The organism is Parabacteroides johnsonii DSM 18315 (genome assembly GCF_025151045.1).
GTDB classification, from domain to species: Bacteria; Bacteroidota; Bacteroidia; order Bacteroidales; family Tannerellaceae; genus Parabacteroides; species Parabacteroides johnsonii.
In genome coordinates this window covers 807,401-865,071 of sequence record NZ_CP102285.1, presented here as the reverse complement: position 1 = coordinate 865,071, position 57,671 = coordinate 807,401, and the positions used below count along the sequence as shown (strand labels likewise).

General features: G+C 44.3%; 39 protein-coding genes and 2 tRNA genes (2 of these 41 running past the window's edge). 12 read left to right on the top strand and 29 right to left on the bottom strand.

Features of this window, described 5'->3' with window-relative positions:
• The 8 genes from NQ564_RS03715 to NQ564_RS03680 all read right to left on the bottom strand — a co-directional run.
• A protein-coding gene (locus NQ564_RS03715; RefSeq protein ID WP_008147520.1) for a T9SS type A sorting domain-containing protein crosses the window boundary here: on the bottom strand, positions 1–4,378 show its 5' portion. Its footprint begins 1,301 nt before the window's first position; only the first 4,378 of its 5,679 coding nucleotides appear in the window; it begins with the start codon at positions 4,376–4,378; its stop codon lies beyond the left edge, outside the window.
• A complete protein-coding gene (locus tag NQ564_RS03710; RefSeq protein ID WP_008147518.1) occupies positions 4,375–6,039 on the bottom strand; it encodes a hypothetical protein in 1,665 nt (554 codons plus the stop codon). Before NQ564_RS03710 ends, NQ564_RS03715 begins: the two co-directional genes overlap by 4 nt.
• A 57-nt stretch (positions 6,040–6,096) precedes the next feature.
• A complete protein-coding gene (locus NQ564_RS03705) occupies positions 6,097–7,206 on the bottom strand; it encodes a FimB/Mfa2 family fimbrial subunit (protein ID WP_008147516.1) in 1,110 nt (369 codons plus the stop codon).
• 187 nt (positions 7,207–7,393) lie between these two features.
• On the bottom strand, positions 7,394–9,424 hold the full coding sequence (locus tag NQ564_RS03700; RefSeq protein ID WP_165352354.1) for a fimbria major subunit: 2,031 nt from the start codon (positions 9,422–9,424) through the stop codon (positions 7,394–7,396).
• 58 nt (positions 9,425–9,482) lie between these two features.
• Positions 9,483–10,901 (bottom strand): DUF3868 domain-containing protein, encoded by a 1,419-nt coding sequence (locus NQ564_RS03695; protein ID WP_039848081.1) that lies wholly within the window; start codon positions 10,899–10,901, stop codon positions 9,483–9,485.
• A gap of 22 nt (positions 10,902–10,923) precedes the next feature.
• Positions 10,924–11,520 (bottom strand): DUF3575 domain-containing protein, encoded by a 597-nt coding sequence (locus tag NQ564_RS03690; RefSeq protein ID WP_008147511.1) that lies wholly within the window; start codon positions 11,518–11,520, stop codon positions 10,924–10,926.
• 36 nt (positions 11,521–11,556) lie between these two features.
• Positions 11,557–11,856: an HU family DNA-binding protein gene (locus NQ564_RS03685; protein ID WP_008147509.1), complete on the bottom strand. Its 300-nt coding sequence runs from the start codon at positions 11,854–11,856 to the stop codon at positions 11,557–11,559.
• Between the two features lie 560 nt (positions 11,857–12,416).
• Entirely contained in the window at positions 12,417–13,358 is a 942-nt protein-coding gene (locus NQ564_RS03680; protein WP_008147506.1) for a tyrosine-type recombinase/integrase, read from the bottom strand.
• A 202-nt stretch (positions 13,359–13,560) separates the two neighbouring features.
• On the opposite strand from NQ564_RS03680, the gene NQ564_RS03675 reads away from it, so the two are divergent.
• Entirely contained in the window at positions 13,561–16,842 is a 3,282-nt protein-coding gene (locus NQ564_RS03675) for an AsmA-like C-terminal region-containing protein (protein WP_129649779.1), read from the top strand.
• Here the strand turns inward: NQ564_RS03675 and rfbB are convergent.
• On the bottom strand, positions 16,839–17,978 hold the full coding sequence (gene rfbB, locus NQ564_RS03670; protein WP_008147502.1) for a dTDP-glucose 4,6-dehydratase: 1,140 nt from the start codon (positions 17,976–17,978) through the stop codon (positions 16,839–16,841). The genes NQ564_RS03675 and rfbB overlap by 4 nt on opposite strands.
• Before the next feature lie 52 nt (positions 17,979–18,030).
• Entirely contained in the window at positions 18,031–18,588 is a 558-nt protein-coding gene (gene rfbC, locus NQ564_RS03665) for a dTDP-4-dehydrorhamnose 3,5-epimerase (RefSeq protein ID WP_008147500.1), read from the bottom strand.
• A gap of 358 nt (positions 18,589–18,946) precedes the next feature.
• Between rfbC and NQ564_RS03660 the strand changes: the two genes are divergently transcribed.
• From NQ564_RS03660 to NQ564_RS03650, 3 genes are all read left to right on the top strand, one after another.
• Positions 18,947–19,018, top strand: a tRNA-Cys gene (locus NQ564_RS03660).
• A gap of 38 nt (positions 19,019–19,056) precedes the next feature.
• Positions 19,057–19,128: transfer RNA gene (locus NQ564_RS03655), tRNA-Cys, on the top strand.
• A 79-nt stretch (positions 19,129–19,207) separates the two neighbouring features.
• Positions 19,208–20,014, top strand: a complete 807-nt coding sequence (locus NQ564_RS03650; RefSeq protein ID WP_008147497.1) for an MBL fold metallo-hydrolase — start codon at positions 19,208–19,210, stop codon at positions 20,012–20,014.
• On the opposite strand, the gene NQ564_RS03645 is transcribed toward NQ564_RS03650, so the two are convergent.
• Complete coding sequence (locus NQ564_RS03645; protein ID WP_008147495.1) at positions 20,005–21,993, bottom strand: glycoside hydrolase family 97 protein; 1,989 nt, start codon at positions 21,991–21,993, stop codon at positions 20,005–20,007. The genes NQ564_RS03650 and NQ564_RS03645 overlap by 10 nt on opposite strands.
• 120 nt (positions 21,994–22,113) lie before the next feature.
• Between NQ564_RS03645 and NQ564_RS03640 the strand changes: the two genes are divergently transcribed.
• Positions 22,114–23,850 (top strand): SGNH/GDSL hydrolase family protein, encoded by a 1,737-nt coding sequence (locus NQ564_RS03640; RefSeq protein ID WP_008147493.1) that lies wholly within the window; start codon positions 22,114–22,116, stop codon positions 23,848–23,850.
• A gap of 132 nt (positions 23,851–23,982) precedes the next feature.
• Here NQ564_RS03640 and NQ564_RS03635 read toward each other — a convergent pair whose 3' ends face one another.
• Both NQ564_RS03635 and murB read right to left on the bottom strand, forming a co-directional pair.
• On the bottom strand, positions 23,983–24,738 hold the full coding sequence (locus tag NQ564_RS03635) for an MBL fold metallo-hydrolase (protein WP_021862313.1): 756 nt from the start codon (positions 24,736–24,738) through the stop codon (positions 23,983–23,985).
• The gene (gene murB / locus NQ564_RS03630; RefSeq protein WP_008147490.1) at positions 24,739–25,752 is read right to left on the bottom strand and encodes a UDP-N-acetylmuramate dehydrogenase; all 1,014 of its coding nucleotides are present in this window, start codon (positions 25,750–25,752) and stop codon (positions 24,739–24,741) included.
• Between the two features lie 253 nt (positions 25,753–26,005).
• Here murB and NQ564_RS03625 point away from each other — a divergent pair, with 253 nt between their 5' ends.
• Both NQ564_RS03625 and upp read left to right on the top strand, forming a co-directional pair.
• Positions 26,006–26,296, top strand: coding sequence for an HU family DNA-binding protein (locus NQ564_RS03625; protein ID WP_008147487.1), 291 nt, complete (start codon positions 26,006–26,008; stop codon positions 26,294–26,296).
• A 106-nt stretch (positions 26,297–26,402) separates the two neighbouring features.
• Entirely contained in the window at positions 26,403–27,056 is a 654-nt protein-coding gene (upp, locus tag NQ564_RS03620) for a uracil phosphoribosyltransferase (protein WP_008147485.1), read from the top strand.
• A gap of 82 nt (positions 27,057–27,138) precedes the next feature.
• Here upp and NQ564_RS03615 read toward each other — a convergent pair whose 3' ends face one another.
• The 9 genes from NQ564_RS03615 to NQ564_RS03575 form a co-directional block, all read right to left on the bottom strand.
• Positions 27,139–29,508: a sensor histidine kinase gene (locus NQ564_RS03615; protein WP_087375392.1), complete on the bottom strand. Its 2,370-nt coding sequence runs from the start codon at positions 29,506–29,508 to the stop codon at positions 27,139–27,141.
• 149 nt (positions 29,509–29,657) lie between these two features.
• Positions 29,658–33,113: a DUF1080 domain-containing protein gene (locus NQ564_RS03610; protein WP_129649777.1), complete on the bottom strand. Its 3,456-nt coding sequence runs from the start codon at positions 33,111–33,113 to the stop codon at positions 29,658–29,660.
• A 46-nt stretch (positions 33,114–33,159) separates the two neighbouring features.
• Positions 33,160–34,416 (bottom strand): Gfo/Idh/MocA family oxidoreductase, encoded by a 1,257-nt coding sequence (locus tag NQ564_RS03605; protein WP_008147476.1) that lies wholly within the window; start codon positions 34,414–34,416, stop codon positions 33,160–33,162.
• Between the two features lie 69 nt (positions 34,417–34,485).
• Entirely contained in the window at positions 34,486–35,376 is an 891-nt protein-coding gene (locus NQ564_RS03600) for a sugar phosphate isomerase/epimerase family protein (protein WP_008147475.1), read from the bottom strand.
• A 270-nt stretch (positions 35,377–35,646) separates the two neighbouring features.
• Positions 35,647–37,440: a RagB/SusD family nutrient uptake outer membrane protein gene (locus NQ564_RS03595; RefSeq protein WP_008147474.1), complete on the bottom strand. Its 1,794-nt coding sequence runs from the start codon at positions 37,438–37,440 to the stop codon at positions 35,647–35,649.
• An 18-nt stretch (positions 37,441–37,458) separates the two neighbouring features.
• The gene (locus NQ564_RS03590; RefSeq protein ID WP_008147473.1) at positions 37,459–40,986 is read right to left on the bottom strand and encodes a TonB-dependent receptor; all 3,528 of its coding nucleotides are present in this window, start codon (positions 40,984–40,986) and stop codon (positions 37,459–37,461) included.
• Between the two features lie 106 nt (positions 40,987–41,092).
• The gene (locus tag NQ564_RS03585) at positions 41,093–42,058 is read right to left on the bottom strand and encodes a FecR family protein (RefSeq protein WP_008147472.1); all 966 of its coding nucleotides are present in this window, start codon (positions 42,056–42,058) and stop codon (positions 41,093–41,095) included.
• Between the two features lie 161 nt (positions 42,059–42,219).
• Positions 42,220–46,152 (bottom strand): hybrid sensor histidine kinase/response regulator transcription factor, encoded by a 3,933-nt coding sequence (locus NQ564_RS03580; RefSeq protein WP_129649775.1) that lies wholly within the window; start codon positions 46,150–46,152, stop codon positions 42,220–42,222.
• 648 nt (positions 46,153–46,800) lie between these two features.
• Entirely contained in the window at positions 46,801–48,066 is a 1,266-nt protein-coding gene (locus NQ564_RS03575; protein ID WP_008147468.1) for a histidine-type phosphatase, read from the bottom strand.
• A gap of 315 nt (positions 48,067–48,381) precedes the next feature.
• Here NQ564_RS03575 and NQ564_RS03570 point away from each other — a divergent pair, with 315 nt between their 5' ends.
• Both NQ564_RS03570 and NQ564_RS03565 read left to right on the top strand, forming a co-directional pair.
• Complete coding sequence (locus tag NQ564_RS03570) at positions 48,382–48,747, top strand: hypothetical protein (RefSeq protein ID WP_008147467.1); 366 nt, start codon at positions 48,382–48,384, stop codon at positions 48,745–48,747.
• 13 nt (positions 48,748–48,760) lie between these two features.
• The gene (locus tag NQ564_RS03565) at positions 48,761–49,972 is read left to right on the top strand and encodes an NAD(P)/FAD-dependent oxidoreductase (protein WP_021862610.1); all 1,212 of its coding nucleotides are present in this window, start codon (positions 48,761–48,763) and stop codon (positions 49,970–49,972) included.
• Positions 49,973–50,031: 59 nt separating this feature from the next.
• Here the strand turns inward: NQ564_RS03565 and NQ564_RS03560 are convergent, their stop codons facing one another.
• Positions 50,032–50,223, bottom strand: a complete 192-nt coding sequence (locus NQ564_RS03560; protein WP_021862609.1) for a hypothetical protein — start codon at positions 50,221–50,223, stop codon at positions 50,032–50,034.
• Between the two features lie 51 nt (positions 50,224–50,274).
• A complete protein-coding gene (locus NQ564_RS03555; RefSeq protein WP_008147464.1) occupies positions 50,275–50,547 on the bottom strand; it encodes a hypothetical protein in 273 nt (90 codons plus the stop codon).
• Between the two features lie 271 nt (positions 50,548–50,818).
• On the opposite strand from NQ564_RS03555, the gene NQ564_RS03550 reads away from it, so the two are divergent.
• From NQ564_RS03550 to NQ564_RS03540, 3 genes are read left to right on the top strand one after another with little or no spacing between them, the layout of a single operon-like run.
• Complete coding sequence (locus NQ564_RS03550; protein WP_008147463.1) at positions 50,819–51,076, top strand: GlsB/YeaQ/YmgE family stress response membrane protein; 258 nt, start codon at positions 50,819–50,821, stop codon at positions 51,074–51,076.
• Between the two features lie 36 nt (positions 51,077–51,112).
• On the top strand, positions 51,113–51,409 hold the full coding sequence (locus NQ564_RS03545; RefSeq protein ID WP_008147462.1) for a YtxH domain-containing protein: 297 nt from the start codon (positions 51,113–51,115) through the stop codon (positions 51,407–51,409).
• A 42-nt stretch (positions 51,410–51,451) separates the two neighbouring features.
• Positions 51,452–52,405 carry a manganese catalase family protein gene (locus NQ564_RS03540; RefSeq protein ID WP_008147461.1) on the top strand — a complete coding sequence of 318 codons (954 nt, stop codon included), beginning with the start codon at positions 51,452–51,454 and terminating at the stop codon, positions 52,403–52,405.
• Between the two features lie 771 nt (positions 52,406–53,176).
• Here the strand turns inward: NQ564_RS03540 and NQ564_RS03535 are convergent.
• The 5 genes from NQ564_RS03535 to NQ564_RS03515 form a co-directional block, all read right to left on the bottom strand.
• Complete coding sequence (locus tag NQ564_RS03535) at positions 53,177–54,214, bottom strand: hypothetical protein (RefSeq protein ID WP_021862113.1); 1,038 nt, start codon at positions 54,212–54,214, stop codon at positions 53,177–53,179.
• 89 nt (positions 54,215–54,303) lie between these two features.
• Positions 54,304–55,479 carry an OmpA family protein gene (locus NQ564_RS03530; protein ID WP_021862114.1) on the bottom strand — a complete coding sequence of 392 codons (1,176 nt, stop codon included), beginning with the start codon at positions 55,477–55,479 and terminating at the stop codon, positions 54,304–54,306.
• A gap of 32 nt (positions 55,480–55,511) precedes the next feature.
• On the bottom strand, positions 55,512–56,015 hold the full coding sequence (locus tag NQ564_RS03525; RefSeq protein ID WP_008147456.1) for an outer membrane protein: 504 nt from the start codon (positions 56,013–56,015) through the stop codon (positions 55,512–55,514).
• A 326-nt stretch (positions 56,016–56,341) separates the two neighbouring features.
• Positions 56,342–56,851 carry an RNA polymerase sigma factor gene (locus NQ564_RS03520; RefSeq protein ID WP_039848057.1) on the bottom strand — a complete coding sequence of 170 codons (510 nt, stop codon included), beginning with the start codon at positions 56,849–56,851 and terminating at the stop codon, positions 56,342–56,344.
• A gap of 340 nt (positions 56,852–57,191) precedes the next feature.
• Positions 57,192–57,671, bottom strand: partial view of an FN3 domain-containing metallophosphoesterase family protein gene (locus NQ564_RS03515; protein ID WP_008147452.1) — the final stretch only. It continues 696 nt past the right edge of the window; only the last 480 of its 1,176 coding nucleotides appear in the window; the start codon falls outside the window, past its right edge; the stop codon is at positions 57,192–57,194.

The following is a 57,671-nucleotide window of genomic DNA, read 5'->3' as shown; positions in this document are numbered from 1 at the left end:
CCGCATAGGCAACCGCCTTATCCCAAGCCTTCTGATAGAAAGCCGGATCCCAACGGCTGTTTGTCCCTTCTTGATATGTAATATAATCGAATGCCGGAGTATTCTGGACTCCGTCGGATAACGTGTACATATCCCCTGCATAAACGGATTTCAACGGAGAAGACATCCAGTAAGAAGAGTCTTCCTTCATTGTAAATTCCACACGTGCCGTGTCATACGTCAGATATTGCTGGCTCATCAAGGTGGCACCCGGTTTGAAGTAGATTTCTCTTACTTTGTTGCCGTAATAGGGAACGATCTCATATCGATCTGTAGATACACTATCGACAGCCATATCGTAGGCTATACTATCCGTTGCCATATGATCCAATGGTAAAACAACATCTTTACGAAGTTCCTTTTCATCCTGCAACGCTAATTGTTTACTATCCGGAATTGTAATCTTTGTAAAGTACAACGGTGAAAAAGCTGCTGACATCGGATAACTGTAGCCGTTGGCATCCTCCGTAGATTGTCCAAAAGCATCCAAGAATATTTCACCTTTGGTTGATCGATGCCAATTTGCATTATCACTATACCACGAACCTGTGTCATCACCTTTCCAGGTCAAATACTCTGGAACGATCTTGATCAACAATCGGGCATATCCCATACATGACCCTGGTATTGGATCAGTAGCACCTGCACTTTCATATTCACCAAACGGAATAAGCAACGAATAAATCTGTTCCGTTCCAAATACATCTGACCAATTTAATGTTTCACCAGTACGCAGTGTATTGTCAAAGACTAAAGACAATACATTATTCTTGTCATCAGCCTCATTATTGTCCGCATATAAATTTGTCAGTTTTGCAACCGGGATATACCTTTCTGCCGGATCCGCACTATTTGTAACCAAAAAGATCGTGTCGTTAGCTGTAACATGCTTCAGACAATGACCATCTGCGGGATCCATTCCGAAAGAGATCGCATTCTGAATCGGAATATCGGCAAGAGTCTTTCCACTTCTGATATTGGGTAACCCCAAACGCAGAGGTACTGTCCAAGAATCTGCGTACTGCACATCAGGGAAGCCAACAGACAATTCCGGCACATTCGACTGTGTCGGCAAATCCACGACTTGTGCATCCGTACAATAAAGTTTATCGGCTTGATCAGCCGGTAACCCTGTCCTACCTGAAACATAAGGCATAGCTACGATTTGATCTATAAACTGGAACGAGACTTGTTTTCCGGTCAATAATTTACCTTCGTTCAAAAGCCGCTTCAAAAGCTGTTTTTCAGCATCGTTTAGCACATTTGTATTTACAGCATCTATTGCAGCTTCAGTAATAGGTTGTACACCAAGATTTTGAGCAGTTCTAAGATCTGCAATTATACTCTTTAAATCAATATGATTCGGATCTGTACTAACACCTTCAAGCACTTTCAAATATTCCGTTTCAGGCCCCAAGAACCAGTCGAATGTATATTCTGTACCGGGATAAAGTTTTTCCAAGTCTTCCATAACCTTATCATCTATGATATTGCCATATTCATCTTGTGCGGGAGCAGTCAAGTGAGCATCCATATTGTGTATTTCTCCAATACAAGTCACACCGCCCGTTTCCGTCTTCGTATTGACAACGATACGGATAGAAGGCAACACATAGAACTCGGATATCAAAGTACATTTACTCCGCAGATTGACTACACTACTGGTTAGATTGTTCGAACCAAGGACATCAGCCGCACTGAAGAGTACAACAAAATATTTGCCCGATGCATACTCGTTGTTCCCATCAGCATCCACTCCGATAAGCTCATTCCAGAATTTTAAATCCGTATCCTCGACATCGATCGCACTCAGACAAATAGTTTTTCCTCCATCTTCCGTCCAAGGGCAACGGATACGAGGAACATGGAGTATACTATACAACTCTTTTATTTTAGCATTGTACAGATTTAATAAATCCGCATCAGCTAATATGGCAGATGAGGCCTTTAATGTTCCGCCACTATTTTGCAACCCTGTAATATCAATTTCTTTCGCATCCGGCCAATAATAGGGTGGCTTGTTTCCTTCCGGCCCCCTTTGCGTATCAGCATTATAGTCGTTTATCGCCCGTAAATTCATGGTGATTTCAGCTTCAAGCGCCTTTGCTCTCGAAGTAGGAAGGCCTTCTGTTCCACCTGTAGTCGCTATATATTCCCCCGGACTGGTCGGGACGGCGACACGTATACTTTTGGATAATCCCAATTGAGCAACATCCGGATCCTTATTGACCGTAATCCAAGTTTCTTCATCAGCCCCACTCTTGGTCGTATCTTCCACAAAGCCATAATAGATATTACCGACATGCATATTTATGGTTTCAATATCGGCATTCGGATCATCCCCCATCAAACCATACCGATATTTTCTTGTACTGACAGTCTTCAAATCAAATCCGGTCAATATGTCCGGATTCAAATCCCAACCCATGTTATGCAACAGGGTTTCATAAGACGAGCTTACGATCAAAGTAGACGCATCGCAAGCATCCTTACGCTGCACATCGATGTTTGGCAAAGAACGATAGACCTTGATTTCGTCGATACCGTAGTCCGCACCATTGGACTTGGGGCAATTATTGGATATTTCCAAGATATATCGGGATCGCTCATCATTCGAAATTTCAGCATTGGAGAATGAAAACTTGAATGATACCTGCTGCCAGAAGGCCGGATGGGCATTTGTTGGGTTAGCAGGTTTATGTAACAAAGCTCCTGTGTAATACTTGGTTAAAATAACTTCCGTACTATCACCCTTGTCATCATAGTCAATACGTTTAAATGTAAATCCGACATCGGCGTGAACTCCAGGATTAGTACCATTCTTATGTGCCAAGTCACAAATCCATGCGCTTACGATCAAAGAAGTATTAGCACATAAATTCTCCACCGGGATTTTTGTGATGACACCCGGTTCATCCGCAGCATCCAAATACATAAAATAGCCAAACTCAGCTCTATTTGTCGTTTCATTCAATCGGTCTACAACGGCTATACTATAGCCGTCTGTTGGGAAATAATCCATATACTGACCACCAGAGTAGTTATCGCCTCGCCGTGATATATCAGTATAGTTCAACGTTCTATACAACGCATATTCTCCACGTCCTACCGACAATCTACTATCCCTCTTATCAGCATATGTTTGAGGAGCAGCAAAAGCATAATAAGAGTCGGCAATTAATGGAGTTTTTCTGTAGTTTAAAGAAGGATCAGCAATCAAGGCTTCTTTAGACAATATTTCACCCTGTTCTTCAAAAGATATATTCTCCAGCAGTTCATACCGACCGTCGACCAGCAAACTATCCTCAAAACGATCTTTATAATTCGGATTACTTCTAAAGCCATCCAGCTCACTTTCCGTCAGAGGCAATGAGAACGGCTCCAATATAATATTCAAAAGAGAAACCGGATACCACGTACTGCTATCGGCAGATACCTCAGTCAAGATATAACGCTTGTGTGAGACTGTTGTATCCATATCCGCTGTAGCAAATTTATAAGATAAAATATTAGCTTTGTTATCCACTTGCTCCAATTGGCCACCATCTTCCCCATACATCGTCCATCTTACATGTTGAGCAACTTGAGGAGTTGTTGTACCCATATAATAATTATCCAACCTTTCTGGCAACCTATAGTTCGTACCGTTTTGTATCGGGGTATGTATCGTATAAGTATGTAATACACATGCCGACTTATTGGGTGCTTTTAATAGAGTACTAATGTCTGAGGATATATTACTGCCCCCTATCTTCACAAGAGAATCCTTTGCCGCTTTTAAAGCTGCCGATCTTTCACTCGCATTTTTTATGATGTATTTATGGCGTACACCGATAGAATGAGGGGTTAAAAACCAATATTGATCTCCTCCTGTTCCCCGTTGTTCCCTATCCGCACTCGCCGAGCTTGCATCATAAACAAGAGTTATACCCTTTTCTATCTGATCTTTTGCAAACTTACATGTTATAGAACATGCATTCTTAGGGTAGTCTTCGTGCTTTGTTGTACTCCTATACCAAGCAAGACCATTAGAATATTCATCAAATTCATTTTTTTCAGTTAATCCAGTTATACTTCTTGTTCCATCGGCTGATTCCACATACCATCTGATATAACCATCCAGTTTATCGGAAGCATCATTTGTTTGGAATTCTATTGTCTTTGGCTCACCAGGTACAACATATAATATCTCTGTAATTTCAGAATTAGGGATAACCTCCTCATTTATTCGGTCCTCTTGTCCCCAAGCCACGCCCCCGCCCGCCAGCAACAGACCTGTGGCCAGCAGTAAAGTGCGGGTTGCCTTGTATATATTATATAATGTATAGCGTCTCATCATGCGTTACCTCCCTTCTTTCCGAACTTTATTGTTAATGTATAGGGTAATACGACTTCGGTTTCATCTTTTGTGGCGACCAAAGTCAGCTTGATTTTGGCTTCACCGGAAACCACTTCCTGGACTCGGATGGTGAAGCTACCCTTTGTCGGGCTGTCTGTTTCTTGACTACCACCATCAGTCACTTTGTCGGGAGTCAGCTTATAGCCATATATAGGTTGGGTGTCAGTTCCTCCAAGCCACTTCAAATTGGTCCACATATCCTCGTTGGTCGCCGTATCTCCTTCAAGGATCAAGCCTTCATCGTTTGAGTGTTCAACGTTCTCCATGACTCGGGCATTACAAAACTGCTCACCAGGCGTATGTGTTCCTGGATAATATTTCAAGCTCCAACCGGACGTCTGACCGTTCAACTTTTTCAACTCATAACCTATCTTTACCTCGCCGGCATGATCCAGATGAACCGTCTGGTCGGAAATGATAGCACCGTTAGGGAAGGTTAGCTGGATAGGTAATCCGCCAATCGGCATATGCTTTTGTGAAACGGTGACATTGGTGCTGGCATCGGAGATCAGCACCGGGATCTTCAGCAAGTCGTTGCGGCGGACGAAGTAGAACTTCGTATTCTTCGGTGCCAGGTCTTTTTCTACACCTGAAACATCAAGGGCGATTGTCATGTCGCTCGCGTTCGTCTCCTGGTTCTTATACGAGGTTTCATTGATATAGAAAGAATAATTATAAGGTTTGTCAGCATTACTGGCTAAAGACTGATTCAGTTCAAACTCTTTATCCTTTCCTTTTGTCCTTTCATCTGCATCATTCTCATTAGGGAAGTCTGGGGATTGCAATTTGTATTCATCTCCTTGTCCCTGCCCAACAAACAGATTTCCCTTTTCATACCCCAAATTAGTTGTCGCGTCATACGGGAACAAGAATATCTGGCCTGTGGTACGGAACTTGCCCATCGTTATCTTATTAAGCGTAACCTCCTTGCCTGTTCCATTCGTAACGTCAATACTCACTTTGCCTAACAGGCGGAATAAGCAAATAGACAATTGATTCTTGTTTGGATCATCAGTGATTACATGAGTGTATCCATAACTGCTCATCGGGATTTCGGCAGGAGTAGTATGAGTGGCATCTTTCACATATTTATCCATCTCCTGCATGGTAACGGCTAAATTCAGCATATCCGCTTCCGACTTTCCCTTTAAACCATTCAGGACCTCGTCTTTATCAGTAGTTACCAAGCCATCCAGATTGGTAAACGCATAGAACTTATACGTCTCTCCGATAATCAGATCCATGCCGACTTCCGTTTCCGAATCATCATCAACGTTATTCGCTGTCGTATTCGAAATGATGCTATCCACGCTAAAAGAGCTGTTGTTCAATTTCATCACCACGATCCACCAGTCTTTTATAAAATGTTCATGAGCGAGATCGGCTGAATCGGTATTAAAAATATCATTATCCCCCATCGCCTTCGTATAACTCGGCCTCGCACTATCCGCGCTCCCCAGCGTGATCGTCAGTTTGGCGTATTTCGTTTCGGGGATGTCGGGGGTGTTGCTGCTTTCGTCGGAGCAGGCGGGGAGCAGAAAGAGCAAGAGCAGTAGTGAGGGCGCTACTGCTTTTGCGGTTTTATATAGTTTGTTTTTCATATTTTTCTGTTTTTGTAGTTCACTTTTTTGTAGTTCACTTTTTTGTAGTTCACTTTTTTACAGGCCGGCATCGTTGATGCGGATCACCCAGTCTTTGACCTGGACTTTCAGGCAGGCGTAATGCACGATCGGGATTTCCGGATCGGGGATGACCGGGTCGGGGTCGGGATCTGGATCGGGGTCAGGATCGGGGTCAGGATCAGGATCGGGGTCCGGGTCGGGATCGGGATCGGGACAATCCGGGCAGTAGGTCGGGGTCAGGAAGAAGACGATGGAGTATTCGTCCTGGCGGTCGAGGTATTCCTGTGCGCTGATGTCGTGTCCCTCCATCTGGGTGAGGAGGAGGTAGTTGTTGAGGTTGATGTTGAGGACGTCCTTTTCCCAGTTTTTGTGGCGCACGATGAGGCGGTAGTTTTCGCCCGCCATCAGGCGCATGGTGTTCATTTCGGCCACGGCGACGGTTTGCATGGCGGGTTTGCCCATGATGCTGTCGCCTTCGGCAATGTTGACGTTTTTGGTCATATAAGGGAGGTAGGTGATCACGGGATCGTCCATCAGGCTGTTGTCATGGTCCATATAGCCGTTGTCGGCCTTGATCTCGAAGGTGAAGTCGCGGACGTCCATGCAGTTACCGTCGGTGTCCTGGAGGACGAAGCGCAGTTTGTTGGTGTTTTTGGCCAGCGAGACTTGCTTGTCTTCATGCTTGCTGCGCGTGACGACGAGGGTGTCGAGGCTGTGCCAGAGGGGCGTGAGTTCGCCCGGCTGTGTCGCGTCGGCCTCGCGCAGGGTGCGGAGGCGGAGTTCCTGGAGGGTGGTCGTTCCGGCTACGGGTGCGGGCCCGTCATAGGATTGTTCGTCGAGGCCGGCCCAGGTGACGGCGTAGTAGGTGCCCGGCTCGAGGTCCAGCTTTATGTTGTTGGCTTTCAGCTCTGCGCCTTCGATATCACGCCGCATGATGTAATTACCCTTGTTGTCGCAGATAAACAATGTGGCCTGATCGACCTCACGCTGGAAAGCATCGGCAAATTTCATATTATAATCGTAGACGAAATGCACGCGGTATTCGCAAGGCTGAAGCGAATCGTCGGCGAAGTAGTCGCACGCGGTCATACCGGCCAGCATCATCGCACCGATTGTTTTTGTCAATATTGTAGATATATTTCTCATATTCAGTTATACTATATTTTGTTTTCTGCCAAAGATAATTTGGTAAAGAAATCAGATTACAGATGCCCCCGGCCCCGCCTTCTCTCTCCGGCCGAAGCCGGGGCTTCTGTTTGAAGTTCCCCTTGGGTGCCGACGGGTTTGAACCGCCGGCAACCGCATGGGGTTTTATATATAAGTTGGAATGGGATCAGAGGATGATGCCGCCGTTGTTGCGGACTACCCAGTTCTTAACCTTGACAACAACATTCATCTTCGTTGTTCCATCTTCGTCCGGATTCTTAGGATCCGGAACCTCGATGCCGGACAGGCCTAATCCTGAAATTCCGGCAACAGTCAGATCATAAATGTTATTACGGACGATGTCGAACTCCATCGGACCGATCTTGTTATAATTGTCATTATTTTCATGACGAATCCAGTACAGATAGTAGCATTCACCATCAATATAAGATTTGACGTGAACGTATTTATCTGCATCTGCAAGAGCTGTTATATACTCCTTGAATGTTTTCAAATTTGCATTTTGATCATCTTTTTCCTTCAGACTTCCTAAAGTAGCATTATCCTGTGCAGACTCCAGATTCGTTTTCAAATAGGCCAGATATCCAAACACATCATCAACACGATTTTCCGTATATGTTTTCGATTCTTTAAAGGCCTTAACAGTCAGAGCGTCGAAAGTCGCAGAAACATCTTGAGCATCAGTCATAAATGTATTATAAAAATAATAATCATTACCACTATACTTATCAACATCCTCAACCTGCTGGGCCAAAGTATACGCGAAAATAGCTTCAAGAGAGGCGAACTTCATATCTTTGTGTGAACGATAGGTGTAGAATGTCAGATTATCAACATCAGTATCATCTCTTCCCCAATCTGAGTCGGCAGGATTCACGCTCTTATTGTCGGTATCGATCTGCATCGTTTGATCAGCATAATAAGTCGCTTTGAAAAGTACGCCGGTAGAGAAACCATTCAATGAGTTGGCCACATTTGTCGTATTTTCCATTGTATAGGCCAATGTCAAAGGATCCGTACCTGTCAAAGTTTTTGCTGTTAACTGTCGGCTTGCAAAAGCAGTAGTAGAGGTCGGTAATGCGTCATACCAAGCGCTATAAGTGTTAAAATTCTGTGATGTCATAGCACCACCTGTCAATGTTCCCGTCAAGTAATTACCATACGCTAATTGTTTATTTGCAGCAGCAGGTAATGCAGTCGTTGTTGTCGTCGGCATAGCAACGTTACCATCTGTAAATACTGTTACACCGTTTTTAAGGCGAGTCCACGGGTCGATGACGAAATTGGCTTTTCCATCTGTGTCATTGTATGCCTCGTCTTCCAGATAAACATCAGCAGGGTTAGCGGTCAAATCAAGTTCCTCCAATAAATTTGCTGCAACTTTGCTTGTCGCCCGCTTCAACAGATAAGAACCGGAAGTCAGTTGGTTTAAAACGGCAGCTTGTTGCAAAGCGACTTTATCGTCAGAGTTGACAATCTCATAAAGATAACCAGTAACATCTGCTGCCGGATTAATCCGGACTTTAGCTGCCAGACGTTCAACAAAAACTTCTACTTCAGGAATTTCCTGATCACCACTTGTTGCAGCCGGAAATTCTACTTCAGACCTATGGCCGGCATCATCAACCAACATATGCGTCGACATGACAAAGCCCTTGCTGTCAGTGTAGATAGAAGCCTGCAAATAATCTGCCAACTGCGCTCCAGTCGTAATACCAGCTTCATTAGCCAATGCCTCACTACCAATATTTGTCACAGCAATCACTCCATACGTATTGCCGGCTAACGTTGTTGCAGTTCCTTTTTCAGTCACCTTCACTTTGACTTCCGCCTGCCAACCATGCTTATCCGGATGGTCAGAACCTTCAGTATTGTCGACAGTCGTATAGCCGGTTGCGATAATATCACTTGTTCCGGTAAAATCAATCACATCAGTCGTAGCAGCATTACCATCCGTAAACAAGAATACAGTCAAGTCTTTTACTTCAGACTCTTCCTTTGTTCCAAGTTCATCATCATCTCCTTCTTCGGCAGAAGCAGACGCTTTTGTTGTTACTTCCGTTTTGATAACGACTTTCATTTTGGCAGTCTCGCCATTCAAATCCGAGTCATTCCCCCCGTTGTTCGGATCCTCGAAATCGTCCGAACAGGACACCGCCGCGCAAGCGAAGGCGAGTGCCCATAATGTACTTTTCATTTTCATTTCTGTTTGTTTTTAGAATTAGTAAAAAAGATTGTTTATTAAAATGATTTTCTTATTCCTTCATCTGCTTGACCATCTCCAGGTTGGCAGCTGCGGCTTCCGCCACTTCCGGCTTTGCGGCGAGGCGGCTGAGGGCCGTTTCGGCTTCGTCCCACTGTTCGGCGAGCATCAGGAGGATCGCTTCGGCAAGCTCTTTCTGAGGGGAGGGGGCTGCTTTGGCGAGGTAGCGGCGGGCCTTGTCGGCCTGGCGGTTTTGCAGGGCGATGTTGGCGGCGTTGAGGTTCGAGACGGGGTCGTCGGGATACATGCGGACGGCGATCTCGAACACCTCCTTATATTCGTCGCTTCCGGCCGGATAGCTGAGCGCGACGCGGTGCATCTCTTCGAGGCTCAGTTGCGAAGGGTCGCGGTAGATGATGTCGCGGGCTTCTTCGAGGGTGAAGTTGCGGATGTTGTATTCCACCACATAGTCCGAACGGCGCAGGGCAGGATAGATATCGGCCAGAATCTGCCGGTAGGCAGGGAGTTGCTTCAGTTTCCATTCGCGGGCGTCGGGGTCGGCGGGCTCGCCGGCACGGATGATGGCGAGGGCCTCTTCACGGCCTTCGATGTCGGAGGCGGCGAGGCGCGTTTCCAGTCCTTGCCAGTCTTCCGGCTCGGAGGCCACGTCACAGGGCACGCCGCTGAAATCATACAACTCCTTTACGTAGCCGAGCAAGGCTTCGGCACGTCCTTCCGCCAGGCGTTCGTTGTTGGCATAGGCGCCTTCGGGCGAAGCAAAGCCTTTGATGGAGACGTGGGTGATGGTCGCGTTCGTATTCTCCTTGACAGCTTCGATCGTGCTGCGGATGGCAGCCAGTTCGCCGGGGTTCTTGCGGTAGTCGGGACGGATCACGGTGCTGTTTACAAGGAAATCCAGGTAGGCCTGCCCATTCAAGGCACGCCGTTTCACCTCTTCGGCGGCAGGAGCCAGGAAGGCGGGCACCGGTTTCACGACGGGCACCTCGAGGTTGACGGCAAAGAGATGGGATTTGTCATTCTGGAGCGCCTTCCACCCGCAGCCGCAGAGATCGGTCACCATCGACACATCCGCCCGGTTCATCCACGCGCGGAAGGGCACTTTCACTAAGTAGTCCACCTTCTGCTCCGTCCGGTTCTTGCGCCGTACCACCACTTCGCCGGGCTGCACGAGGGCGGCCCCGTCGCGGCGTTCGTAGGCGATCTGGCGCGTGCGCCCGTTCACCACCACCGGCGGCAAGGCCAGCAGGCTGTCGCCTTTTTCGAGCAGGGGCGTGCAGACCACCGTGCGGTTGCGCCCCAATTCCATATTACTGATGTCGACGCGCATATTCACGACCAGGTCGGAACCGGAACGCTGCACGGACTGCCGTTCGACCGTGACGGGCGACTGCGCATTGAGGGCCGAGGCTGCGCACAACCCCATCAGCATACTGCCTATAGTCTTTTTCATCATACGTTTCATGCGTTTACTGTTAGAATAGATAAATGAAGTTCAATGCGGCCTGCGTGGGACCGAAATAGTTTTTGTGGCGGTCCGTCTCGCGGTTGCCGCAGTCGGTACAGGGGTAGCGGTCGTATTCGAAGTAGATATACCCTACCCCGACGGTCGCCTCCATGCTCCAGTGCTTCGAGAGCATCCACTGGTAACCGTAGCTCAGGCCTACGCCGGCGCCCCAGCCTTCGCGGCGTTCGTCTTCGAGGCCGATCAGCTTGACGTCCGCTACATTATATAAATAGTACGGGACGTGGAGGCCGAGGAAATGGCCGTTGTTGGCTTCGCAGAACCAATAGCGCAGTTCCGGCTGGATGCGCAGGTGTTTGAGGGACCGGTCGTAGGTCCCGTCGTCATTCTTTCCGTCGAACGGGTTAAATCCGGCTTCAATATCCAATGACCACTTTTTGGCGAGGCGGAATTCCAGTCCGGCATTAAATGTTGCCGTCCCCCAATAAGGGAGGTTTGTCTTAAGCCCGACGACAGGAGCTTTCCCCTTGCCGATCTCGGTTTGGGCATAGGTGCAAAGCGAAACGCAGAGCAGCAACGCCGCAAAAAAAAGCTTCTTCACTTTCATTTGGATTGTATCTAAGTTGTTAATAAATTCGATCGGTCACTCCTGTTGTTTGTCCACAAGGTCGGTGTTCATCTTTTCGAACAGCGTTTTTCCGGGGTTGAACTTCACGGAGGTGCGGGGTTCGAGCATACAGGGTTCGCCTGTCCGCGGGTTGCGGACGGGACGGCTGGTTTGTTCCCAGCGTCTGAAGGAACCGAACCGTTGTATGGTCACATGGTGTCCGTACATCAGGCAATCGGAGACTGTCTCTAAAAAAGCCTGGACAAAAGGTTCTACCGTTGTTACCGGGACTCCGAGTCTGGCGGCTGTAATTTTTTCAATGTCTTTTCTATTCATAGAATTATATTTTTTTCATCAGTTACATGGGGGCAATAGTCCGAATGTAGATATCAAAGAATATGAACTTATTTATGAAATAAGTAAGAATTAGGTATATCTTATTTATGAAATAAGATAATGTCGTTTTTGAGGTTGAAAATAATCCTTAATTATCATAGATTATTTTATTAAACAAAACCTCCTTTAAAGCCATGAAAAGGGCAGACATGCAAATTTGAAATCCGGTTAAAGCCGAAAGAAAAGAACATCGGCAATGACAACGATTGTTAAATTAATGGCTGGCCTGGAGAGGTACTGCCATATAAATTCTAAATGGGCGGATAAATGGTCCGGATAGACAAAAAAACACAATAAATCACCTCTCGGCCTCCAATGACAGAGATGAAAACCAACAATTCAAACAAAAAAACAGAAAATATCTTGTTTTTCTAAAATGTATACGCTTCCTTTGTACGGAAGAAATGAAAAATTAGCTCGTAAGAGACTTTATTAGATAAAGAAAAGACCTGATACAGCAAATGGTTTTTCGGGCTTTTTCACTTATTTCATAAATAAGTTCACTCTCTTTTCTGAAAAAAAACATCCAATATGCCGGTTATCTGTTTGTTCGCTTTATTTAACACCGAAGCATCCAATTGCCCCAGATAAATGCGGGTTGTTTTTTCCGACGTGTGTCCCATCGCCTGGCTGATAACCGTGATCGGGATATTGCAGCGCAAAGCTTCCGAAGCCCAGGTATGACGCATGACGTACGAGGTCAGCTTCACAGGGACATGCAATAGCCGGCCGATCTTTTTCAGCGACTCGTTATGCACGGCCAACAAGGACTTATAACCATGATAACCGGTATAGTCGGTCAGCACGGGGAACAGATAGGAACCTTTGTTTTTATGCTTATCGATCAAAATCTGCATCCCGATCGTTATCTTGATACGGATTTGGACGCCTGTTTTGTGGCGGTTATAGATGATTTCGTCTCCGTCGATATTCTCCTTTTTCAGGTGTACGATGTCGATAAAGGGCATCCCGTAAGCCATGAAACTGAAAAGTGAAAGATCGGCTGCCAGATCCAGCCTCGGATCTTCAGTAAAATCCATTGCAGCCATTTTTTTGACAAACTCCACTGAAACCGCCCGTTTGGCCGTCATTTCACGTTTCAACTTCAGGCCGGAAAAAGGATGTTCCTTTACTTTGACGATACGGCTTTGCAAAGCGGCATTGAATATGGCCCGCAAACTGCTCAGATAGCTGTTGATCGTATTCGTCTTCAGCCGGAGGCTTTGCAGGTAATGGACGAAGTCAGCTACTAAGGTCGGGTTCAAATCCGACAAACGGCAATCTTCTTTTCCATAGAAATTCCGGAAATGGTAGCCTGCCGCCTGATAGAGATCGGCCGTGCTGTACTTTCCAAGAGAACGTTTATTCCGTACACGTTCATCTACATAATCCTCCAACGTAAGGATTTTTCTCTTTTTGATCAGCCTATAATTTTCTCCCATATCATATAGTCTTTGTATGTTAATAAACTTCCTTTTATAACAAGCAAAATTATGAGAGTGCAAACAAATATACTATAAAGTTTCTTTTATTTCGAGAAATGCGACTTTCGGTATAATATTCCCGAAATATTGTCCTTCTTGCAATTTATATATACATTTGTGTGTTTCGAAACTTCATAAAATACGGTCCGAAAGAATAACAATGAAAAGAAAAAAGAAAATACCGACAATCATCGTCCTGGCTGTTGTTACCCTGATATTCATACTCCCGGCTATCGGGTTCAGCATTCTGAACTGGGGAGTACTGCCTCCGGAGAAACTGACACCGCTGGTTATCGAGCAGGCAAACAAGTTCATCGATGCACATTTGGATTGCGAACGGGTGGAACTGACCTATTTCGAAACCTATCCTTATTTAGGTGTAAAGCTGACGAACGGCCACCTGATCTCGCACGCAGCCGAAGATTCGACCGCCCATGAAGAGGAACTGGCAATTCCTTCCGATTCACTGCTTGCTTTCAGCCGGGCCACCCTGTCCCTGCAACCGCTCGATTACCTTTTCGGCGGTAAGATCACTATCAAGGACTTTTCCATTGAGAACCCACGTTTCTATGGATTCGTCAATAAGGACGGACATGCGAACTGGGATATCTACGAAAGTGAGACGGATTCGACAGAGGCCAATGCAGGTAAAAAGCCCTTGCCTCCTATCGACTTGCAAAAGGTACGCATCTACGGAGGACATTTCACGTATGACGACCGCCAGACAGACCTTTTTACCGAAATCGGGGGCTTCTTCGTACGCCTCGACGGCTCATTGGCGGGAGGAGCCAATACGCTCGATTTTGAAACGGGGTGTTCATCCCTTTTATTCAGCAACCCTACTTATACTTTGAAAAACGACCTGTCGCTTCGTCTCAAAAGTAGATTAGTGCTTGCCGAACACTACAATTCGATCACTTTGAAAGATGCAGAATTGATGGTCAACAATCTACCTTTCACCGCCGATGGAGCGATACGCCACTTCCCGGAAGACCAGCGCACCCGTATCGATATGGACATGGGATTGAAAATCTCGGACATGAACGATCTGCTGAAATTCATACCCGATGCGTATTTTCAGAATCGCGACAAGACACTGGCGGAAGGTTCGATTCTCGTGGAAGGAAGTATTCACGGCTTTTTGGGAGACAGTATCATACCTAATGTGAACCTGTGTTGCAAAATAGAAAACGGCTCCTATCATATCAAGGATATCAAACAAGGTATCGACACACTGGAAATGGACCTGGATATCCATCTGAACGGACCTTTTCCGGATTCTTCCTTCGTCTCGCTCGAACAACTCACGATGAAAGGGCTCAACACTTCATTGGATATGCAGGCCAAAGTGACCAACCTGTTCAAGAACCCGTCCGTCCGGGCCGGGATGAAAGGAAAGGTGGACTTTACCCGGTTGGGGCAAGAATTCCTTAATCCGGACACGTTGTTGGTGGAAGGCGTAATGGATGCAGATCTGTCGACCACCTTTACCGTGAATGATCTTGTCGAAAGCCGGTTCGGAAAGATACACAGTTCTGGAAAACTCAATATTGACAAACTGAAAGCGTTCAGCCAGCCGCTCGGCATGGATATTTTCATTTCCGGTGCCTATCTGGCAATCGACACGACACACCAGAAAAGCCTCTACATCGAATCGCAAAACTTGATGCGAATGACGATGGGAATAGACAGTCTGAACATCCGATATAAAGATGAAATCAGCACGAATATAAGCAAATTGGAGATGCTTGCCCAGACATCGCCTGTTATCGACACAACAGCTGTCATACCGATGACCGGATGGTTGGCTTTCGGCCATCTGAGGACCCGCACAGCCGATTCCGTCTGGATCGTGGCCGGACGTTCCGAACTGAAAGGTGGCATCAAACCGTCTGCATCCGACAAATTAACCCCGACAGCTGCCGCCGTCATTTCAATCGACACGCTGAAATACATCAGTGTACCTTTACGAACAGGACTCTCCCTGACGGAAAGTTCGTTTACGATCGAAGCCCTTCCCTATCGGGATGCACGGCGCCAGCAGATGGCAAACCGGCAACGGCGCACACTGACCGACGAACAACGGGCGCGTCTGGCAGAAAGACGGAAGAACATGGCCGGGAAAACCGCCACCGGCGACAGTGCCGAAACAGAAGGTCAATTCCTTCGCAAATGGGAAGCACGGGGCAGTCTCTCTTTCAAACAAATGCGCGGGTTCAGCCGCATGTTCCCGCTCCCGATGTGGATGGAGCCGACGACGATGAAGTTCAACACAAACGACATCACACTGACAGATGCCCGCCTACATCTCGGCAAGAGCAATTTCACCCTTAACGGCGAGATCAGCCAGATCCGGAGGGCAATGCTTCGCGGAGGAAAATTGAAAGGAGATTTCAATCTAAATTCGGACTACATCGATTGTAACCAGTTGATGCAGGCGATCAACAGTGGCATGCAATATGCGGAAAGTTCGGACTTGCTGATGCTCAGTGATGAAAATATCGCACAACTCAATACCGAATCGCTACAAGATAGTATCACGCAAACGGAAATCGACACGACCAGCCAATTATTCGTTCTTCCGGCCTTTCTCGACATGGCTCTCCATACGAACGCGAAACGTATCGATTTTAAAGACCTGGAATTAGAGAACGTGGTCGGAGAGATTGTCCTGCGCGACCAGAGTATCAACCTGAGCAAGCTCAATATACAATCCAATATGGGGAATGGGAACCTGACAATGGTCTACCGGGCTAAGGACGGGCAGGAGGCGACCGCCGGTTTAGACCTCGACATGGAAGATGTGAAGGTGGAGAAGCTGATCGCCCTCTTCCCTTCCATCGACACATTAGTCCCGATGCTCCGTTCGTTCGAAGGTGTCTTGGATTGCCAAGTCACGGCTACTTGCAGAATGGATTCGACCATGTCTCTCATTATGCCGTCCATTAACTCGTCTTGCTATCTGCACGGGGACAATATGGTGCTGCTCGATGGAGAAACATTTACCGAGATATCGAAGACGCTGATGTTCAAAAACAAGAAGCGGAATATGATAGATAGTATCTCGGTGGACCTTGCCATCAAAGACAATAAGATTGAAGTTTTCCCATTCTTGGTGGAGATGGATCGCTATAAAGTGGCTGTTGGTGGAACGCATAATCTGGATATGACGTTCAATTACCATCTATCAGTCCTCAAATCGCCCGTTCCTTTCAAGCTGGGAATCGACATCACCGGCAACTTGGATGATTTCAAGTATAAGATCACGAAATGTAAATACAAGGATATATTCAAACCGGCTAAGCAAGCGGAACTGGACAGTACACGCAAGAACATCCGGAAAGATATTCGCGACGCAGTACGCAAACAGATCGAAGAAGCGGCACCGGAGTTGGGGAAAAACTTAGCTCTGGTAAGGGCAGCGGAGAGAAGGGAACCTTAACGGTTCCCGTACATCTGCTCGTAATATTTCATATAATCTCCCCCTGTGATATCTTCTACCCATTTCTGGTTATCCAGATACCAGCGGATCGTTTTGACAATACCGATCTCGAAAGAAGTCTCGGGTGTCCAGCCTAATTCGTTTGTGATTTTTGTCGGATCGATCGCATAACGCTGGTCATGGCCCAAACGGTCTTTTACAAAAGTAATCAAGCTTTCGTTGATCCAGTCGATGGAAATCTGCCCATCCGCACCCATCTCTTTTTTCTTCAGAACCTGGCGATATTCGGGTTGTTCCGTCATTAATCGGCGGATGGTGCTGATCGTCAGCTTCACGATCTCTATATTCTGCTTTTCGTTATGGCCGCCTACGTTATAGACCTCTCCTGCCCGTCCCTTATGAATCACCAGGTCAATAGCCTTGCAGTGATCTTCCACGTACAGCCAGTCACGTACATTTGTCCCGTCACCATAAACCGGAAGCGGCTTGCCTTCGAGGATATTTTTAATAATCAACGGTATCAGCTTTTCTGGAAAGTGATACGGACCGTAATTGTTGGAACAGCGGGTGATGCTGACCGGCATCTTATAAGTTTCGGAGTAAGCCTGTACAAACAGGTCGGCACTCGTTTTGGATGCACTATACGGACTGCGCGGATCCAACGGAGTCGTTTCATGGAAATAGCCTTCAGCACCCAGACTACCATACACCTCGTCAGTAGATACTTGGTGGAAGCGGACTCCTTCGCGCCACTCGGGATAACCGGTAGCCGCTTTTCCCGTCACCCACGCTTTACGAGCGGAATCGAGCAGGTTTTGAGTACCTAATATATTCGTTACCAAGAAAAGCTGTGGATTTTCGATACTGCGGTCCACATGGCTTTCCGCTGCAAAATTAACGACATAATCGAACTGGTATTTGGCAAAGAGCCCGTCCGTCAACGCACGGTCGCAGATATCACCTTTTACAAACTCGCAACGCTCCCCGTCGATGTCTTCGGCAATCGTTCCGAGATTACCTGCGTAGGTCAGCAGATCCAGCACTACGATCTTTATTCCCAGATATTTCGCTAACATATATTTAATAAAGTTCGCGCCTATAAAACCGGCGGCTCCGGTAACCAAATAAGTCTTCATAAATGGATAATTAGGAATTAATAATTAAAGAATGAAAGAATGAAAAAAGGAGTTAATATTTAAAGTTTATTTCTGCATCTTGCAACAAGGGGGCGTTCCTGTCTTTATCCGACAAGTTGAGAATAGACAGGTCCATGATCTTCCAATCCACACCGACTACAGGATCATCAAAACGCAATCCGCGTTCATGGGTAGGCGTATAAGGATTATCGACCTTATAAGTAAAAACAGCCTCCTCGCTCAAGACGTGGAAACCGTGAGCGAATCCTTGCGGGATAAAAAACTGACGTTTATTCTCGTCCGACAACTCTACGGCAACATACTTCCCAAATGTCGGAGAACCTTTGCGCAGATCGACAGCCACATCCAACACACATCCTTTTATCACACGTACCAACTTGGACTGCGAGTAAGGAGCCAGTTGGTAATGCAAACCTCGCAACACGCCTTTCGACGAACAAGACTCGTTATCCTGCACAAATTCCACTTTGCCGATATGCTCTTCAAACTCAGCCTTCTTCCAAGCCTCCATAAAATAACCGCGTGCATCTTTAAAAACTTTCGGTTCAATGATCCACACGCCGGGAATTTCAGTTTCAATATATGTCATTACCTTATTGTTTATGCTAACAGATGACAAAGTAACTTCTTTTTCCTAATATCTCCAAACCCTAGGCTTTTCCTGTAGAACCAACCGCCCCCCCTTCCGCTTTGCCCTTATATCTTTTTGACACCTTTATAGAGGCAATACTGTACTTTTTGAAACGTTAAAAAATATTACCCGCAGTACTAATTCCAAAAACATGGGGTAGTAATCCGATTTTGATGGGGTAGTGATTTCATTTTGACAATCATAAAAAGCTTTACATAAAAGGGACAAAACAAAAAGGAAGAAAAAGATTTGCATATTCCAAATATATTATCTTTCTTTGCACTCGCAAAACCGGAATGGTTGTTTAAAATGTACTGGTTCCTTGGATGAGTGGCTTAGTCAGCGGTCTGCAAAACCGTGTACGGCGGTTCGAATCCGCCAGGAACCTCTTGGTAATTGAAAATTACTTTTTACTTTTTTTATTTCGGTTCCTTGGATGAGTGGCTTAGTCAGTGGTCTGCAAAACCATGTACGGCGGTTCGAATCCGCCAGGAACCTCAAAAAATCCTCTTAGCAAGTTTTTGTTAAGAGGATTTTTTATATTTATCTCATAATTGGGAATTAAAAGAATAAGGTTATGCATTACAAAATCACGACCCTCGTGGAGAATGCCGTCTATGGGCGGAGCTTACAGGCGGAACACGGACTATCATTGCTTATTGAAAGCGAAGGGTATAAAATATTATTCGATACGGGACAGTCGGATCTGTTTATCCGCAACGCGGCACTTTTGGATATCGATATTGCGGAGGTGGATTTCCTTATCCTGTCACATGGACATAGCGATCATACAGGGGGATTGAGGCATTTTCTTGCCATCAACAAAAAAGCTTCGGTTATCTGCAAACAGGAAGTCCTTTACCGGAAGTTTAAAAATAAACGGGAGAACGGAGTCATTGACTCCAACCTACTGAACTTATCCCGATTCCGTTTTATCACCAGACAGACGGAGCTTATTCCGGGACTGTTCCTATTTCCGGATCTTCCGGTCATAAATCCGGAAGATACTCACTTCGAACGATTCTTTACGCAAACACCTGAAGGAGTCGTTCCTGATATTTTCAACGACGAACTGGCGATCGCACTGATAGCTGAAAATACATATTCCGTATTGAGCGCCTGTTCCCACCGGGGAATCACCAATATCCTCCAGACTATCGGCAACAGTTTTCCCGGATATACACTCCAACTCCTGGCCGGAGGCTTCCATATCCACAATGCCAAAGACGAGAAATTCAATATCATAGCGGACTATCTGAAAAATAATCTGCCGGAACAGATCGGGATTTGTCATTGTACGGGTATAGACAAATACGCGTTGTTCCGGCAGATATTCGGGGGCCGTGTGTTTTACAACTACACGGGAAATACGTTTTATTTATAAATCTTAGCAGCCCAACCACCGCCGGGAGCCATCTTCACCTTTACCTTGCGATCGGTGGGAACCGGTATGACTTCCTTTTTATAATCGCAAGCGGCACGATCGGCATTGATACCATCTTTAAACAATTCCAGTTTATAATTGCCATCACCCAAAAAAGACAGGTCAAGTTCCACCTCGCGGGCATCCCAGTTTGTCAAAGCACCTACATACCAATTATCACCGTGAAGACGGGCAATGGCTACATACTCACCCACTTTACCATCCAAGGCAACCGTCTTTTCCCATACAGTCGGGATATTGGCGATAAATTCCGTACATTCGGGCTCCCGGTTATAGTTGGAAGGATTATCACACAACATGTTCAGCGGAGATTCAAAGATCACATAAGTAGCCAGCTGATGGCAACGCGTCCCCTGGCTCATCGGCTCGGTATAGATCGGAGCATAATTTTTGCGGATCGCATTGCGCATAGCACCCTGTGTATAATCCATCGGACCGGCTACCATACGGACAAAAGGAATCGTCACGTCGTAAAGCGGCATATCGTAGGTCTTTTCCGCCCATTTCATATTTTCCAAGCCATGGACGCCTTCGTAGTTGATCACGTTCGGATAAGTGCGCTGCAAGCCTGTCGGTTTACAGATACCATGATAATCGACCATCATCTTATATCTGGCACAAGTTTCGGCACCTCTGTAGAGGAAGTCGATGATCTCCTGGTCATCACGGTCCATAAAGTCAACTTTGAATCCCTTCACCCCCATATCGGAATAATGCTTCACCACCTTTTCCATATCCCGGTCAAATGCGTGATAACCGGCCCAGAGAATGATACCGACATTCTTAGATTTTCCATAATTCACCAGCTCCGGGATATTGATTTCCGGGATAACCTGCATCAGATCGGCAGCCATATTGACAGACCAGCCTTCATCGAGAATCACATATTCGATGCCATGTTCGGCAGCGAAGTCGATATAATACTTATAGGTCTCATTGTTGATGCCGGCACGGAAATCCACATCGTAGATATTCCAGTCATTCCACCAGTCCCATGCAACCTTACCCGGTTTCACCCAAGAGACATCCTGCAGGCGGCAGGGAGAAGCCAAACGATAAACCATATCACAATCAGCCAGTTGCTTATCATTCTCCGAGACGACAAACACACGCCACGGGAAAGCACGCGTGCCGCTTGTTTTGGCAATATAGTCTTCACGTTCTTCCACCAACATCTGCAAATTATTGTGGCCGCCTTGCTTTTTCACCTTCGGATAAGGAGCGAACACCGGTTTTAATACCGGCTTGTCTGTCGAGTTATTCAGGAACATACCAGGATAATCTTCCAGGTCAGCCTCGGTGATACAGAGTTTCTTGCCACCGTCCAACTCCACCAGGAACGGGAGGATCATCAGACGTTCACTGTTCAGCTTCGTGATCGGTTCGTGTACATAAGGCTGTTCGAAAGAGTTCATGAACTGTTCTTCAAAAGTAGCCTTCTTGCTGTTCACATAAGGCGCAAAAGCCGTATGGTCGGAAGAGAAGTTATAGTCGGCTTCTTCATCCACCACGACGATATCATTCTTCATCTTCGTCGTGAAACGATAGGCCAGCCCGTCATTATACATACGGAAAACAAGACCGTAGTTACCCCGGAACGACAGTGTCATTTCATTATAGACATCCTGCACTTCCGTCTTTTTATAAAAAGGAGAAGGGATCACCTTATCGACTGCCGCTTTCAGCACTTTCGATACTTTGGGGCTGGCCCCTAAAACAACTCCGTTCTGCAACGTCATGGAGATCGGAGAAGCGGCAAGGACTTCAGTCCCATCGTGTGTAAATGAAAAACGAATATCGCCACCTACCGTAACGACAGCTTGCAGTTTTTTGTCCGGCGATTGCAACTGATAGCTTTTTTGAGCCATCAGCGACATGCTCCCCATCAGGAAGAGCACAATAAGAGCTTTTAATTTCATGGGTTTCAAATTTAATTAACTGGCAGCAAAGATACAGGATTAATCAGGAAATGCTTTTGCAAAATTGTCTTATCTTTGTTGATATTGTATCATAATACGGTTATTAAGGAGATAATATCCATGAAAAAGCTTATTTGTTTACTGTTTTGCTGCCTACTTTTCTTTCCGGCCACCGCCCAATGGAAATGGCACAATCCGATGGAGGCAGGTTTTCCGGTTATCCAAAATCAAGGATTCACACAAGAGATCGGGAATTCTTACACACGCCTGCCCGAACGTGCAAAAGGCATGGTGAACGAACCGGTATGGAACCTGTCACAGCATTCGGCAGGGCTTGCCATTCATTTCTACAGTAACGCTCCGCAGATCAAAGTCCGCTACACCGTTACCGGTAGCCTGAATATGCCTCATATGCCTTCGACCGGAGTGTCGGGAGTTGACCTCTACAGCATTAACAGCGACGGGGAATGGCATTTTTGTTTCGGCAACTACTCTTTCAAGGACACGATCACCTACACATATAATAACATAGACAAAGACCATTACCATAGACAAGGCTTCGAATACCGGCTTTATCTGCCTCTGTATAACGGAGTGAAATGGTTGGAGATCGGTACGCCCGAAGATGCGAAGCTGGAATTCATCCCAGTTTCTCCCGAAAGGCCGATAGTCCTGTACGGGACTTCGATCGCGCAAGGAGCCTGTGCTTCCCGTCCTGCAATGGCGTGGGGAACGATCCTGCAACGTTCGCTGGACTACCCACTCATAAACCTTGGCTTTTCCGGTAACGGCAAACTGGCGAAAGAGGTGCTACAATTTATCAGCGAAACGGATGCCCGGTTATACATCCTGGATTGTATGCCAAACTTACCCAATCAGAAGGAGGAGGAAGTTGCAGCTCTGGCTATCGCCGCCGTCAAGCAACTCAGGGAAAAACATTCGGCTCCCATCCTGCTGATCGAACACGACGGATACAGCAATATGTACACGGACACCATACAGAACAAAGAAATCGAACAAGTGAACCGCGCCTCCCGCAAGGCATACGAACAAATTCAGTCCGAAGGGATCAAAGATGTATATTATCTGACACGTGAAGAGCTGGACATGCCTGCCGACGGTTGGGTCGACCATGTGCATCCGTCCGACTTCGGTATGAAGCAACAGGCGGCTGCCGTAGAAAGAAAGGTCCGGGAAATCCTACATATCCCTCTTGGCTCCACGCCAACAACCATTCCCGCCACGCAACGCCGGGAACCGCATATGTATGAATGGCGTGCCCGCCATCGTGCCATTCTGGAGCAAGTGCGCAACCATCCGCCTAAAGCAGTCATTTTAGGAAACTCGATCACTCACTATTGGGGTGGCGAACCGGAACACCGCAACAAAAACGGACGGGAGACCTGGGAAAAAGTCATGCGTCCTGCCGGTTTCCAAAACTTAGGCTGCGGATGGGACCGTATCGAAAATGTACTTTGGCGTGTATACCACGGAGAACTGGATGGCTATAAGGCCGGAAAAGTTGTTTTGATGATCGGCACGAACAATTGCGGCCTGAACAATGACAAAGAGATCGTCGAAGGTCTCCGCTTTCTCCTTTCCGCCATCCGTCAGCGACAACCGGAAGCCTCCGTCAAAGTGATCGGTATCCTCCCCCGTCGCAATCAGGAGCAATGGGTAAAGAGCATCAACTTCGATATTAAAGAGATGGTGGAAACGGAAGGCTACGAATTTGCCAATCCGGGAATAACCCTATTGCAGCAAGACGGCAAAATAGACGAAAGCCTGTTTGTCGGTGACGGCCTCCATCCGAATGAAGAGGGATATAAACGAATAGGAGGGGAAATCTCAAATTAACAAAAGCCTGTATTCATGCGGCCTTTGGAGTTCCAAACGGTTCCAAGCGATGGAACTGTTTATTTCAAGGCATGAAACCATCGGTTCCAGACTATGAAACCATCAGTTCTAAGGCATGGAACTGTCAGGTCTTCAACAGGAAACGTGCAGCCCATCATAGGCCAGATGGACATGAGGCGGCAACTCCTTCTCAACTTCCGCATGCAGGCCAATGCGATGGCTCATGTGGATCAGATAGGTCTCCTTCGGTTTTATTCGCTCGACATTCGCAAGAGCTTCCTCCAGCGATTCATGCGTAGGGTGAGCTCCCAGGCGGAGAGCTGTCAGGACCAGCACATCCAAACCTTCCAGTTTGGCATACTCTTCTTCCGGAAGATATTTTACATCTGTCAGGTAAGCCATATTACCAATACGATAACCGAAAATCGGCAGTTTCCCGTGCATCACCCGGACTGGCGTTACCGGGATGCCGGCAACCATAAAAGGTTCGTTTCCGATCCGGTGAAGTTCCAGGTTCGGAACTCCAGGATATTTATGGGTACGGAACACATAAGGGATGCGCGTCTCGATAGCTTCCGCCACATTATCTTCCGCATACACATCCACCCCCTTTTCACGGCAAAAAGGGCGCAGGTCGTCCAGTCCGCCGACATGGTCGTAATGTTCGTGCGAGATCAGGACCGCATCCAAGTGATACGTCTTGTTGCGGATCACCTGCCAACGGAAATCCGGGCCGCAATCCAGCAGGACCCGCTTACCATCCGTCTCCACCAATACGGACGTACGCAGACGCCAATCCCGTTTATCCGAGCTGGTGCATACCTCACACTGACAACCAATTTCAGGTACCCCGGTAGAAGTACCCGTTCCCAAAAACGTAATTTCCATTTATCCTACATATTTTACCTCAGGCATAATCTCGATACCGAACCGGTCATGAACGGCCGTACGAATACTTTCAGCAACTAATGCGATCTCATGCCCTTTAGCTTCACCCAAATTAACCAACACCAATGCCTGCTTTTCATATACGCCGACCGCACCATGCGACTTGCCTTTAAAACCGCACTGCTCGATCAACCAGCCTGCCGGTATCTTCACCTTTCCCTCTCCCGCCGGGTAAGACGGCATATCCGGATATTGCTCCTTCAGCTTCTCGTAACGGGCAACCGGAATAACCGGATTCATAAAGAAACTTCCGGCATTTCCCAATTCATCGGGATCAGGCAATTTCTGGCGACGGATCGAGATCACGGCATCCCGTACAGCCTGTAGCGTTATCTCAGGATATTTAGCCAGTTCCTCTTTCAAATTACCGTAATTGACAGAAAACTGAGGCTTTTTACTCAAACGTATATTTATATAAGTAACAATGTGCGGGTCGTTATGCTCATTCTTAAAGAAACTGTCCCGGTAACCATAGAGGCATTCTTCATTCGTAAACGTACGTTTCTCGAACGAAAGCTGGTTATACGTCTCCACCATTTCGACCACATCCTTGATTTCCGTACCGTATGCCCCGATATTCTGGACAGCGGCCGCTCCGGCTTCACCCGGAATGCCGGACAAGTTTTCTATCCCTCCCCAACCTTCGGACACGGCATAAGCGACTACGTCGTCCCACTTCTCGGCAGCCCCGATGCGAAGCAGTACCGAATCCTCCGTCTCTTCCGCAACAGAGATACCTTTTATCTGCGAATGCAGGATAATCCCGTTAAAATCATTTATGAATAACAGATTACTGCCACTTCCGATATGCAACGACAAACATTCCTGAAAATATTCGTCCCGGAAGATCCGTTCCAGTTCTTCCTCATTCATATATTCCATAAACCAACGGGTCTTCACCGGAAGGTGAAAAGTATTATGTTTCTTCAACGAGTAATTCTCTTCTATTCTCATTTCATGTATGTTTTATTTTGCTGGACAAAAGTAACGATAAATATCAAATCAATCAGCAGGTACACAAAAAAGCCTTTCAAATATCGCAACCAAAGGCTATTTAACATTTTTTGTTTCGCAAATCGTAACAAATGCATATACGCGTTGTTAAATAAGAAATGAACGCTGATTTCTTTATATGCAAAAAGTTATACAATGTATTAATGAAAAGCGTACATTTGCCTTGAATATCAAAAATTAAATAAAAACAATCATGAACAAAGCAGAATTGATTGAGGCCTTGGCCCAGAGATCGGGATTACAGAAGCAAAAAGCGAAAAAACTATTGGAAGCTTACGTAGACATCGTAACAGAAGCTATGTCCCACAATGAGGAGATCGTATTGGTCGGTTTCGGAACATTGATACCGCGTCCTCAGACAGAGCGTTTAGCTCGTAACCCCAAGACTGGAACACCAGTCATGATTCCAGCCAGAACGACTGTAAAATTCAAACCGGGTAAATATTTGCTGGATGCAATTAACAAACCCGGAGAAAAGAAGTAATACTTTTTTACCTGACAAAAGAAGGCAATCTAAAAAAGGTTGCCTTCTTTTTTGCGACCTGTCCAAATTATGAGTAATTTCGGCGCCGGAAAATGACAATTTAATCATGAAAATAGTTAATCTTGGAGAATCAAACTCGGTGTTAAACCGGTTTGTCGCAGAACTGCGCGATGTCAATATACAAAAAGACAGTATGCGCTTCCGTCGTAACATCGAGCGGATCGGTGAAATCATGGCCTACGAGATCAGTAAGGATTTCACTTACAGCACAAAAGGTATTCAATCTCCTCTGGGAATAGCACCGATGAATACTCCCGACGATTCAGTCGTCATCAGTACGATCCTGCGTGCCGGACTTCCCTACCATCAGGGGTTCCTCAGCTATCTGGACAATGCGGAAAATGCATTCGTCTCCGCTTACAGGAAATACAAAGACCGCCTGAACTTCGATATTCATATCGAATACATCGCATCTCCCCGATTAACGGACAAAACATTGATTATAACAGACCCAATGCTGGCTACCGGCAGTTCTATGGAACTGGCCTACGAAGCATTGCGCACTAAAGGGCATCCGGCACATATCCATGTCGCTTCCATCATCGCCAGCAAGCAGGCTATCGAATATATCCAACGTAAAATGCCGGACGACATCACGACCGTATGGGTAGCGGCTATCGACGACGAACTGGACGACCATTCTTACATCGTTCCGGGATTGGGCGACGCCGGTGACTTGTCCTATGGTGAAAAAGAATAAGATATAAGAAACTGTTTTGATTTTTTACAAACAGCCAGCTTTCAAATTATGAGGCGAAAAAATCAAAACAGTTTCTTAATCTCTAACGGAGTAAAGTGAACCAGAAACGGGAACCCTTCCCTTCCTCGGACTCTACTCCGATTTTCCCGCCTACCTGTTCTATTATACTTTTGCAGATCGAGAGTCCTAAACCTGTTCCCTGCTTGAAACTGTTTCCTTTATAGAAACGGTCAAACACATGTTGTTGCACTTCCGGCGACATACCATCCCCAGTATCCGTCACAGAGAACTCAATTTCATCTTGGCGTACCTCATAACCAAGTACGATCGTCCCCTTGCTGGTGTGCTTGATGGCATTATTAATAAAGTTGGAGATGATCTGTGTTAGCCTCACCTTATCGCAACGCATGATATAGGAAGGCAGGTCCGGGGCCACACAGAGCGCGACTTCAGCCGGCACTTTGATACGCATCGAGACGACCAGCTCTTTACACAGCTCCCGCAGGTCGACCTCGACAAGTTTCAATTCAATTATACCGGATTCAATCTTTGCCAGATCCAGCACATCGGAGATCAACTGCAACAACAGTTCATTGTTTTTCTGGATAATCTCGACAAACTGCTTCTTTTCCTCCGGATCGTCCGTATCGACCAGCAATGTGGAAAACCCGACAATGGCATTCAACGGAGTCCGGATCTCATGACTCATATTGGCAAGGAATGCAGATTTCAAGCGGTCGAGTTCTTCGGCTTTCTCACGCTGCTTCTGCGTTTCCTTCAGTTCGGTTATATCATAATTCACACAAATCATTTCAAGCCTGTCCGGATCGGTCGACTGTGTGTTCCGCATGATATTCACACGAGTCCATCGCCATTCATCCCCGTTCTGAATCCTCAGTTCTTTCCGGATACTTGAAGCTGTTCCCTGCCTAACATTCTCAAAGAAATCAACCATCACTTTCCGATCCTCCGGATGAACATGATCGTAGACTCCGATCACCTCTGATAAAGGGGTTCCTTCCACTTCTCCCAAGTTCTGATACCATTGGTCGATAGCATAGCCCTCATTACTTTGCAAATCGAATTTGGCATAGCCCACTTTGGCAAAGCGGCTGACCAGGCTGAAGAAGTGCTCAAACTCTTCGATACGGTTATAAGCAACTGTCTTATCCGTATTATCAAGGTTGATTAACATATAATTGATCAGATCTCCATTCGTATCATAGAGCATGCTGACCTTTGTGAGAATATCGAGAGCACCTTTTTTGCCCGTCGGATAATAATCTTCGTCCTTAATTTTATTAAACGAGTAATCCAACCGGAAAGAGACCGATTCTCTCCGGCTCAACTTTTCCCTTATTTCTTCAGGAATGATCGGATTCTCAAAAATATTAATGCCTAATGCCGCCTCCTTAGAAGGAAGACCGAAGATCTCCACGTCCATATTGTTCATATCCACCAGATAGCCATTCTTATCGTAAAGCTCGATACCGACCGGGATATTCGTATAGATATTCCGAAGCAGCTTTTCGCTATGGTCCAATGCCTCGTTTGTTCGAGCCATCTTCGTTATTATACTGATGATATTGGTAATGGAAGAGAGCCATTGATAGTCTTCGAGGCTCCACATACGGTTATTGTCTACGATATCGATCCCCAGGTAACCCCATGAAATCCCCTTTATGATCAACGGAATCATAATCAGGGAACGTGCGCCTCTCATTGTCAGATAACGTTTTTCTTCTGCCGCCTCCAAAGGTAATTCATCCAGGTTATTGATCAGGATCGGATAAAGCTTTTGTATCTTTTCGGTAGACCAGCGTAAGGTAGAAAGCGGTATGTTCTGCAAAGTGTCACGAACGGGAGCAATGCCTTTGCTACACACTTCATGGGTGCAGCTCAAAGTATCCCCTTCCCCATACTCCATGATATACGCACGTCCTTTCGTATAGATCGAAAACAGAATTTCCGTAAGCGCCAAATGGATCGACTTATGCAGGTCATTCGTCTGGATAAAAGAATGCAACGCCCTGGAAAGGCTGCCCAAATGCCTAAGCAGGCTGTCGATCTGACTATTCTCTACCGGTTGGTTCGCATCTCCTTCACTAAAAGGGATTAATTGCAAAATTCCGAAAGCCTTTATTTTACCATTGGACTCCAAACCATGCTTGTAAATCTTGGTACGGACGAATCTATATCCATAACAAGTTTTTATCGGAAAAGCCTGCTCATAAATTCCGATCTCTCTGAAGAAAGCAAACTCATTGGCAATCCGACTGCGATAGTCTTCACGAATCAAGGAATAAAAGTCAGTTATAGGTAATTTCGGCCCTTTCAGTTCCAGCAGGCCGATCAAGAAATCCGAGCAGATATAACATCCCTCTTCGAAATCCGTCTCCCACCATCCAACCTGGGCACAATCTAATAACGTTTGATACTGACTTGTTTCCATGAATATTCTTTTTGTCATTTACCCATTTATTACTATCACACAAAAATCGCTATAATAAACCAGACCAACAAATTTTATTCTACATAAAAAAGTTGCAGTATAAGCTAATACAAGCCCATACTGCAACTTAACCTATACATACAAAAGTATTATTTCAACTCTTTAATACGAATATTACGGAACTTAACAGGAGAACCATGCCCCAAGAAACCGATATGTCCTTTCTTATTGAACAAACCCGGATGTTCATGGCCGTCAGCTGTACCGTTCTTAGTCGCTTCGCGAATGTTTCCTTCTAAGATCACCACGCCGTTGACTGTCACCTTGATGTTATCACCATCGGCCACGATCTCTTCATAGTTCCATTCGCCTACCGGTTTAAACACACCCTGATGATCTGCTTTTGCTGGAATGATACCATATACGGAACCGTGATGCTGCAAAGGAGTAATATCCTTATAAATCGGATGTTCGCAATCCAGAATCTGAATTTCCATACCATGATATGCGGCATCGACACCCATCGGGGTACGGATACCGACACCGTTGTTAGCGCCCGGCGTCAACTGGAATTCGAAACGATATATAAAGTTACCGTATTCAGCCTTCGTATATAAGTTACCTCCAAAACTCTTGCTCGGTATCATAGAGATGCAACCGTCTTCCAGGGTGTAGTCGACCGTATTGCCCGTCCATTCATGCATATTCGTACCGTCAAACAAAACCTTGAAACCTTCCTTCTCTTCTTCAGCCGAAAGTTTGAACGGTTCCTTTCGTTCCAGCTCTTTTACATAAATATTCCGATAATAGACCTTACTGCCATGAGCCTGCAATTCGATCTGTTCGGTCGGGAAGATCGGGAGTTTACGATCCCAATAGTTCTCCAGGATCACATCATCCACGACTTTCTCTCCGTTCAACACGACCGTCACACGGTCACCTATCATCTTGATATAAAAGCTATTCCATTCACCCAGCTTATTATCCGCCACTTTCGACGGCTTGCTTTCGTTCACCTGGTTGTTGTATAATCCACCGGAACCGACCTGTGCTCCTACATTGACACGTGAAGTATCCCAGATCTGTACTTGAGGCGTACCCCGCAAGTAGATACCAGCATCCGCCTCAGGACCGGCCGGATCGAGCATCCAGTCCACATACATTTCAAAGTCTCCGTATTGTTTTTCCGTGCACAGGTTGTCGTAACCGCTTCCATCAAATACCAACAGGCCATTTTCGACTTTCCAATCCCGACGCATATTTTCATCGGCTTTCGCCTGTTCTTTAGCCAACTGTGCCGGTTTCATTTTTGCACGGGCAATCGGGTTTTGCACCAAGCCTTTCCAGCCGGTCAGGTCCTTACCGTTGAACAAAGAAACGAATCCTTCGCCTTGCGGCATCTCGGCCAGATGTTTCTTGATCGCTTCCCTCTGATAGCCGGCATCCGGATTGTCAAGCACTTCCATCACCTTGTTCAACAGGGAACGGACATTCGCCCCCATATACTCCTTATTACCCAAAGCAATATTCATGACCGCATTGGCAGCAGCCTGTTGTACAGGTTTCTGATCCAGAAATTCCCCTGCATACAACATACCCAAGAAGGTTCCGGTATTTTCGATCTGCTGCAGAATTGCGATCTTTTGTGCATCCGTTTGAGCAATTTCCATTGCCTTACGCAAGCTCAACAAACGGTTTTCACCTGTAAATGCAGGATTGGAAACCAGTTTCACATAGGTAGTGAGAGCCGGGTCGAAATAATTGGAGGACAGGTTTTCCTTACAGATCGTATATAATTCGTCCGCCACTTCAATGCCTTTCCAGTTCAGCAGGGCTTCGAAGGCAGCATCCCGTTTGACACCCGTACTGGAACGGAACCCCTTCACGATCGTCGCCAACGCATCCGGTTGTCCGGTAGAAGACAACACCAGATAATACAAATAATCCTTATTGCCAGCCTGCAACATACGACGTGTCACCGTTTCGACTCTGTCGGCAGCCGGAAGAGAGGATAATGCCGAAATAACAGCCCGTTGCATAGGCGGAACAGCCAATGCATCAGCCATTTCCAACATTCCGCACATATTGGTTATATCCCGTTCTCCCACCACATCCTTCAAGGCTACATAAGCCGCAGCTTTCACTTCAGGAGAACCCGTCTGGATCTGATCCAGCACGGTGTTGATATTGGCAGTAGCCTTGCGCATGGCCAATAATTCCAATCCGGCTATTTTACCTGCATTGGCTGCAGAAGAGATGGCTTTCGCTACTGCCCCGTCGATATCTCCCGGGAAGGCGGCCAACGCATCCTGTCCCAGCAGAACAACCTGCTTGTCATCGTTCTTCAATAATTCAGCCAATGAAGGGATATAGGACTTATCGCCTATCTTCACTAATGTCCAGGTAGCAGCCTGCTTCACGCCAAAGTCTGCATCACCGAGCTGTTCCAACAGGATTTGCTTGGCAGGAAGATCAAAACGTATTTCCAGATTCTGGATAATATCGTGTTTGGACGGCTTCTTGGCCTCGCGTCCGATCCAGTTCAGGATATCTATTTTCAATTCCGGTTTGGCTTTCGGAACCATTTTCATCAGTTCGATATACAACTCCTTATCTGCAAAATCGGAAGCGTAGCTCAAAGCTGCGTTCCGGTAGTTCTTGCTCGGATCTTTCATGGAAGCGAGAACCATCTTGGATACTTTAGCCGGTTCCTCGGCTGCTAAAAGTATCTGCAAAGCAGCTTCCCGTGTTTGCTCCTGTCCGGCCTTAGCGGCTTCTTTCTGTAATTTTTTCGCTGCTTTCATCGCTGTAGCACGATCACTCTCCACCAATCGTTTCAGCAAAGCGATATAGGCTTCGTTGGCACCGGTTATTTCCATTGTGTAACCGGCATTCTCGGCCGCTTTCGCCAAAACCGGCAAAGAATTAGAACCTCCGACGCAACTCAAGGCATACAAGACCTCTTTCTGCATATTCGGATCGGCTGCTCCCTGCAACGCCAACAGGACTGTTTCCGCCTCTTTCACCTGGGCATCGGCGATCGCGCGGATCACATCCTTTTGTGTTTTAGGAGATCCGGAACGTCTCTTCAAAGCAGCAACCAGAGCTTGTCCGGCTTTTTCACTACCGTTGGCAGCCAATGCACGGGCGGCAGGGCCGCTCAGCGACTCGTCATTCAGATAAGAAGCCAATGTTTCTATACATTCATCTTTTCCCAACATCTGAAGCTGACGGATAATAAACGCTTTTGTTTCACGCTCGTTCACCATTTCCAAAGCCTTCAGATAAGCATTTGCAGTCACTAACCGGGCATTCTCCTCCCCTTTCGCCATGACGTAATGCGTCAGGCCGCTCAAGGCGTAATCGACATTCGCGTTGCTGCCTTTACCCGGAGCATTTATCATGTTTACCAGCATCAGGACACCTTCTTCGCCGGTAGAGCTCAAATCACCTATCAGTTTATTATATGCCGTTTGTTTTGCCGCAGGCATCTGGGCCAATACATCGGCAGCGGTCGTTTTGGCCGTACGGCCCTCCGGAGTCTGCGCCATCAGCATGCTTCCGCAAAGCAACAGGGCAGCTATTGAAATATATGCTTTTCTCATATTACTCTCTATTGTATGTAATTGTCAATTATCAATTGTCAATTAATTAAATGTTCCAAGGCGCTCTCATCGGCTGGTCCAGCAGACGATTCGCAGCCTCGTCGTCAATAAATTCAAGTTTCACAGGATCAAAATTCAGCGTCCGGTTCAAACGCAAAGCCACTGCTCCCATATTGACAATAGTAGCCGAACGGAAACCATTCTTTTCGTTCAGGGCGAAAGGCTGACGTGTCTTCACACATTCGATAAAGTCCGTAACCTGTGGTTCCGGTTCGGGGAAATCGGCAAGCTTCTTTTCCCAATCGGGAATATCGCATACAAAATTCTTATAAACATTACCTTTCGGTCCGGCAATATACGGCGTATTCGGATCACCGAAATCTCCCCCCCAAAGGACAATCTGGCAACCATCGTCATACGTGTAGGTGATAGAACGCCAAGTACCGACAGCATCCGGATGTTGTTGCGGAGCATCAACTTCCACTTTAACAGGGCTGGTATCGTCTTTACCTAATATATATTGTACGGGATCGATATAATGCTGCCCCATATCTCCAAGTCCACCACCGTCATAATCCCAGTATCCACGGAAAGTCTGGTGTACGCGATGCGGGTTATAAGGCTTATAAGGAGCCGGACCCAACCACATATCGTAATCCAACTCTGCCGGAACCGATTGCGGTTCGAGATATTCTTTTCCCACCCAGAAGAATTTCCAGTTGAAACCGGTATGCGCACTGATCGTCACCTTCAACGGCCATCCCAACAATCCGCTTTGTACCAGTTTCTTCAACGGCTTGACAGGAGTGCCCAGTCCGTAGAACTGATCTGTAAAACGAAACCATGTATTCAGGCGGAACATACGTCCGTATTGCTGTACGGCTTCCATCACACGCTTTCCTTCACCGATCGTACGGGTCATCGGCTTTTCGCACCAGATGTCTTTTCCGGCTTTAGCGGCCTCGACAGACATAATACCATGCCAATGAGGCGGGGTAGCGATATGCACGATATCGACATTCGGGTCCAGAATCAAATCGCGGAAATCATGATAAGCGGCTATTTTTTCCTTCACTAAGTTCTTACCCAGCTCAAGATGCTTCTTGTCGACATCGCACACGGCAACCAAGCGCGTACCGGCATAGTTCACATGGCCTCTACCCATACCACCGGTACCGATGATGCCCTTCGTCAATTGATCACTCGGAGCGATATACCCGTTCCCCAGCACATTACGCGGAACGATCGAAAAGAGCGCAACCCCTCCAAGAGTTTTCAGAAAACCTCTTCTGCTTGTTCTCATAGTAAAATAATAATTTATATAGATTAGCAACCAATTATTTAAAAATATAAATAATATCTGACAAATATACTAATTATCTAATAATCCTTGCAGATATTCACGTGTTTTTATCACATAATCATGTCTTGCACCGTTCAATTCACATTCAATAGTCAATGCTCCCTGAAATCCTTGCTTCTTTAGTTCAGCTATGACAGCCGGGAAATTCACCTCTCCGGTAGGAATGGGCACTTCCGCTCCCAATTCATACGGATTGTTCGGGTCCGGATATTTGCCGTCTTTAGCATGGAATTCCTTGATTAGGCTGCCAAACTGTTTCACGGCATCCAGAGAATTCGCTTTCCCGTACATCAATAAATTAGCCAGATCGCAATTGACAAACACATTGCCCGTTGCGATGTCTTTAATGGCACGGATCAAAGTCGTCGGCGTTTCCTGTCCGGTCTCGAAATAGATCATCACACCACGCTGTTTGGCATAATTCGCCAAGTCTTGCATGACCTTGATAAAGTCCTTATATTGTTCAGAAGAGGGATCTTCGGGTATAAAGCCGAAATGAGAGTGCATGGCAGGAATCTCAGCCATCTGGCAAAAGTCGATCATATCCTGATACATAGCGACTTTTTCAGCCCGTTCCTCGGTCGGTACCAACCCGATCGTTGCCGGTCCTTGGCGGAAATTCCAAACACAATGGCTTCCGGGTACTCCGACAACCGTTGTCACTTTTATATTATGTTTCTTGGATGCAGCTTTTACTTTTTCCGCAAAATCTTTCGTGTACACTTTCTTTTGATAACTGAGTTCGCAGGAGCCGAATCCCTGATCATGCAATTCTTTGAAACTCTTGTCAATATCGCTCAAGTCATACTGGATCACACCGATCGTTATCTTATCCTGGGCTTTCATCTCGGAAAACACAAATAATAAAGAAAGAAGCAATAAAGAAATCTTTGTTTTCATAATCTGATATTCATTTTAATTATCCAACATTCGTTATTCTGTGCAAAAAGTTTCAAGCCAAAAAAATCCTGAAACTTTTGTTTCAGATTTTTCTTTTCGGTGAAAATTTATTTTCACTTGCGGGAAAATTTATTTTCACTGAGTAGAAACATTTGTTTCTATCTGCGAAACAAACTACACTCACCTTAAAAAAGAAAGAGGAACGGACCCAAGGGATCTATATCGTTTGGCCTTCCTCTTTCCTTTCACAAGATGAACAAAAGTAACAATTTATTCCATTGTCGGATTAAAAGTTCCGCCCCAATTGTTGTTTTGTTCGAGATTCGGATTTTCATCAAGATTGACTTTCTGGATCGGGAAGAAATAGAATGATTCTTCAATTACAAATTCTCTTTCCGCCGCTTCCGTGTAAGGGACTTGATGAACCACGTAACGAAAATCACCGGTAGTCAACTCATTGTTATTGATTTTGGTTCTGGCTGTATTCAAATCCATATCCGTACCATCCGGATTAATAGCGATCGCTTCAAGTCCATGCTTAGTCCAACCTGCCAACTTCATCATGTTACGCGTACGGCGCAAGTCCCAAAAACGGTGGCCTTCGAAACACAGTTCGATGTTGCGTTCATCCAAAATAGCCTGACGGATCTCTTCACGATTTCCGACTTTCAATCCGTAAAGTCCATCGTTCCCAACCTCGATTCCGGCACGTTGGCGAATCTGCTTCAACATTTCGACAGCGGCTTCCGAATGTCCGGTCTCATTAGCTGCTTCAGCATAGATAAACATCACTTCGGCAAAACGCATCAGGATGTAATCGATGTCATATGTCATCACCTTATCTTGAGTTAATGACAAATCGGCCGCTTTATAAATATAAAAGCCGGAGAAAATGTCATTATTCACAGCATTCGTATGCGCATTCGGATTTACACCGTACTGATCATCCGGACTACTGACTCCCAGCGCATTATATTGCCTGTAGTCTGCATGTTTTCCGGCCACCGGATATTCCCGGCCATTATATAAACAGACATTATTGAAGCGAGGATCACGATTCTGCCAGAAAGATTTCAGCAAAGCCTGTTCATCAGCAACATAATATTTGCCGCTCGGATCATCATACCGTTTTCCATCCAACATAGGAAAGCTTTTTACAAACTCCCAGGTCGGATTACTGTAAGATTTGTCACGGCTAACGGAAGCCGGGCGGGTCGTGTACTCCCAAGCTGAAGTTTTATTTGGATTCGAGTTTACCACCGGGAAAACGACTTCCGGCCCTTGTTCCTGTATCCAAATATCCGCATAATCCGGAGTCAAAGCTATACCTTTGGCCACACAAAAATCATACGCTTCTTTTGCTGCCACATAGGCTTCTTCCCAATAAGCATTGCCGTATGGATTACTCGGATTGAACTGCGGAGAAGCTTTCAACAAGAGCGTTTTAGCTTTCCATGCTTTGGCAAAACACTGGTCGATACGTCCGTAATCAGCTGAACTTCCAGCGATCTTCTCCGGCAACAATGTGATGGCATGATCCAAATCTTCAATCATAAATTGGAAACACTCCGGAGTAGAATTACGTTTTACATATAAATCATCCGTATCTTTGTCTTGCGGAACCTTTATATACGGGACACCGCCATGATGCAAAACCATCCAATAGTACATATAGGCACGCATGAAATAAGCCTGCCCCAACAAACTATTGGCGGTTTCACTATCCAGCAATCCTTCTTCCAAACGTTTTATCGCTTCGTTGATATGACGGATTTTCGTATATTCCCACTTTTTATAAGCGCTGCCGGTTTCCGTGATAGTCCCTAAATACCAAGGCATACCAGTCACTTGCTCCGAATTACCGTCAGCACTTGCCTCCCAATTGCCAAAACATTCCGAATAAAGATTGTTGACATAAGCCGTTGCCAGGTTGGCATCATGCCAGACCATCGACTCGTCGTAGCTGTTCAAATTCTCGATATCCAACGTATCGCAACTGGTTGTCATTCCTCCCAATACGAAGGCTGCACTTATTACGGCATATTTGATTTTTTTCATTTTCATATTCTTCCTGATTTAAAATTAGAATGAGAAATTAAGACCGAAAGAGAATGTCCGCATCAACGGATAGGAATCATAATACTTCTGCTCCGGATCCAAAAATTCTGTTACATCTGAAATGCAGAACAAGTTAGTCGCATTAGCAAATACCTGTGCATACGTGATACCTAATGGCCGAAGGATACTCTTCGGCAAATCATAACCGATATTCAAATTCTTCAAACGAAGATAAGCGCCGTTACGCATCCAAAAACTGGTATTTCCTGCTCCTGATTCATACCAGCTGTTACCTACGATACGCGGGTAAACACCATTCGGATTCAACTCAGGGTCGTACACTTTATCACTCGTCCAAATCGGAAAATAAGGACGGACAGCACCACCATGCTGATAGAAACCGCCATCAACACCACCAACAAAACGATCATACTTGCCAACACCTTGGAAATGCACATCTATCGTAATACCTTTCCATTTAATATTCCCTCCAAAACCATAATTGATTCGTGGCGTACCGTTTTCACTCAACAAATTATATGCATCATTGCCATCGATACGCCCATCGGGACCTTCTGTATACCCGTCACCACGTGTATCCTTATACAGAATACCACCCAGATACGGATCACGTCCATATTGTTTGAAACCTTGAGCTTTCAATGCTTCAACTTCAGCTGGATCCGTCAATAAATGATCCGCAATCAGACCGGTCAATATACCGTCAGCCTTACCTAACGGCGACAGGGCATACAAATTTCCTCCTTCCTGATAAGTAGCCGAAACATCCAAGACATCCCAACGGTCACGAGCAAAACCCAAGTTTACATAAGCCGAATAATCAATCGCTCCGTTGGCCGCCTTGTCCATCCAAGTCAAAGCCAACTCACCTCCTCGCCAAGAACGCTCGGCATAGTTTTCAGGAGCCAACGCCTGGCCATACGTGCTCGGAAGCGTCACCGTACGCGGGCCAAGGATATCCACCTCTTTCCGGTAGAAAACATCCAACGTTCCGGACAACCGATTGTTGAAGAAACCGAAATCCAGCCCTCCGTTATAAGTGGTGGAAGTCGCCCAAGTCAGTGTCGGATTAGGAGTATCGCCAGCCACGATCGTATTGGCCAGATTGCTGCCAAAAACATACGTTCCACCCGTATTGTACTTCTGCAAATAAGAAAAAGCCGTAATCTTGTCGATCGGGTCCTTACTTAGATCCAAGTCATTACCGGTCGTACCATACGAAGCACGCAACTTCAAGTTACTCAGCCAGTCGGTCGTGTTTTCCATAAACGATTCTTCGCTCAGACGCCATGCTGCCGAAACAGAAGGGAAAAATCCCCAACGATGTCCATCTGGAAACAACGTATTGCCATCATAACGGAAAGAAAACTCGGCTATATACTTCTGATCGAACGTATAGTTAAAACGACCGATCCAAGAAAGACGTCCACCGGTATATTCTTCTGCGTCGCCCCAACGACGTTCGGCATCTTTCGAATAATTGAACATCTGGTCCAAGTTGGCCATCGGTTGTTCTCCTTTGGCCTGTATCCATTCGCCCCCGTTAGCAGCCTGTTCGAATACAACCATTGCATTGACATCATGTTTGCCGAACGTATTGGCATAGTTCACAAACCAGTTGAATTGTTCAGTCCACAACTGTTTAGCCCGGTAATCCAAGTTCTCATAATTCTGGGAGAAATTGAACGTGTTGTATTCATTCAAGTTCAGAGGGGCCGGCAAGAAACGATTGCCTTCAGGATCTGCCTGCTGGAATTTGTAGTTCTTTTGGAAAGTCATGAAACGTTTCCGGTTATAGTCATGCCCAATATAGCTGCCCATAATCTTCGTGCTCAAACCTTTCGTAATGAAATCCAAGTTGAAATCGAACGAAACGATCCCATTCATATTGCGCCGACGAGTCTTCAGATAACGGTTGCCAACAACCTGGTCTACAGGATTCCATCCTTGCCATGAACCATAATCCTGATAAATCGGGTAATCAGTAATTGTGGCAGAAGGTGTCCCGTCCAAATTAGAATAGAACGGAGTTGTCTTCATCGCGTTGAACGTACAACGGTACAAATCATACACAGCCTGGTCGTCATCATCCGAGAACGGCCAATAGAAACGCTTGTCATTCGACTGATTCGCATCCAAATTGACATTCATTTTAATATATTTGCTCAACTCCACCGTTAAATTCGAACGCAAAGAAAATTTCTTATTTTCCAACGATACATAAGAACCTTCTTCTGCCAAGAAAGATCCCATAACATAATATTGAACTTTCTCGCTTCCGCCTGTCACACTCAAAGAATGTTTTGTGTTCCAAGGATTCTGCCAGATATAATCGTTTACATTATAATTGATGTTGTTGTCACGGAAGTAAGCATATTCCGCCTCTCCGTTCGGCTCTTTCGTGCCTTGGAAACGGGCTACTGCATTTTGGTAATCCAAATCATCGATGGCCGTCCATCTATCCGCAAACAGTTCTTGAGTCGGTTTGCTGAAAGCATAGGATCCCTGATAATTAAACACAGGTTTCTGATTTTTAACACCCCCTTTTGTCGTTACCAACACAACGCCATTACCGGCTGCCGATCCATAAATAGAAGCTGACGCAGCATCTTTCAGGAAGCTCATCTGATCGATTTCATACGGTTCCAAATTATCAAAAGCTTCTTTGTCGCGTATTACTCCATCGATAACAAACAGCGGATCGCCGAACCCGCCACGCATACGAATCTCAGAAGAAGCTCCCATCAGCCCGGAATTACCGGTAATAGTTGCTCCAGGAGCACGTCCGGCCAATGAATTGGACAAGTTAGTATTAGGAATGACCGACAGTTCTTCCGACTTCACATTCGAAATGGACCCTGTCATATTTACCTTTTTCTGCACACCGTATCCAACCACAACAACTTCATCCAATTTCTGTGTATCTTCATGTAAGGTGATTTGGAACGTAGTTTTATCTTTCGTCACTAATATTTCCTGGTCCAAATATCCGATATAAGAGACGAGCAAAGTAGCTCCATCCGGAATTCCTTCCAATGTAAATTCCCCGTCTATATTCGTTATCGTACCGACTCCTGCCCCACCTTTCAGTACAATATTCGCGCCAATAACCGGTAAACCGGTATCGTCGACGATAATACCCGAGATTTTTTTCTTCTGCTGTTGGATTGCCGTCACAATAGGTTCAGAATGGGCATTTCTTTTAGAAGTATCATCCTTCAAGAATACACGGTTATTTACAATCTTATAAGAGATACCTGTATTCTTAAATACCTCTTGCAGAACATTTTCGATATGTTCATTTTTAAGATTAACAAAAACTTTGGAGATTTTCTTATTTAATAATGTTTCATCATAAGAAAATTCATACCCGGTTTGTTCACTAATACTTCGTATGACGGTACCGACTGTCGTCTGATTTAAAGCCAGTTCCAGATTCACATACAAAGAATGCGCAACGTTTGTCGCCATAGCGGGCGATGCGGCTGACAAAAACATTGCTAATGTCGCAATTGAAGCATTTTTAATCATACATGTGATTCAATAATGTTAGTACTAAGTTTTAAGTTATAGTTTTTTTGTGTTGTGTGTGTTGCTTTTCTAAATCTGTCATTTCATCATAGGCATTCATTTTTTATTATTCATATATAAAGATTTCACTTCCTTCTATCCGATATTGGATCGAAGCCAAAAACTTCAGGAGTTTCAGTATGTCAGACAAGCTTTCGTCCTCGTTGATCACACACCGAAACTTGCGCTGGGCAAGCTTCGAGGATTCCAGATTTATATTTACATTAAATTTTACGGAGAGTTGGTTAACTATTTCCCTAAGCGTGACATTTTCGAAGACAAACTGGTTCAGTCGCCACGCCGTACATATATTCACATCCACAAATTCTGTGGCATATTCATTTTTATAGTTATTATATGTCACCTTTTCTCCCGGTGACATATCTAAAACGGCTTTCCATTGCTTATCGAATAAAGCAACTTTACCTCTTGCTAAAACAGTTTCTACGTTTTGGTGTTTCTCGTCTGTTTTTACATTGAAAGCGGTTCCTAGCACCTTAATATTCACATAATTCGTCGAAACATATAATGGAGATTGTGCATTCTTTGCAACGTCAAAGAATGCTTCTCCTTGCAAGGAGAGCTTTCGGCTATTTTCGGCAAAAGCCTCAGGAATCTTCAATGAAGCCCCCCCTTTTAACCAAACGGCCGATCCATCCGCAAGCATGATTTTTTTCACATCTTCCCCTTGTTTCACCGTAATCGTCACATAATTATCTGGTCTCAGATAATCCCATCCCACATAAGAAAAAGAAACCAATAGCAAAATTACGGCAGCATATCTCATCACGGAGTGAAATATTTGAAAACGTCTTCTACTATTGATTTTGGCATTCAACCCTTCCAATGCCTTTTCAATATGCTCAGACGTATTATATTGAGTAAACTTCCCCGAAATGCGAAGTTCCACCAATTTTGAAAAAACATATTCATTATCAATTGATAAAACACGCCACTCTTGCACTTTTCCCATCTCTTCGGGAGAAAGCGTATCGATCAAGTATTTCGCTAAAAGTCTATAATCAAAATCCATTTTTTTCCTTTTACCTATGCTAAACGAACAACTCGGGAAAAATACTGAGATAAATCTATTTTTTTATCTTTTCAAGAGTAATTTAGGACGATCATATCAAAATTAAAAATCATAAGCGACAGAAACTTTCAACACAACTTTTATTATCTCACGACAGCCACCTAATTTTTACGACGATATTCAGTCGGAGTCATCCCATAGTTTTGTTTAAAGGCAGTACTAAAATAACGGGCGCTGGAAAAACCTGTACGATCCGCCACATCCTGAATGCTCATGTCCTTATAGGATGAAAGCAAACGAGCAGCTTCGACCATACGGAATCTGATCACATAATCGCCGATTGAAATATCCGACAAATGGCTGAATTTACTGTAAAGTGTCGTACGGCTCATCGCCATACCAGAAGCAATAAAAGCTACGTTCAGATCCGGATTGGTCAGATTTTCATGAATCAATAGATTCAATTTCTGCATGAATTGTTCATCCGCATTGCTGACTGCATCATCCTTGGGAGAGAACAGGCAACCGGACTCCCGATAACGTGCCCGAAGTTGATCACGCAGCCTCAACACATTCCGCAAAATTACCATCAAAGAATCCACATCAAATGGCTTTGCCAAATATATATCCGCTCCCGACTTGTATCCCTCGACCGAACTTGCCGGGTCAGCTTTAGCAGTCAATAGTACTACCGGAATATGACTGACCTTCAAATTGTTTTTAACCCGCCGACACAACTCGTAACCGTCCATCCGGGGCATCATAACATCACTGACTATGATATCCGGCTGAGATTGCCCCAAAAACTCCCATGCCTCCTCACCGTCTCCAGCCACATAAACATCCTTGAACTCCGCCTGCAAGACACTAAACAAATAGCTACGCAATTCTGGTTCATCTTCGACCACCAATGCCGTGTATTTAGCAAACAAGAAATCGGCTTGTACCACCTGGGGATTCATTTCTTTGGCATCAGCATTCTTCATTTCCGAACAAACGACACTGTCCGGTTCTTCAAATACAGACGCCTGCACTAACGGCAAATCAAAATAAAAAGTCGCACCTCTGTCTTCATTACTGTAAGCACCGATGCTTCCGCCATGCAGTTCCACCAGCTTACGGGCATATGCTAAACCGATCCCACTTCCTTTACGGTTATGGTCACCTTGGTAAAAGCGAGAAAAAAGACGATCCATATCCACATGAGCCAGCCCAATCCCCTGGTCGGCAAGAGAAATGCGCAGGCTCGTTTCCATACGTTCCGTACCAATGACCAGCGAAGTATTCGGCTCACTGAACTTCATCGCATTTATCAACAAATTGGACAACACGACACGACATTTGGCTGCATCAAAAGGGACTTTTTCCACCGAAGTATCCAACTTGTATTCCAATCGAATACTACGAGCCTCAAATTCTTGTGCAAAATCATGCGTTACCGTTCGTATCCAATCAGCGACATTGTAAAAACGAACATTCATAACATCGCCGTTCGTATCTGATCTTTGTGCGTCTAGCACCATATCAACAATTTCACGTATCCGACAAGTTTGCAACAACAAACCATCCAATTGCCTGGAAACATCATCATCCATCACTTTTCCGGATTTCAACAAACGTTTGAGCGGGGCGTATATCAAAGTCAACGGCGTACGAAGCTCATGGCTGATATTGACCATAAAACGGACCTTCTCTTCATAAAATTTACGTTCATGCTCTTTCATTTCCCAAGCGAGTTCCTGCTCTTTACGCTTCATAATCGATCGGATTACCCATGAGGTCATCGTCATCACCATCAAAAACAAAACTATCCAAAACCAGGCACGCTGCCATAAAGGAGGGATTACATCAACTGTCAGCAATTTCAAAGGTGCACTCCAATCACCATTCCGTTTGCTATATGAAACCCATAATTCGTAGTTACCGGGAGAAAGAGCCGGAAAAACAAAGGCATGACTAGATGTCTCCTGCAAATCCTCACGGCCTCCTTTGATATAAAAACGAAACAATTTCTTCCGCATCAAATCCTTCTCTTTAACAATGACACTCAATCCTAAAGATGAATAATCCCAAGGAACGGAAATAGCTTGCTTGTCAAATAGACCGTCCGGATGGACAAAAGAACCGTCCAAGGCTAAGTTGATCAAGCTGACGGAAAAGTCCTCTTCGTCTTGAAATTTCTGATCTGGCCGTATTCGCACCACTCCCTCTACTCCTGCCATATAAATGTCACCGAGGGCGGATTCCAACGCAGGCTGCGGCAAGAATTCGTGTGTAAAAACTCCATCAGACTCTCCAAAAACAACGATACGTTTCTCTTGAGGGACATATGCATACAATCCTTCATGCGTACTAATCCACAATTGCTCGCTGTTATCGAAAGCAAGAGACATAACTCCGACAAAACGCTTTGTATCAATCGTATCTATTTTTTGCAGAGTACGATCATAGGCATACAAACCGGAAGTCGTGCCCAACCAGAAACGTTTGTCCTTACCTTGCTTTATTGACGTTATCGTGCCAATTTCCTCACCGGGCAAAAAAACCGGACGTAACTCTTCGCTCGGAAAATCCAGAACGTAAAGTCCGGCAGATGTACCGATATAGCACGAGTCGCCCACGACGAAACGAGGAGCCTGAAAATTCGGCAACATGTTTTCATGCAAAGGTTCAAATTGACATTTCCGATGGTCATACACAAACAAATAATTATCGGTCAAAAGACAAAAACGATCATCATCCACACGATACAGGCGAATCGCATTTCCACACAGAAAAAGATCGTTCCGGACGTCTCCCCAATTCAACGGGAACTCCCTGCATTCACCTGTATTCTTGTTAAAACGACAAAGTCCGACTCCAAACAAAGACAACAACAACTCCGAATCGTTATAAGGCATAATGGAGACGATCTTCATCTCCTTCGTCTGTCGATATCCCTGAAACGTCTCTTTTTCAGGATCAAACAAATTCATTCCGCCGCCGTCTGTACCCATCCATATTTTACCGTCACGATCTTCATACATAGACGCAACTGATTGGAAACTCAAGCCGTAAGTAGCTCCAGGAGGAGCATCCCGATAAGTAGTCATGTAGACAGGCTTAATACCAATTAAACCACCTAAAATACTACCGGCCCAAATATTTCCTTCATCGTCGATATACAGGCTGGCAAAAGAGTTCACCGGAAGAGAATGACGATCGCCCGGAAGGTGCATGATCCCTTTCACGGACTTGGTGGCATAGTTATAAATATTGATGCCTCCTCCGTCGGTCGCCAACCAAAGTTCACCATCCTTTTCCCGCATATCCTGCACGACATTATGCGTCAAGCGCTCCGGTGTTTTCAGGTGCTCAATCAACCGTCCTTCGCGGTCGTAGCAATAAACACCTTTATTATAGACCGACACCCAAGTCCTTCCGTGTGAATCCAGAAATAGGGCTGGTATATTCTTTTCCTGGGTAAACGACACTCGCTCCATAGTCCCCGTCTTCGGGTAATACCACCAAATGCCGTTTCCGCGGAAAGACAGAATGATCTTTCCATCTTTTTCGTCATACCAATAAGCGTGGTTGGGCACAGAGACAGGCATGGTATTCTTCAACTCGCACTTACCAATTTTCTTTTCCACATAAGAATAATAATACACACCTTTCATACCAAAAAAATAGACTCCGTCCGACATAAGGAGACAGCAAGTCGCCACTACCGGTTCTCCATCCAACTCCTGACAAGCAAATTTGCGGGTATTACGGTCGAAAATAGCCAGTCCACGACTAGTTCCTACCCAAATATTCCGAGCCGCATCTTCTTCCAAGAAAACGACATCATTATAAGGAAGAGAATACGGATTATCTTTATCTTCTTGGTAAACCGTGATCTTTTCCCTGTCGAAACGGTTCAAACCAAACCGAGTCCCAATCCACAAAACCCCTCTTTCATCTACCAATACACATTTCACAGAAGATTGTGATAAGCCTTCCTCTAATGAAATTTGTTTAAAATAATACTTGGGAACTGCCTGAAGATTCCCTGTTAAGAATATAAAAAATAATATTAGATATAATTGTATATACCTCCCAAACACTTGCATAATTATATATCACCCTTTGGCCTGCAAAAATACAAAATCATCCGAAATACAAGCTTTAAAGAATAAAAAAACAATTTTTGATTTTTCTCGAATGGTATCGAACACAGAAAATACACCCAAAATCATAGATTTGTAACAAACAAAAATTAAACAAAAAATGTATCTTTCATACCATACAGACGTTGCGTTTTCTGCTTCCTCCGGCAATAAAAGTATTACCCCGGTAAAAGATATCAGATGGAGTGTCTCTGGAATGACTATTCTGAACGGCCCCCAGTACCGCAATCGGTCGGTGATACTATATACACCTTTACATCTCATTCCCAATGATAATCTCAAAGAATTGATGATTGTATGGCCATGTTAAAAATAAACAGGCTTCATTTTATACAAGAGCTTTACCACATCATCCCGAAATCACAGCAAATAACAGAGAACATGATCCTATATGCCCAAGCCAAGAAGGTCACAATTTCAAGCGGAATGATATGTCCAGAAGGTATTGCTTTCAATCTTCCTTTTCATGTCGAACAAATTATCCTAGAATCCAATATCCAAAATTTCGGTGAGGATAAAAGGCAAATATAGGAACATTTAGTACCTAGTTGTTGAAAAAAGCAGGCCGGACACTCCCGATATAAACAATCTCTAAGATCCCGATAAAAGCTCTTCTTTAGCCATCCGGATTCGCTGATTAAAAAAAATTTCGACTTCACTCCATAAATAATAAGGATAGCGAGGTGTTGTCAATGGAAGGGACACCTCTTTCTCGTTTAGCAGAAATTTCACCCATATTTCTCCCTTTTCATCATGACAAAAAATCCACTGTATATTAGCTGCCATCGGAGCAATCTCGTAATCCTTCCAATACACAGATACAGAATCAGGATCTGCAACACGTACGTCAGCATTTCGTATACCCATCAACGCCACAAAAGGTATGATTGTTTCTGCATGAGCAAAACGAAAATTTGCATGGTTATCCGACTTTGCATTTATCACCTCATCAGCAGTACGGATAAATTCAGAAAGCAAAGGCCACGCAATCGCTACTGGCAACATTCGACCAATCGGAGCGGAACTCTTGCTCATGTACTGCCGCAAGTTTTGAGTCTGCCAATAGCGGCTCCATTCATTCGAAGTAAAAGAACAGATCTCATTCAGAGAAAGTCCAGTATCAGGCAATATCGCAATAATTGAAAATAAATCCATCACAAAATCCCTATCTTCTTTCTCCGTTCCGCTTCTGAGGAAAAGTCGTTTCATAACAGTGGAAGTGGGTATCTTGATTTGAGAAAATTTCTCATAAACAGCAATCCAATCCCCTTTCTTCTTATAATTGACATAAGATTCATTCAGATCGAAAAAGCGAAGAATATCATCATATTCTCTTCCCTTGTTTCGCCTTATCTTCAATGACGGATTTTCTCTCAGCAAACAAGAGAGAAACGCGTCCATACTATTTATACAACGAGGCACATAAGTGGCTATCGCCTCCACCTCAGCCGAATCAGCAAATAAACAAGGATAATTTTTTGACATACGCCAAGCAATACCCTCTTGTTCTTTTTTGCCCAAAGAAGATAATTCACCCCATTTGCCCTTAAACTGCTCAGATACCTCTTGCATAAATAAAAGTAGATCCCAACCTTCTTTTGTCAACATTTTATGTTTTCCAGCTAATGACAGCCTTGTTATTACTTTATCCAACGCTTTCCCTGAAGTCGGAAATCGTGCACCGTGTCTTCCGAGATGGTTAATATAAAAAGGTACCATGCCATCCTGAACTAAATAAGATGAATTTTCCAGAGAAGGATACGGCATAGCCGTCCCTGCATATTGCTGTTCCTCTTGTCCTATTGATAAATGGGAATAAATAAACAAACAAAATATAAATATCGATATCTTTCTCATACCAAGATCATTTTATTTAGGTTATAACAAGAATATCCAAATGTCTGTTCATTCCGACGGGTTAGTAGTGGCATTTTGACAAACCCGTAAAATGACCTCATTCCACAAGACACATACAAAATATATAAACAATCGGCAACGAGATAGCAAGAAGATGATTATTCTTTTTTTTTATCTTTTTACCAAAGTCTGAAATAGTTCTCCAAAATATTCTTCAAAAATCTTAAGTACACCAACAAAAAAGTATCGAACTTCTATTTCTTATAAAAACAGTAGCCCGTTACGGGTTCATTTACTCATTAAATTCAAAATCGTATGGAAACAAAAAGTAAAAAAGCAAAAAGCTCCTTCCTTAATTTAGGAAGTAACATGGGAAAAAGTAAATTATTGCAAGGTGTCGTCACATTGGCCGGAATCGTTTTGTATCTTCTCGCACGCAAATCAAAAAATAAGATAAGACATACATTTTTATTGATTTTGGTTTGCACAATGGGAGTCGCTTCTTTTTCATGCGGTAACAAAAGCCAAAAGAAAGTCGATCTCAACAAAGCATTGGACAATGCCATTGAAAGAGTGGAAGATGAAGCTGACAAATTAGACAAGACTTGGGACGACACAAAAAAAGAGACCCGGAAGGAAGCAGAGAAAGTCAAACATGAAATAGAAAAGATTCAAAAATAAAGAAAATATAGCTATGGACTTACATTCAGGATTACCATACTGGATAATCAAAAATCCACTGTTCGATTACTACAATCCGCTGAAAAAGGATCTGGAAACAGATATAGTAATCATCGGTTCCGGTATAACCGGCGCCCTTATGGCTCACGAATTGTGCCGGACGGAACTGGAATGTTGCGTCGTGGATAAACGGAGTATCGCCACGGGCAGTTCCGCGGCCAGCACGGCACTCTTGCAATATGAAATTGACGTTCCGCTTTGCCGAATGGCTGAACAAATTGGTGAAAAAAATGCAGTAACTGCCTACCGGTCTTGCCTGCAATCCATCTCAGACATCGAAGCCGTTTTGAAAGAAACGGATATCGATGCAGACTTTGAGCGGTTACCGAGTATTTTCTATGCCAGCGACGAAAAAGGAGTAAAACTCATCGAACGTGAATATGAAATACGCAAACGCTATGAGCTTCCAGTAGAATTGTTAAACAAGGGAGAGCTTCATAAGCGATACAAAATGAGAACATACGCCGGAGCGTTACTAAATCGTCAGTCCGCACAGCTCGATGCCTACAAGGCGGCAACCCAACTCTTCCGGTATCATATAAAAAAAGATCATTTACAAATATTCACCTATACAAAAATCTCATCTTGTGAAGAAACGCCTCAAGGTTGCCGGCTCAAAACAAAGGATGACCGGACCATCCGATGTAAATATGTAATTGTCGCCGCTGGATTCGAAGCCGGGCAGTTCTTACCTGAGAAAGTAATGAAACTGACCTCGACTTACGCACTTATATCCCACCCTATTGACAATAAGGATCTATGGCCCGAACACAGTCTCATCTGGGAAACGGCAGAACCTTATATCTATGTTAGGACCAGTGGTAACCGAATCATCATCGGAGGAGAAGACGAAGATTTCAATAACCCTGAAGCAAGGGATGAACTACTCCGGGAAAAGACGGAAAAACTTGAAAAGAAATTCCATACCTTACTGCCCTCCGTCCCTTTCAAGGCAGAAATGATCTGGTGCGGAACCTTCAGTACGACAAAAGACGGACTCCCATTCATCGGAACATGGCCAGGGACGGAACGCATATTCTTTGATCTTGGGTACGGGGGCAACGGAATCACGTTCAGCATGATCGGAGCACAGATTATAAGCAACCTCTTACAAGGAAAAGAAGATGAGCGAAAAGATGTATTCGGTTTCGGACGGATATGCTAAATCTTGTAAAAGAAAACAGCCTTGTCCCTGCATTCGACGCAGGGACAGCCTCTCTCTAATTATTGGTTTAACCACACCGGAAATCTTCTCCTCCCGTAGAAATCATAAAAAAGTAATCCTATCCAACTGGTGAGGATAATCAATACACCAACGATCAACTTCCTTTTTTTAGGGGCATCAAGATTCCAAATTCTAAATGCGGGTTTCAAAGCCAAGACCAAGCCTATAAACCAAATTGCAAAACCAACCATATCCGCTTCGTATTTACTAGCATAAAACAATCTTTTATCTGTTGATCTAAATCAATCTTCCAACTTATACAATTCGAATTCATATTTATGCAGATAACTGCAATTTCCATCACAAACTTTTATATGTCGGGGGATCGTGTCAGAAGCCATCATACATCTGTTTCCGAACAAATAGGAACATCTAAGCCTGTATGCTTCAACAGCCAACGACTTTTCATATCCGCATCCTTCCTTATATGCATCGTGACAGATACGGTAAAGATGTTCATAATCCATTTGGACAGAATTCATCAATTCGTTTTTCAGAGTTTCTTCCCAATTCATAGTTATTTAAAATAGTTGTTTACAGAATCTTATTTTTAAAATAAACAACACGTATATAAAAATAGTTTACATAAAAATAAAACCTTAATCATATGCAAATATGACATTTAAATACACTTAGTATATCCCTACAAAAATAGATGTTAATATCCTCTCTTTACAACAAACAAAAATCTTTTTATGGCTGTTTATTTAATGTGAATCGGGTATGGTACCAACACCTATATTTCACATTATTATTCTTTTATATTAATGCATAAAACTTAGTCATATGTATTTTATATGGTATATTATTATCGGAATCTTAGCCGGTTTTATTGCTGGTAAGGTTATGCGTGGAGGAGGGTTCGGTATCCTCATCAATTTACTGGTCGGCATAGCTGGCGGCCTGTTAGGAGGTTGGGTCTTCGGCCTGTTAGGCATTGCTACGGCGGGCATCTTGGGCAGTTTGATCACTTCTGTTGCTGGAGCTATCTTGTTATTGTGGATCGTTTCATTATTCAAAAGTCCACATAAAACAGATATATAATCAATTATTTATTCATCTTTTAAAACTATTGAATTTATGGAAACAAGTTGTTCAAAATTTTGGCTGGGCCTGGGTTTAGGCTCAATCATCGGTGTAGTAGCTTACCGTTTTAGCTGTTCTTCTAAAGGCAAAATGTTAAAAGAAAAAGCATGCCATGTCCTTCATCGGATGGGTGGTAAAGCAGAAGACATGATTGATTCCGCAAAAGACAAGGTTGCGGAAGCCGGAACAAAAGTGGCCGACAAGGTCGCCAAGGAAACTTTTAACATCGCAGAAAAAGCCGATGATGTGAAAAACAAAGTGCACAATTTTGCCGATAATGCAAAAAAGTAATTGAATGTGCCTCATTAAATGTATAATTAAAACTTTCGAGTTATGTTTTATCATGTAAAAGATTTGCAATACAACGCACGCGTTTCCGCTCCGGATCCACGTTTCGCACGTGTCCTCCTTGAGGCTTTCGGCGGCGCAAACGGAGAATTGAAATCGGCTTTGCAATATTTCGTACAAGCTTTCAGTTGCCATAATCCTCACCCTGACAAATATGATATGCTGATGGACATCGCAACAGAAGAGTTGGGACACCTCGAAATCGTCGGGGCTACCATCCAAATGCTCCTCGGACCTGTAAACGGAAAAATGAAGGACGTGGTGGAAAACATGGAAATCAATATGATGATGAATGGCAAAGGAGCCAAAGAAGATCTCATCCATCAAGCATTCACAAATCCGCAGTTCTTGGTAACTTCCCCCGGAAGTCCCACACTGACAGACAGCAACGGAAATCCGTGGTGTGCTACCTATGTATCCGCTAATGCAGATCTGACCGTGGATCTCCGTTCCAACATGGCAGGAGAATGCCGGGCAAAGATCGGATATGAAAATCTTATACCGCTGACGGATGATCCCTACGTGAAAGAGACGCTCACGTTTCTTATGACACGCGAAGTAACCCATTTTCAACAGTTCGAAGCGGCATTGGAGACCATCCAGCCCAACTTTCCTCCCGGAGTGTTTCAAACCTCCCCCAAATACAGCAACCTGTATTTCAACATGTCCAAAGGCAAAGATGCCCGCGGGCCGTGGAATGAAGGAGAAAGCACACGCTTGAAAGAAGAATGGCAATACATTGACGATCCTTTACAAGAAGTACGAAACACCAATGGGCTCGTCGACCGTAAACCGGCAGGTACATACCGCACGGAAAAAGAGGTCCAGGAAATGGACAATGAACTTGCCAAAGAACGCAGCGAAGAAGTCCTTTCTTCTTTACCCGACGGAGTCATGAGTTGGTGTAACTACCAAGATAAAAAAGGAAACAGAAAATAAACTGTCGCCAAGTAATATATTCACTTTAAAATTTATCAGATTATGAACAAGAAGAATGAAAAAAAGCAGGTAGAAACAAAGGGTACGAAAAAACAGACCCAGACTAAAGAATGCAAGTGCTCAACTTCAGAAAAAAAATCGGCCAAAAAGTAACCGAAACGTCACTTGTAAGTAATTAACCCCTATCCCCGGCGAAGAAAAATGTCTTCGCCGGGATTTTTTATACCCTCTACAAAGCGAAATCACCTCATTGTTTTCGCCTTATGTTTATATGCTTAACCGTAGTATACCAAAGCAACCGCACAAACTCTGCAGTAACAATTTCTTATTTCTATGGACAGGATATTCTTTTTCGTTCCGAATAATTCTTTCTAGAATGCCTATTAATTTTATAATCGGTGTCAGTGATTATAAAATCAGTGGTTGTGATTATATAATCGCTGACACTAATTATATAATCACAACCACTGATTACAGAATTAACAGGCACTTTGATGTTTTTTTATACCTATGTAGATAAGTTTTCTTGCAGTGAGGAAACATCATATCTTATATTATATGATTCATAAGACCGTATTGCTATAAAATGAATTTGGTGCGGCTATCTTGATAGCACGATGGTTGTTTCTACAAAAACTTTATATGGATATGCTTGTACTGAAGGCAAGAAGAGAGAGATTGCTTCTATATAGCACGAACGGGGAGGCTCTTTTATTAGGCCTCCCCGTTATACTAATGAAAGAATCTATTAAAGAAGATATTTCTCCCCAATCACATATCTATTCGTTCCTGCGTTTTCCGGCTACCGTAAGCACCAGCCAAGCTACACAAGACAGCACCGATCAAGATAGCAAAGAAAGATACAAGAGCCGAGCGAGCCGCAGCGTCCGTAGCTTTATCAGCCGCTTCCAGTGCATTTTGCTTCACTTCCTGCCATTCCTGGATCGCTTTATCCAGATTTTGTTCCAGATTTTGAATTTGTTTGTCGGCCTCTGCAGTCGCCTTTTGCATGATTTCCGTATACTGCTTGACCGCCTTGTCTGCTTCAGCTTTCGACATATCGGTATTATTTGCCAATGCTTTGGCAAGATCATTCCGGTCTATGCTTTTTGCCAGCTTATTCGTCTGTTCCTTCACTCGAGCCAGAAAATCTTTAAAAATCTCATCTGCATCTTGTGGAGACGCGATGGCTTTCTTCACAGATTTGCCAAAGTCGGCCTTCACCCCCTCCAACTGCTTCTGCAAATAATCAGGTTGCAACTCTTTCACTTTGCTTTTCACAAGAACCGCACGAATATTTTTTGGCAACTCTCCGTGTTTCAAATCGACTTTAAAATCGATTTCACCGAACAATTCTTTCGCCTGATCCGAAAGAGCGGAGACTCCACCGCCCACAACCGAACCGGTTCCGGAAATAACCCCTCCGGCCACCGACGATGCGGCTCCCAATGCATTCATTGTAAGTTTGGCCGCCCCGGCAGTAAGTAAAACACAGAAAAATGTCCCTACAATAAGAGTTGTACCCCAAACTAAAAAACCATGTATCAAGCCATCCACCCCGGCTAATTTTCCGGCGACGAAACCACCGGCAACCATACTGACAATCAAAGCCACAGCCGTACCTATGCCGACCGTTGTCCCAATCCCAGAGACGGGATTATCAGCAAACGGGTCAAACAAAAACAGACCGATACTGGAGCCTAACACCGATAACAAGATAGAGACAGCCAACACCGTCACTACACCGCCAAAAACACTTCCCCAAGAAACTCTTTTTTTCAACTCAATCAAATTATTTATATGTGTCATAATGCATTTATTCTAATCATTTATAATTCTTGTACTCATAAAAACAGAGAGACCATCTCTGGATTATTCCAAGATGGTCTCTTCATTTTCTATTCTTGTTCTACATAAAGAATCACGGCACGATTCCATTCCGGTTTATCAAAAGGAGGTTCCTTGTCACCGACCCATTCCACCTTTATCCTGTCACGACTGATATTATAGTCGCTGATCAAAATACGGGCTACATTTTGTGCTCTTTCAGCAGAAAGTTTCTCGTTGATCTGACTTGTTCCGGTCTTACGATCCGTATAACCGATCACACGCACCTTGAACTGCGGGTTATCTTTCAGATATTGCGCAATATTGTAAATATTAACCCCCTGATAAGGATCTACTTTCGTTTGATTAATCTTAAAGAGAACCACATTGTTTATCAATGGATTATCCTCAAACTCAACCACCTTTTCGGTTATCACCTCAGGTTCAGGGCAGTCCGGGCAGTCCACTGGACGTTGTGCCAACTCCTGATTCTGAGCATACAGTTCATTAATCCGACTGTTCAACGCATCGATTTCCTGAGGATTTCTCAACTCCGCTTCCGAGAAAGCAGCCGTCTTTCCTAAATTAAAGATCAGTCCGGCCGATGCGGTTCCCAAGATATCATAATTGCCACTGCTCTTGACTTGATTGAACTCGCTTCTGACAGCCGTTGCTGCAAACTCGATAGAAAGAGTCACTCGATCGGATAGTTTGAAATTGTTGATAATACCGGCATTGAGCGTCATGCCATTCATACGGGTATGCCCGCCTGCATACGTCGGTTGGTTCGTATAGTCCCATCCAAAAGCCCATCCGAAACCGACATAAGGTACAAGGCTATATACACGATCCGAACTATACTTCATGAAATAATCAGTCATGCTCCACATCAAATCCGCTTGTACCGTCGCAAACCTATTACGTGACATGATAGTCGCATTATCATTGAATGTATGCAGATTCGTCAAACCTGCTCCCTTGATACGTGTTCCCAAATAAGGATTGATCCATTTACCGAACTGAACTTCCGGTGCCACGGTAAACCGATGGAAGAAGTCGGCATCACTATTTCTGTCGCCAAAATAAATATTGGCGCCTGCACCTGCTCCAATAAACCAATGATCCCAGAAACCATTATTGATAAATGTTGCTTTACGGGCAGGTTCCGAACTTTGACCTTCTTTCGATTGGGCAAAAGAGATCTGTATGATGCTACAAAGCACCATAATAAACAAATACTTCTTCATGATTGATTTTTTTGTGATAAAAATAGCCGGGATCAAAAACGATATCCCCAGCCGAATGCTATTACGGAAGAATTGTCTTTGCCAAAGACATATTTATATTCGACATTAAGAAAATTACGCGAATTGAGATTATAGGTCAATCCACCTCCCACGTTAAAACCAAAATTTGTAGAACTGTGCGAATCCAACGTAACCTCTCCTTCTTCTCCTTTTACGGTCCGTTTCCCTTGGAAATTATTTTGCAGGTTAAATCCCGCCAAAGGATAAAGCGACAAATGATCTTCACTCAAATCAAACACATAATGTGCGTTGACATCTACATCCAAACCTGTTGTTTTATCTTTCGGGAAAAAGAACATCAGATCCGGTGCCAAACGAACATGATCCGTCAAATTGTACCGTCCTTGAACGCCTAACATCACACGTTTAAAATCCGTCTGATAACCAAAATTCCCCAACAATGAGAAATTTCCTTTTTGGGCAAAAACGCCAATAGATGTTATCAGCAAAAATACTATAAAAAGAATCTTTTTCATCTGAATAATTTTTAATTATACACTTCTTTAAACACTTGGAGCAACATCAAATTCATATTTTAATATTATTTCCGATATTACTCTCGTAAAACACAAGCATATTAAGCTTATTATTTACAAATAATCACCAACAAATTTATTTCAAACAATACCCTCCTTCTTAAAAAATTACCTACAAATAAATCTATTATTGCAATAAAGACTATATATTTTTATAGAATAACAACAGCATTTTTTATTTTGTTTCCTACTAATAAAAACAAAACCAATATCCTAAGTTTTTTCAGATTCATATTAGTTTTGAAAATAATAGTATTCAATCATATTCATGCATATTGGTAATCTTTCAGTGTATTTTGTAATTCCTTGCGTGCAAAAAAGATACGACTCTTTACCGTTCCCAAGGGAAGATCCAGTTCTTCTGCTATCTCATGATATTTATAACCATTCAGATACAATGAAAACGGAATTTTAAGCTCACTACTGAGCCCAGCAACAACTCTTGTGACCTCCTGAATCTGGTAAATCTTATCCGGAGAACCCGAAATAGAATCATTGGGAACATTCAGATTATACAAATCCGCATTTTGGTCAACGATACTCTGTACACGAACAACCTTATGATAGTTGTTTATAAAGATATTACGCATTATGGTCATAACCCAACCAGCAAAATTGATATTATCTACAAACTTTTCCTGATTATCCAAAACTTTCAGCGTCGTATCCTGCAACAGATCCAAAGCGTCATCCCTATTAGCAGTAAGTTTGATGGCAAAACTCATCATGTGTTCCTGTAGACCGACCAGTCTTTGTTGAAATTGCATCCTATCCATATATTTATTTTTTTGTTAAAAATTTTACCTGCCACAAAACTATACTTCTCCTCTTTATCCATAAGTTCAAATTCGTCCGAAAAGACTCTGGATTCGTTTTTTATCCCTTTGTAAGATACATATCGGACGATTTCGTACATTTTTACTATAAAACCTGATCCCTACTAAATATTCACAGTAATCTCTATGAACCTATCTATATCCCTAAAAATGAAATCGTTCTATAAAAAAACAAGAGAATATGATAAAATATCGGATAAGACTAAATACATTAAGTGCGATTACTCGGATTTCTACCCGAGTAACCGCACTCATATAAATTAATACTGAATTATGAGGATTATTTTGCCGTATATGACTTTTTTGTCACGACTTTGCCATCCAAATCAAGTACTACCAGATCCATCTGGTTACCATTAGTCTCCACAGAAACCACACTGTTATTTGAATTTACCAATACAGGGAATTTAATCCCGGCACTCGGTTCCTCATATTTGTTCCGATGGAGGTGTCCGCACAGCATCAGATCAACTCCGAGTTCATTCAAGATAGGAACGAATTTCTTTAATACGTCTTTCTGCCCATGCCAGATATTGAGATCAGCGGAAGGGGGCATATGTGCAATGACAACTTTAAATTTAGCTTGCTTGAAATCTTCATTTTTATACAATTCTTTCATCCATTCCACCTGATCCGTACGATAACCGTCATAATCAGTAATACCGCTGTACTCGATATCGGAATCCGGTTTGTCTTCCCCCGTATCCAACATAATGAAACATACAGGCCCCTGTCTGAAAAGATAATACAAAAACGGTTC

Bases quoted from the DNA above. Each gene is read 5' to 3' on its own strand.
- NQ564_RS03570 (WP_008147467.1), top strand. From the start codon at position 48,382: ATGGAAACAAAAAGTAAAAAAGCAAAAAGCTCCTTCCTTAATTTAGGA.
- NQ564_RS03610 (WP_129649777.1), bottom strand. From the start codon at position 33,113: ATGAGAAAAGCATATATTTCAATAGCTGCCCTGTTGCTTTGCGGAAGC.
- NQ564_RS03685 (WP_008147509.1), bottom strand. From the start codon at position 11,856: ATGAATAGAAAAGACATTGAAAAAATTACAGCCGCCAGACTCGGAGTC.
- NQ564_RS03615 (WP_087375392.1), bottom strand. From the start codon at position 29,508: ATGGAAACAAGTCAGTATCAAACGTTATTAGATTGTGCCCAGGTTGGA.
- NQ564_RS03565 (WP_021862610.1), top strand. From the start codon at position 48,761: ATGGACTTACATTCAGGATTACCATACTGGATAATCAAAAATCCACTG.
- NQ564_RS03560 (WP_021862609.1), bottom strand. From the start codon at position 50,223: ATGGTTGGTTTTGCAATTTGGTTTATAGGCTTGGTCTTGGCTTTGAAA.
- rfbB (WP_008147502.1), bottom strand. From the start codon at position 17,978: ATGAAGACTTATTTGGTTACCGGAGCCGCCGGTTTTATAGGCGCGAAC.
- NQ564_RS03645 (WP_008147495.1), bottom strand. From the start codon at position 21,993: ATGAAATTAAAAGCTCTTATTGTGCTCTTCCTGATGGGGAGCATGTCG.
- NQ564_RS03680 (WP_008147506.1), bottom strand. From the start codon at position 13,358: ATGGGAGAAAATTATAGGCTGATCAAAAAGAGAAAAATCCTTACGTTG.
- NQ564_RS03705 (WP_008147516.1), bottom strand. From the start codon at position 7,206: ATGAGAAATATATCTACAATATTGACAAAAACAATCGGTGCGATGATG.
- NQ564_RS03530 (WP_021862114.1), bottom strand. From the start codon at position 55,479: ATGAAGAAGTATTTGTTTATTATGGTGCTTTGTAGCATCATACAGATC.
- NQ564_RS03650 (WP_008147497.1), top strand. From the start codon at position 19,208: ATGCATTACAAAATCACGACCCTCGTGGAGAATGCCGTCTATGGGCGG.
- NQ564_RS03605 (WP_008147476.1), bottom strand. From the start codon at position 34,416: ATGAGAACAAGCAGAAGAGGTTTTCTGAAAACTCTTGGAGGGGTTGCG.
- NQ564_RS03700 (WP_165352354.1), bottom strand. From the start codon at position 9,424: ATGAAAAGTACATTATGGGCACTCGCCTTCGCTTGCGCGGCGGTGTCC.
- NQ564_RS03545 (WP_008147462.1), top strand. From the start codon at position 51,113: ATGGAAACAAGTTGTTCAAAATTTTGGCTGGGCCTGGGTTTAGGCTCA.
- NQ564_RS03640 (WP_008147493.1), top strand. From the start codon at position 22,114: ATGAAAAAGCTTATTTGTTTACTGTTTTGCTGCCTACTTTTCTTTCCG.
- NQ564_RS03710 (WP_008147518.1), bottom strand. From the start codon at position 6,039: ATGAAAAACAAACTATATAAAACCGCAAAAGCAGTAGCGCCCTCACTA.
- NQ564_RS03595 (WP_008147474.1), bottom strand. From the start codon at position 37,440: ATGAAAATGAAAAAAATCAAATATGCCGTAATAAGTGCAGCCTTCGTA.
- NQ564_RS03600 (WP_008147475.1), bottom strand. From the start codon at position 35,376: ATGAAAACAAAGATTTCTTTATTGCTTCTTTCTTTATTATTTGTGTTT.
- NQ564_RS03580 (WP_129649775.1), bottom strand. From the start codon at position 46,152: ATGCAAGTGTTTGGGAGGTATATACAATTATATCTAATATTATTTTTT.
- rfbC (WP_008147500.1), bottom strand. From the start codon at position 18,588: ATGACATATATTGAAACTGAAATTCCCGGCGTGTGGATCATTGAACCG.
- NQ564_RS03535 (WP_021862113.1), bottom strand. From the start codon at position 54,214: ATGACACATATAAATAATTTGATTGAGTTGAAAAAAAGAGTTTCTTGG.
- NQ564_RS03575 (WP_008147468.1), bottom strand. From the start codon at position 48,066: ATGAGAAAGATATCGATATTTATATTTTGTTTGTTTATTTATTCCCAT.
- NQ564_RS03520 (WP_039848057.1), bottom strand. From the start codon at position 56,851: ATGGATAGGATGCAATTTCAACAAAGACTGGTCGGTCTACAGGAACAC.
- NQ564_RS03590 (WP_008147473.1), bottom strand. From the start codon at position 40,986: ATGATTAAAAATGCTTCAATTGCGACATTAGCAATGTTTTTGTCAGCC.
- NQ564_RS03675 (WP_129649779.1), top strand. From the start codon at position 13,561: ATGAAAAGAAAAAAGAAAATACCGACAATCATCGTCCTGGCTGTTGTT.
- NQ564_RS03625 (WP_008147487.1), top strand. From the start codon at position 26,006: ATGAACAAAGCAGAATTGATTGAGGCCTTGGCCCAGAGATCGGGATTA.
- NQ564_RS03635 (WP_021862313.1), bottom strand. From the start codon at position 24,738: ATGGAAATTACGTTTTTGGGAACGGGTACTTCTACCGGGGTACCTGAA.
- NQ564_RS03525 (WP_008147456.1), bottom strand. From the start codon at position 56,015: ATGAAAAAGATTCTTTTTATAGTATTTTTGCTGATAACATCTATTGGC.
- NQ564_RS03555 (WP_008147464.1), bottom strand. From the start codon at position 50,547: ATGAATTGGGAAGAAACTCTGAAAAACGAATTGATGAATTCTGTCCAA.
- NQ564_RS03690 (WP_008147511.1), bottom strand. From the start codon at position 11,520: ATGAAAGTGAAGAAGCTTTTTTTTGCGGCGTTGCTGCTCTGCGTTTCG.
- NQ564_RS03585 (WP_008147472.1), bottom strand. From the start codon at position 42,058: ATGGATTTTGATTATAGACTTTTAGCGAAATACTTGATCGATACGCTT.
- murB (WP_008147490.1), bottom strand. From the start codon at position 25,752: ATGAGAATAGAAGAGAATTACTCGTTGAAGAAACATAATACTTTTCAC.
- NQ564_RS03540 (WP_008147461.1), top strand. From the start codon at position 51,452: ATGTTTTATCATGTAAAAGATTTGCAATACAACGCACGCGTTTCCGCT.
- upp (WP_008147485.1), top strand. From the start codon at position 26,403: ATGAAAATAGTTAATCTTGGAGAATCAAACTCGGTGTTAAACCGGTTT.
- NQ564_RS03695 (WP_039848081.1), bottom strand. From the start codon at position 10,901: ATGAAAAAGACTATAGGCAGTATGCTGATGGGGTTGTGCGCAGCCTCG.
- NQ564_RS03550 (WP_008147463.1), top strand. From the start codon at position 50,819: ATGTATTTTATATGGTATATTATTATCGGAATCTTAGCCGGTTTTATT.